Here is a 50,748-nt window from a genome sequence, read left to right as displayed (position 1 = left end):
TCTTTAGAATTAGTGAGTGAATGTGGTGCAGGCGGGAAACCCTTTCGGTGGGCCTTTCAGGCCGAGGCCGGTAACAGAGGCTTTCAGCCGCAGAGCAAACCACCAGTTCACACTGGTGGTTTTGATTTAGTATAAAAAGTGTCGTCTTTTTTGAAAGGGATTGGTGAATAGATTTGTTTGAGAAAACAGAGGGCATAATCCTGCGGACGCAAGATTATGGGGAGACACATAAGATTGTGACGATATTGACGCCGTCACACGGGAAAATCGGTGTAGTCGCGAGGGGAGCAAAAAAACCGAAAAGCAGGATGGCAGCCATCACACAGCCGTTCATCCATGGTCAATTCTTAATACAGACGGGGAGAAATCTGGGTACACTGCAACAAGGCGAAGTGCTTTCTTCCTTTCGGGAAATCAGGGAAGATATTGTAAAGACGGCATACGCGACTTATCTGTCAGAGCTGACAGATAAGTTGGTGGAAAAAAACAACTATGATCCATTTTTATTTCGACAACTGGAACAAACGCTGACCTGGATTTCGGAAGGGAAAGACGCGGAAATATTGACGATCATTTATGAACTCAAAATGTACCAGCGGGCAGGATACGCTCCTGAACTGCAACAGTGTGTCAATTGCGGGAACCCTCAGGGACCATTTGCATTCTCTACCGCAGAGGGAGGTTATCTTTGCCCTCGCTGTCGTCATATCGATGAGTATGCGGTATCCTTGCCGGAAAACCTGTCGAGAATCTTTTCAATGTTTTCCACCATCGATATCGAACGAATCGGAAATATTTCGATAAAACCGGAAAATAAACAACTGTTGAAAAAATTGATGGAGGAGTATTATGAACGGTATGGCGGATATCATATCAAGTCAAAAAAATTTTTAAACCAGCTGGATCTCTTGAAATAGCATTATGATTGACAAAAAGGATAAAATTCAGTAAGGTTAAATCAAAATTTACATATTGCATTGACGGTGAGTAGTACTTGGACATCTTTTCTAAAAGCGAATCCAGGATAGTGAGAGCTGGAGTAGAAAAAACCGGGGAAGGCGCACCAGAGCAATCAAGCGAAAGCGGCTTTCCGTTAATCGGAAAGCAAGTAGGGTGGAACCGCGGATATCCCGTCCCTATGCCTTGGATTGGCGTAGGGGCGGTTTTTTGTCGTGATTTTACAGCAAAGCCCGCTTCTAAGTTTGAATACCATAATCGGAGGAATGAGCAAATGAATATTCAGCAAATGATCTTAACTTTGCAAAAGCATTGGTCAGATCAAAACTGTATTTTAATGCAAGCATATGACGTAGAGAAAGGTGCTGGGACAATGTCACCGATGACATTGTTGCGCAGCCTTGGCCCGGAACCTTGGAATGTTGCATATGTAGAACCGTCCCGCCGGCCGGCTGACGGAAGATATGGACAGAATCCGAATCGTTTGTATCAACACCATCAATTTCAGGTGATCATGAAGCCTTCACCAGATAACATACAAGAGTTATATTTGGATTCTTTGCGGGCATTGGGTATTGATCCTTTACAGCATGATATCCGGTTTGTTGAAGATAACTGGGAAAATCCTACGCTCGGTGCGGCCGGGCTTGGTTGGGAAGTGTGGTTGGATGGAATGGAAATCACTCAATTCACGTATTTTCAACAAATCGGCGGGCTCGAAGCAAAGCCGGTAGCGGTTGAATTGACTTATGGAATTGAACGACTTGCTTCCTATATCCAGGATAAAGAAAATGTGTTTGATTTAGAATGGACGGATGGAGTAACGGTTTCTGACATCTTCCTACAGCCTGAATATGAACATTCCAAATATACTTTCGAAGAATCCGATACAGATATGCTGTTCAATCTGTTTTCGACCTATGAGAAGGAAGCAAAGCGGACAATGGAGAAAGGCCTTGTATTCCCGGCTTATGACTATGTATTGAAGTGCTCTCACACATTCAATCTCCTGGATGCAAAAGGAGTTATCTCCGTAACCGAAAGAACCGGATATATTTCCAGGGTAAGAAATTTAGCGCGGGAAATAGCCAAAATATATGTAGAAGAGCGTGAACGTCTTGGGTTCCCTATGTTGAAGGAGGCGGCAAACAATGACAACAACTAATATTTTATTCGAAATAGGCCTTGAAGAAATGCCGGCCCGTTTTCTTGATGATGCACAGAGACAATTACTGGAAAAAACCACCGCCTGGCTGGATGAATTGCGGGTACCTTATCAAGGTGTCGAAGCATATGTAACACCGCGGCGGCTCGCTGTTCTAATCAAGGACGCAGCTGAAAAACAGCCAGATATCGAGGAAGAAGCAAAAGGTCCGGCGAAAAGCATTGCACTAGACGAAAATGGCGAGTGGACAAAAGCAGCTGTTGGTTTCTCACGAGGTCAAGGAAAAACGGTGAAAGACATCTATACCAAAGAAGTAAATGGGACAGAATACATTTTTGTGAGTAAGTTTATAGAGGGCAGCAAGACCTTCGATTTATTGCAGGGATTCAAAGATGTCGTGTTAAAGGTAAACTTCCCCAAAAATATGCGCTGGAGTGATTTGAACCTACGTTACGTGAGACCCATCCGCTGGATCACTGCTTTGTTCGGCAGTGAAGTCATCCCGTTGGAGATTGCTGGTGTTACCGCATCAAATGCGACATTCGGACATCGATTTCTTGGTAAATCCATTGAATTATCATCTGCTGGTGACTATCGAAATAAGCTAAAAGAGCAGTATGTAATCGTGGATCCTTCTGAAAGAGAAAAGAAGATCAGAAGTGAAATTGAACAATTACAGGAAAACAAAAACTGGCAGGTTACAGTGGATGCCGATTTGCTGGACGAAGTAAAGCATTTGGTTGAGTATCCTACCGTTTTTTCCGGTTCCTTTGATGAAGAGTTCCTGGCCGTTCCCGAAGAGGCTCTGATTACTTCCATGAAAGAACATCAGCGATATTTCCCAGTGCGGGATAGTGAAGGAGAGTTGCTGCCGAACTTTGTCGCTGTAAGAAACGGTAATAGCGATTTTATAGAAACGGTTGCTCGGGGAAACGAAAAAGTGTTAAGGGCCAGACTTTCCGATGCAAGATTCTTTTTTGAAGAAGATAAGAAACAATCCATAGCCAACAATGTGAAGAAACTGGAAAAGATGGTGTTTCAGGAAAAGCTCGGAACTATTGCAGAAAAGGTGGAACGTGTAGCTCAACTAACAAGTAAAATCGCTGAGTTGCTCGATATGGACACAGCTGTACGGAACCACGCAGTTCGGGCAGCAGAAATCTCCAAGTTTGATTTGGTGACCAATATGGTCAATGAGTTCACAGAACTTCAGGGGATTATGGGGGAGAAATACGCCCGTCTGTTCGGTGAAAATGAACGAACAGCTCAGGCTATCAATGAACATTATATGCCACGGCATGCAGGAGACACTCTCCCTCAGTCGCCAGAAGGTGCTCTTGTAAGTGTTGCTGATAAATTGGATACCATTATCGGCTGCATTTCTGTAGGCATCATTCCCAGCGGTTCCCAGGATCCTTATGGGCTCAGACGGCAGGCTATCGGAGTTTTGCAAATCTTGAAAGCTCAAAAGTGGGAAGTGAAACTGGAACAGTTGCTTGAACAAGCTTATCAGCAATTTGAAACAAAGGGTATTCCAACTCGGGATAAACAAGAGACAATGGAAAATGTGTCCGAGTTCTTTGCCCACCGTGCGGGTTATATTTTGAAAGAAGCAGGAATTGACCAGGATGTCATCGAAGCAGTCCTTCATGCAGGCATCGGAATCTTTCAATTCACTTTCGATAAAGCTCTTGTTTTGACCGATAAAAGACAGGATGAAGCCTTCAAACCAGTTCAAGAAGGACTGGGGCGTGTGTTGAATTTAGCCGGCAAGGCTAAGACGGAAGAGGTCAAAAAAGAATTGTTCGAAAATGAAACAGAAACCGAATTGAATGCTGCAGTAGAACGGGTGGTGCCGGAATTTCAACAAGCTTTGAATCGACAAAAAGCAAGTCAAGCTATAAATGTTTTGGCTGAATTGGCAGATCCTATTCACGCATTTTTTGATCATACGATGGTTATGGCGGAAGATGAGCACGTAAAAAATAACCGGCTTGCATTATTGAATAAAATTGCTTCCATGGTTTATCAATATGCCGACCTGTCAAAAGTGCAGTGGAAACAGCAATTCTGACATATTCCCGTTTATATATGTTGTACCTGTCTATAATGAGAGAAAAAATGTGCTTCATGCCGAGAAGGTGGTGAAAGGATGGAACTTTCCGATCGTCAGCAGCAGATTATTGAGATTGTAAAAAAACATGGTCCGATTACCGGGGAGAATATAGCGGAAAAACTCCAATTGACAAGAGCTACGCTCCGACCAGACTTATCTGTCCTCACCATGTCCGGCTTCTTGGATGCCCGTCCGAGAGTAGGTTATTTTTTCACGGGGAAAACCGGTTTTGAATTGCTTTCTGAAAAACTGAAAAAAGTGAAGGTGCGGGATTTTCAATCGATACCGATCGTGATTAAAGAAAATGACTCGGTTTATGATGCCATCAGCAAAATGTTCCTGGAAGATGTTGGAACGTTATTCGTGGTGGACGATGCTTCGCTTTTAACAGGGGTCGTTTCTCGAAAAGACTTGCTCAGGGCTAGTCTGGGCAATCAGGATTTAGCCAGTCTTCCGGTTAATATCATCATGACGAGAATGCCGAATGTTACGATTTGCCGAAAAAACGATTATCTGATCAACGCAGCAAAACAATTGATCAGCAAACAAATCGATGGTCTTCCTGTGGTAGAGGATACAGAAAATGGCCTACAGGTCATCGGCCGCATAACCAAAACAAATATGACCAAAGCATTAGTGGAATTCACCGGGAATGATAACTTGCAGGGAGGTTAAATGATGGGCAAACCTATTGTGTATATAGTTTCTGACTCGGTGGGAGAGACAGCAGAATTAGTGGTGAAAGCTGCTCTGAGCCAGTTTGATAACAGCGGAGAATATCTTCTACACCGAGTACCTTATGTTGAAAATCTGGAGATACTGGATGAAACCATCAACCAAGCGGAGGAAAAAGGGGCGATAATCGGTTTCACCCTGGTGAATCCTACGTTTCGCAGACATCTGCTGGAGGAATCCGTTAAAAGAAAGATTGAATGCATTGATATCATGGGACCGCTTATGGACGCCATGGAAAAGGTTTATCAAAAAAAACCGAGGCTCGAACCCGGATTGGTTCATAAATTGGACGAAGATTATTTCAAGCGGGTAGAAGCGATAGAATTTGCGGTGCGGTATGATGATGGAAGAGATCCGAGGGGGATATCGAAAGCGGATATTGTATTGATCGGCGTTTCCCGGACCTCCAAAACACCGCTTTCGCAATATCTTGCCCACAAACGCCTCAAGGTTGCCAATGTCCCTATAGTACCAGAGGTGAATCCTCCGGAAGAGTTATTTCAAGTGGATCCCAATCGGTGTATTGGTTTGAAAATCAGCCCTGAAAAACTGAACGATATCCGGAAGGAACGGCTGAAGGCCCTGGGGTTGGGAGACCAAGCCAGCTATGCTAACCGGGAACGGATTTTGCAAGAGCTTGATCATTTTGAAAAAGTGGTGGAAAGAATCGGGTGTCATGTGATCAATGTTTCGAATAAGGCAGTGGAGGAAACTGCAAACGTTATTCTGAATATAAGAAAGCAATTGTTGTTGAATGGCAAACCCTGACTGTTAACCACGTGTTTGTACAACCATGGCCAGGTGTCAAAGCAGGAAGGCTGTCGTATGCATCTCCTTCCAAACAGCTATAATAAGAAGAAGGAGTTTCACTTGCTTCGCCTTCCATCCCACTCACCGTTTTGTGCAGGAGAAAGGGAATGATCAACGAGAGAGTTGCCTTGCAGAATACAATCACGGGGTGCAACGGTTCTTTAAGCGCAACGTTATAAGAAAAAATATTAGCATTTTCTTTTTTTCTGTATTATAATTATTTTTTGTGAAAAAATGTTTCTATAATGTCTTTCTCTATTGGACAGTATTCCAAATTGGGGATGCTAAATTCTGAAAAATAAAAACATAGGAAAAAGGAAGGATTATTCGGATACATGTAGAATAAAAAACTAGCTGTTTTCTTTTTTATGTCGAATTAGAAGAAGCATTACATTTATCTTTTCTTTTTTTATTTTATCTGATGAGAATATGTATGGAGAAGCAGGTACTGGTTTGACCCTTTTCTTCAAAGGTTACATTAAACTGTGAGGGCAGGATCAGGAATGTGTTTTGTTGGTGGAAGATTTTTATTTTAATGATAGAAAGTGAAATCAGTTATTTTTTTAAAAAAGATTGTCGAATTTTGCAGGGTTTTCTTAGTCTTTATAGAATAAACGTAGAGCATGGTGATTCTAATGAATGGTCAAATCCCTGAAGAAACGATAGAAGAAATCAGAAAGTCCAATGATATCGTGGATGTCGTGGGAGAATATGTCCAATTGAAAAAGCAGGGCAGAAATTACTTTGGATTGTGCCCATTTCACGGGGAAAAGACTCCATCTTTCTCCGTGACACAGGACAAACAGATATTTCATTGCTTCGGCTGCCATAAAGGCGGGAATGTTGTTACGTTTGTAATGGAGATGGAAGGCTTCAGTTTTTTTGAGGCTTTAAAGCATTTGGCTGAAAAAAGTGGGCATACTTTGCCGGAAAGCTATCAGCCTGCCAGCCAAAACCAGCAAGTAAGTCAAGAGAGCCAGGATGTTCTCAGTGCGTATGAATGGCTGACGAAACTTTATCACCATTTGCTCCGTCACACGAAAGAAGGGAAGGAAGGCTATCAGTATTTAATCGACAGAGGCTTCACTGACGAGGTTATTGATGCTTTCCAGTTGGGCTTTTCCCCGAATTCCAGGGAGTTCATTGTTCAGTTTCTGGAGAAGAAAGGGTTTCATCCCCAGGCCATGGTTAAGGCGGGGCTGCTTTCGATGAATGACCAGCAGGAAGTATCCGACAGGTTTAGAGGAAGGGTTGTTTTCCCTATCCGCAATCATCTAGGGAAAACGGTCGGATTTGGAGGCAGATCGATAAACAATCAGGAGCCAAAATACCTGAACAGCCCGGAATCGGAACTATTTCATAAAGGAAGACTTTTATATAATTTTGATTTAGCCAGAAGTAACATCCGTAAACAGGAAGAAGCGGTACTTTTTGAAGGGTATGCGGATGTGATATCGGCTTTTGCAGCTGGGGTCACAAATGGCGTAGCCACCCTGGGAACAGCCATTACAGAAGCACAAGCCAAACTGCTGCGCCGCTATGTGGATACAGTGGTTATTTGCTATGATGCAGATGATGCGGGCGTACAGGCTTCTTACAAAGCCGCCAAGATTCTGAAAAAGGCAGGATGTACAGTGAAGATTGCCAGTATGCCAAACGGAATGGATCCGGACGAATTCATCCAGCAAAACGGTGCGGAACGCTTTCGGAAAGAGGTAATCGACGTAAGCGACACATACATGTCCTTCCTGATGCGATACTTCAAAAAAGATTATAATCTAAATCTGGAAGGAGATCGCATACAATATGTTGAAAGTGTACTTGATGAAGTCGCATTGATAGACAGGCCGGTGGAACGGGAGCATTATTTGAAAGAATTAGCAAATGAATTTGAATTATCTATGGAAACTTTATCTCAAGAGGTAACGGCTAGAAGGCAAAAGATAGGTGCCGGGCAGGATAAGATGGTGCAAAAGAGCAATACTAGTATGGCGAAAGCCCCGTTTAGTCAAAAGAAATTGCTCCCCGCTTACCATAATGCGGAGAAACAGTTAATTGCTTACATGTTAAACGATCGAACGATTGCTGAAAAAGTGAAGGAAGAATTAGGTGGTTCGTTTAATGTAGAGCAGCACCAAATCATTGTTACTTATTTATATGCTTATTATGAAGAAGGGAACGGGGCAGATGTCAGTATGTTTGTAGAAAGACTGCCAGACCCGTCCATCCAAAGTTTGGTTGTCCAAATTGCAATGATGCCTATCCACCAGGATATCAGTGATAGAGAGATAAATGATTATATACGTCTCATCCGTGTAGAACACAGTGATGAAGCAGCCATTAAATCTCTGAAAGCGGAGCAAAAACTGGCAGAAAAACAAAATGATCCTGTAAAGGCAGCCCAGATAGCCATGCAGATTCTTGAGATCAGAAAGCAATTGAAAAATTCAATTCATTGATATAGAAGTAAGTCTGGAAGGAGGGGGACTCATGGCAGATAACAAGCCATCACGTTCTAAAGAAAATGAAAATGAAAATGAGCTCACCCTGGAGCAAGCGAAGGACCAGTTGCTTGAGCTGGGAAAAAAGCGCGGGGTACTAGCATATGAAGAAGTAGCAGAGCGTTTGTCCAACTTTGAGTTGGAATCAGAGCAGATGGACGAGTTTTATGAGTACCTGAATGAGCAAGGGGTAGAAGTGATCGGTGATTCGGAAGAAGATCCGAGCATGCAGCAGCTATCAAAAGAAGAGGAATTCGACTTAAACGATTTGAGTGTACCGCTGGGCATTAAGATCAATGATCCGGTCAGGATGTATTTGAAAGAAATCGGAAGAGTCGATTTACTTTCTGCCTCAGAAGAAATAAACCTGGCAAAGCGGATTGAAGAAGGCGAAGAAGAGGCCAAAAGAAGACTGGCTGAAGCAAACCTCCGACTTGTCGTAAGTATTGCAAAGCGTTATGTCGGTCGTGGAATGCTTTTCCTTGATTTGATTCAGGAAGGCAACATGGGTTTGATCAAAGCTGTAGAAAAGTTTGATTATCGAAAAGGGTATAAATTCAGCACCTATGCCACTTGGTGGATTCGCCAGGCAATAACACGGGCGATAGCCGACCAGGCGAGAACAATCCGGATACCTGTGCACATGGTGGAAACCATCAACAAATTGATCCGTGTACAGCGTCAGCTTTTGCAAGATCTGGGCAGAGAACCTATACCAGAAGAAATCGCGAAAGAAATGGAGTTAACCCCTGATAAAGTAAGGGAAATTTTAAAAATTGCTCAGGAACCAGTGTCTCTTGAAACACCAATTGGTGAAGAAGACGATTCTCATTTAGGCGACTTTATCGAGGACCAGGAAGCCACTTCTCCTTCTGATCATGCAGCATATGAATTGTTGAAGGAACAGTTGGAAGATGTACTGGATACGTTGACTGATCGCGAGGAAAACGTTCTGCGACTCCGTTTCGGTTTGGACGATGGCCGAACCAGAACACTTGAAGAAGTAGGGAAAGTGTTTGGTGTAACCAGAGAACGAATCAGACAAATCGAAGCAAAAGCTTTACGCAAGTTACGCCATCCAAGCCGGAGTAAACGGTTAAAGGATTTCCTCGAATAAACAACCTGTTCATGTGGAACTGTTTGGAGCTCAGCTAAGTCATTGTGCATCCGTACAATGACTTTGATTTTGCTTCAAGTGGCAGTAACTGTAATATTGATGTCCGACAGGATGTCCCGCTATTAAAGGACCCATTTACCGACAGGTATTACTGGAAATCGGATGGGGGAAAAGAATGGCTATTGAGAAAAAAGAAATCATCATTCGGGAAATTCAACAATGGAAGCAGAGCAGGCTATTACCGGGTGAATATTGTGATTTTTTGCTGGCTCTTTATTCTCAAGGTGAGGGGATAGACGAGCCCGCAAAACCTTATATGAGCCTGAAGCTGGTAATTCTGCTCTTTTGTGATATTTTAATGTTACCGCTAACATATCTTGTTATCAATTTTACTGAATTCCCAGACAGATTGCAAATCTTCCTTGCAATTATTTTTCTGTTGATTTCCTTTGCGCTTTACCGTGTGTTTTCAAAAATAGATGTCATCAAAATACCGGTGGCAAAGCTTATCACATTGGGTATGTTGTTACTCATCACGATAGAATTGGCGCAATTGTTGACGAAAAATCACTGGGTTACAGCGATTGTAATCTCGCTTCAACTTGCGGGGTGGTTGATCACCGGCTATAAACAGAAAGATAAATACTTGTTTGGTGCAGGAATGATTGGTACGATTATGATAATATACTATGTAGTTATATAAAATTTCTTGTCATTTCCCTTTTCTCTTGTCACATTTTCAAGTAAAATATATGTAGTTTGGTCTGTAGAGACAAGTTTGGGGATTACATAAGGAGGATAAAGACATGAAAAGAAACCCAGTTATCCCTTTTGCAATTATCGCAGTGTTGGGAATACTTACAATGATTGTTTTATCTGTAGTCGGTCTGAATCAATATGAGGACATTCAACAAGCTGGTGAAGAGGGGAATCAGCAAGAGGAATCCGGAGAAGGCGGCGGTGAAGAAGCAGCATCCGATGATCCGGAAGCGATTTTCCAGAATAACTGTGCTACATGCCATGGAGGCGACTTGTCTGGAGGTGCCGGTCCTAATCTGCAGGAAGTTGGAGGCAGATATTCCAAGGATGAAATACATGAAATTATCATGAACGGTACTGATGGAGGAATGCCAGGCGGTCTGGTAAGTGACAGCGAAGCAGATATGCTTGCTCAATGGTTATCTGAACACAAGTAATACGCAAAAGAAAGCTTTCTGTCGCCAGAAAGCTTTCTTTTTTAAATAGGAAGGAATATAACCGGGTGAAAAAAGGAGTTAATGAAATGAATGAGAGACTGGTGTCTGATCGCATACGATGTATTGCATCATTTTTACCAAAAGGTGCGTTGTTCGCTGATATTGGTTCTGATCACGCATACCTACCTGTATATGTCTGTCATCTGGACAAAAAGGCAGCAGCTATAGCGGGTGAAATAAACGAAGGTCCGTACCAGAGTGCCAAAAACAATGTCGCCGCAGAAGGGCTGACAGACAGGATAGAAGTGCGTAAAGGCGATGGCCTTGCGGTTATATCTGCCAATGAAGTCAACCAGGTGGTGATTGCAGGCATGGGGGGCAGTTTGATTTCTACGATTTTAGAAGAAGGGAAAGAGAAATTAGAACGTGTCGGGCAAATAATTGCACAACCCAATGTGGAAGCGAGGGCTGTCCGGATGTGGCTTCAAGGGAATGGATACCGACTGGCTGGGGAAGCGATTGTCGAAGAAGCGGGTCACACTTATGAGGTGATTTCCGCCTTTTTATCCGATACGCCAGCGACAATGACAGAAAAGGAATTACTACTCGGTCCTTATTTGATGAAAGAAAAATCGGATGCTTTCCAAAAGAAGTGGAAAACAGAAATAGAAAAAAGGGAACGAGTGATTAAACAAATGAAACAGGCAGTTTCACCTGATGAAAAGAAGATGGAAGCTTTCCGTCATGAAGTAGAATTAATCAAGGAGGGTTTAATGTGACGGATAATCTAATGACATGCAGGAAAATCATTGATGCCTTTGAAACGTGGGCACCTCCGGGATTAGCCTATAAATGGGACAATGTAGGATTACAGGTAGGTACACTGGACAAACCTGTGAAAAAAGTGATGATTACATTGGATGTCCTTGAAACAGTCGTTGATGAAGCAGTCGAAGCAGGTGTGGATTTGATTATTGCCCACCACCCTTTATTGTTTAAAACATTAAAACAAATAGATACAACAACACCAAAAGGGCGTACGATCGCCAAACTGATCGAAAACGGGATTACTGTCTATGCCGCTCATACCAATTTGGATATAACCACTGGAGGTGTTAGTGATATTCTGTCCGAACGATTAGGTGTGCGTGACACTTCTGTCCTAGTGACGACCGACCAAGATAAGCTCATCAAACTTGCGGTATATGTTCCAGTTGACTATACGGAAAAGGTCAGAGAAGCGATTGGAAATCAAGGCGCAGGTCATATCGGTGGCTATAGTCATTGCAGTTATCATGTCAGAGGAGAAGGGGCTTTTAAGCCGTTGGATGGGACACAGCCATTTATCGGTTCACAAGGAGAACTGACAAGGGTGGAAGAAGACAGATTGGAAACAATCATTCCAGAAAGCAAACTTCCGCATGTGCTTGCTGCAATAAAAACCGTTCATCCCTATGAAGAACCTGCTTATGATCTTTATCCACTGAAAAATAAAGGGGAAGAAATCGGCGTCGGGCGTATTGGAGACCTACAAAAAAGCATGACGCTTCGCGAATTGGGTGAACTTGTGAAAGACCGTTTTCAAATCCCTGCTTTAAGAATAGTCGGGAATCTCGACGAGCAGGTCCGTAAAGTCGCCGTATTAGGTGGAAGCGGGGAAGACTACATCGACCAGGCATACCAACAGGGAGCCGACGTGTATATAACCGGAGATCTCAGTTTCCATGAAGCGCAGGATGCTTGGCAGATGGGGTTGAAACTCATTGATCCAGGGCATCACGTGGAAAAATTCATGAAACAAGGTGTCCAATCCTTTTTACAAAGGTATTTTGATAAATCGGATTTACCGGAAATAATCATTTCCAGTGTCCACACCGAACCCTTTCATTTTATGTAAAGAGGGTTGCTTAAAAAAAAGAGCAAACAGTATGTACTATAAAAAACCGCGAAGATGCAATTCTTCGCGGTTTTCCTGTTATGCTTTTTTCTTCGCTTTGACTTTTGGAAGGATTTTGCTTTGTTCAACTTTGGACTGAAGATCCCACTCTTTCTGTGCTGCATCAAAGCTTTCGATGAAGCGAATCACTTCTTTGGTGATAGGGGTAGGGGTGGAAGCGCCAGCCGTTACTGCTACCTTGCTAACCCCTTCCAGCCATTCCAGCTTGATTTCCGAAACATCTGCAATCCGGTATGCTGTAGTTCCTGCAATTTCTTGGGAAACTTGTGCAAGACGATTGGAATTGTTACTACGGGGATCTCCGACCACAAGCGTCAAGTCTGCTTCCTTTGCTTGTTCAGCCACTGCTTCTTGGCGTACCTGTGTTGCCATGCAAATCTCTTGTACCATTTCCGTCTGAGGATATTTTTCCTTCACTTTTTGCATGACATCATATACATCCCATTGGCTCATCGTAGTTTGGTTGGTGACGATTAGTTTGTCGCTATCCAGATGTATCTTCTCTACATCGTCTTCTGTCTGTACTAAATGAACTTTTCCGGGCGCAACCCCCATGGCTCCCTCCGGTTCCGGATGGCCTTTTTTTCCGATATAAACTACTTCATAGCCTTCTTTTACCTTTTCGCGTATCAAGTCATGCGTCCGTGTGACATCGGGACAAGTGGCATCCAGTACTGTCAAACCCTTTGCTTCTGCTCTTTTTTTCACTTCCGGCGAAACACCGTGGGCGGTAAAAACCACCGTACCTTCATTGATTTCTTCCAGAAGCTCTCCTCTGTTTTTTCCATCGAGAGTGATGACTCCCTCGCTTTCAAAGGCTTTGGTTACATGAGAATTGTGTACGATCATTCCCAATATATAAATAGGTCTTGGCAGATTCGGATCTTTAACCGCATTCTGAGCTATGACCATTGCATCTACTACTCCATAACAATAACCGCGCGGAGCTATTTTAATTACTTCCATGATTACGGTTCCCCCTCTATTATATATCTTCACTACTTTTTGTTTTCAGGGCATCAGTTTCATTATAAAGGTAAAACTACAATATGACAAAATATTCATCAGTTATGCTTTTACAGGACATAACCTTTTTATTGCAGTCTTGCGAGAGATAATGTTTGCATCTGTGAAGGATTACCGTGCAAAATCCCTCTTTCTCCACTATAATAGGAAAGTAGCAAAAGTCAATTTAAAGGAGTTTATAAATGAAGAATCATCATTTTAGACAATATTCATTGCATCCACTTATCAACGACGTCATTGACAGACTTGATTTCCATAAACCGACCCCCATACAGGAAAAAGTGATTCCCGCCGTTCTGAGAGGGGAAAGTGTGATTGGACAATCCCATACAGGATCAGGGAAAACCCATGCTTATTTGCTGCCTCTATTCAATGAAATGGAGGAAGCGAAGAAACAGGTCCAATTTGTGGTGACGGCACCGACAAGGGAACTGGCTATCCAAATCTATGATGAAGTAAGGAAAATCATTCATTATGCCAACAAAGATCATCGTTGGAATGCAAAATTGCTGATCGGCGGAACAGATAAAAAAAGGTCGATTGAAAAGTTGAAGGAGCAGCCGCACATTGTCGTCGGGACACCGGGAAGGATTTTGGACCTTGTCGAGGAAGAAGCGCTCGATTTACACAATGCCAAGGCCTTCGTTGTCGACGAAGCGGACTTAATGCTTGATCTTGGCTTCATACAAGAGGTCGATAAAACTTTGGTAAAGACAAATCCGGAAATACAGCTTCTCGTATTTTCTGCAACCATTCCGGAAAGATTGCAGCCTTTTTTAAAAAAATATCTGGAGAATCCGGCACATCTGACGGCGGATGAGCACAAGCTTTCACCCGAAACAATGGAGCACAGACTGGTCCCTCTGCGGCATCGTTCAACTTCGGAAATGATATTTCGTATTTCTGAGGCTATTCAGCCATATTTAGCGATCATTTTTACGAATGGAAAGGAACTGGCTGATCAACTTGCGGAAGAGCTGACTGAAAAAGGGATGGAAGTAGGACTTATCCATGGAGGGCTTTCTCCGAGAGAAAGAAAACGGGTGTTGAAAGACATTCAAAATCTTCGTTTTCAATATATTGTGGCTACTGATCTTGCAGCAAGAGGAATCGACATTAAAGGTGTCAGTCATGTGATCAATGCCCAACTGCCAAAGGAAGAAGCGTTTTATATACATCGAGTCGGCCGGACAGCGCGTGCAGGGATGGAAGGCACGGCGATTAATTTGTACACCGATCAAGATGTTCAGCTGATTGAAAAACTGGAGAAAAAAGGATTGTCCTTTACGAGCTTTGATGTGAAAAACGGGGAATGGAAAGAAGTCAAAGCCTGGAATGAAAGAAGTGCAAGGAAGAAAACAGAATCAGACACGGAAAAAGAAGCTTGGCGCAGAGTACGGAAACCAAAAAAAGTGAAGCCGGGCTATAAAAAGAAAATGAAGCAACAAAAGGAACAAGTGAAGAAAAAGTTAAATCGTAATAAATATAAAAAATAACTATTATTATGTTATAATAATTATAGAAAAAGAACAAAGAGGTGGAGGAATTGTTGAAAATAGGTTCACACGTATCGATGAGTGGAAAGAAAATGTTGCTGGGATCGAGTGAGGAAGCAGTGTCATATGGTTCCAATGCATTTATGATTTATACAGGAGCACCTCAAAATACCCGACGGCGTCCAATAGAAGAGTTGAATATTGAAAATGGACGCAGGCATATGGCGGAAAACGGTATTGTAGATCTCGTGGTCCATGCACCCTATATCATCAATATTGGCAATACGACAAAAAAAGAGACATTTGAGCTTGGCGTCGATTTTTTGAGAAGTGAAATCGAACGAACGGAAGCCTTAGGAGCTGGGCAAATTGTCCTGCATCCAGGCGCACATGTGGGTGCAGGTGTAGACAAAGGAATAGAGAAAATTATTGAAGGTTTAAACGAGGTCCTTCATAAAGACCAGCAAGTGCAGATTGCCTTGGAGACAATGGCTGGAAAGGGATCAGAGGTCGGAAGGAACTTCGATGAATTAGCGAAGATTATTGACGGTGTCAAGCTGAATGACAAGCTGTCTATCTGCTTCGATACTTGCCATACTCATGATGCAGGTTATGATATCGTCCATGATTTTGATGGAGTTCTTGCCGAATTTGATCAGGTGATCGGTTTAGACCGTTTGAAAGTCATCCATGTAAATGATAGCAAAAATGTGCGCGGAGCCGGGAAAGACCGTCACGAAAATATCGGTTTTGGTCATATCGGCTTCGATGCACTCCGGAATATTGTCCACCATCCACAATTGGAGGCATTGCCGAAGATATTGGAAACTCCGTATGTAGGTGAAGATAAAAAGAACAAAAAGCCTCCATATAAGTTTGAGATTGAGATGCTTAAAGGAGACTCTTTCGTAAGAGATTTAAAAGAACAAATTGTTTCGCAATAACAAAGCAAAAGCATAGGCGGTAAAGGTAAAAGCAAGAGACTGGGACAAGGTTTTTGGGATTGAAAAAGTAAACCATTCCAGCCTGCCCTTTTAAGAAGAGCAACGCTCCACTCCGGGAAGGTACTTCGCTTTCCGCGGGCACGGCTTCAGCTAACTCCCGTAAGAAAGCGCAGTATCTTGCCGTAGCATACAAGCACGCATCAAACAACAGGATAACAAGAAGTCTATATCTCAGGTACACAAAAATTAAAAACCGAGCGAATTTGATTGATAGTTCAAATTCGCTCGGTTTTTGTTTTGGTAGCTATGCTTTTGTCCCAGAAAAAAATAAGAAAGAATGCATTTCAGAGAAGATCTAGCTCTATCGTTCTCCCCCTCGAGGGCTTAAGTCCATCCTTTGTGCCTACTACACGGTTGTATTAGCTTCTCGGAAGCCGTACGTGGAGGGTCATGTAGAAGGTGGTGAATGAGCCTGTATTCCTTAAAACGGGCGCTTGCGCTTTTGTATTTCCGAAAAATACGCCCAGAATAAGTTGAAGTCAGCTCGACACTTCGATCCATCCCACTTCATTTCTGGCTTTTGGCAGATCAAAGCTTGATTTTTTTTAAGCCCCATCTCTTTTGCATCATGTTGAATTACTCGTGTTTCTATTCATACGGTCCGCTATAGCTGCATAGGCTTACCAGTGTCTAACAGAATGTTTTAGTTTATCCTTCGGAAATGTTTAGTTTTGATAAAGTTGGGGAAGTCAATAAAACCAGGAGTCAACGCCATATTCTTTCGTCAGTTGTTTGAACAGTTTATTGGCTTTTTGGGCTGTTTCAACGTTTGTCATTCTTGCCAGATCTTTGAATAAAGCCATGCGCCCTTGCTCGCTGAAAGGATCGAACTCGATTTTTCGCAAATAGGCGGTGATTTGTTCCGCCTGACTTTTGGTGATTGGGATATCATACTGCTTACTATAATGTAGCAGCTCTTCTGTACTTACTTGTTTCAATTTATTTAGTATCATCTTTTTTAGCATGCTGTTCATCCAAAAACCCTTTCTTTTTCCACTGGCTGTAATGATAGGGCGGCGCCAGCCAAGTGTATTAATTTTTCCCTGTTACACCTTATGTAGGAGAACTGGTTTTGTGACGGGCGGCAGTCGGTATCTGTAAGTAAATCAATTGCATTTATAATCCGCAAAAGCTAGTATAGTTTTTTGTGGTTCGAAAAATGCAGGTTGTAGTAAGGAGTGAATGTGTGTGAACTTTTGGAGTAACTCTGGTTCTAAGGCTCTTAGCTTTTTATTTATTTGTGCACTATTATTATTTTTATTTGACGGATTTGCCGAAGACAACCAGGAAATCGATGCAATCTCGCAGGAGAAAGAAGAAATAAAAGCGCAGATTGTCAAACTCGAACAGGAAAACAAGCAACTGCAATCGGAAAAAGAATATCTGCAATCCCAACAATCGAAGTCGCCCGACAAAAATGGGTATCTCACTTGGCCGAAAATCGAACAGATTGCGGACACTTTTGTAGAAGAAAGCGAGGGTAGGTTCAAAAAGTCATGGGCTCTCTATTTAGTCAAGGAGTCCCAGAAATTCGATGTAGATCCAAAAATCGTTTATGAGCTACTCAAGGTTGAAACGGGCGGAACTTTCGATGCAAAATTGGTCGGTCCGGAAACAAAATACGGAAAGGCGTATGGAATGGGGCAGTTCATGACGAACACTGCGCCGTGGGTGGCTGAAATGGCTGGTTTGCCATATGAGAAGGAATTGTTGTACGATCCTTATTATTCGATGCAGCTGTCAATCGTGTACCTCGATTATTTGCATAATGAATATGGGAATTGGGAAGAAGCTTTGACTGCGTATCATCGGGGCATGAGCGGAATGAAAAAATTCGTCCGTGAAAATGGCGATGCAAAAAGCTGGTATGCCGTAGAGATATTGTCCAATGCGGAAAATCACAAAACGGTTGTAACAGCAAATTAAATATACAAAGGGGCTGGGACAAGTATAGTGATCAAAAACCGAACGATTCCAATTCGTTCGGTTTTTACTGCCTTGGAAGTCTTTTTTAGATTCTGTCAGCCCATAGAATAAAACGATTACAGCTCACCTGTCCAAGAATCAGGACACAACCATTGCAATGGCAAGATACAGATTCCGACGGGAACAGCACGAGCCGAAAACACACAAGCCCCGGGCGTTTTTTTGTGAATAGGGCTTTGCTTTATAAGCAAGTTCTCCGTCAGGTTGATAATTACATCCTTTATTTACCTTGTAAAATGTTCAAGGTTCCTTCATACACTACAAAGGCACCCCGATAAGAAAGCGAGGATGTTGCCAATGGACGAGAATTCGAACAACAAGCAACAGAACGAAGAGGTGGAGGATGCTCCGAAGTTTGGGGATGACACGAATGATCCGATCATTACCCAGCAGCAGGGTGGATCAGTACCTCCGCGCGATCCCCATGAACAGTATATACTCGATGAGCCATATAAACGTGATGAAGAAATGGCTCAGGAGTTGACCGCCACAGAATTCAATAAGCCGATCCGCACCGAGGAAAAGGAAACAAAGATGGACGGGGATGTCCAGACAGGGTTTGGCTGGGTGGCTGTTATCCTTGGTGTTTTATCTTTCTTCATGATGCCGGTGGTTCTGGGAGCCGCGGCGATCATATTCGGGTTTATATCCAGAAATCGGGGTGCCCATACTCTGGGAAACACAGCGATAATTGCTGGAGCTGTTTCGATTATCCTGACGTTATTTTTAGCCCCCTTTGTATAGCAAAAGAGCTGGTTCCGAATGGAACCAGCTCTTTTCATGGTGGTTATTATGCTTTCTGTTTGTCTTCTTCTTCTTTTTGTTGAGCAAAGTACTCTTCCGCGATTCGATCGACTTCGATTTTCAACTCGTCTACCATTGTTTCTTCCGGCACTTTTCGGATGATTTCCCCATGGCGGAACAGCAATCCTTCCCCTCGTGCTCCAGCGATACCGATATCAGCTTCTCTGGCTTCTCCTGGTCCATTTACTGCACAACCCAATACAGCTACTTTGATTGGGGCTTTGATGGTTGAAATATAATCCTCCACTTCATTGGCAATTGAAATAAGGTCAATTTCAATTCTGCCGCAAGTCGGACAAGAAATCAGGGTTGCCGCATTGGAAGCAAGGCCAAAGGATTTGAGTAACTCTCTTCCAACTTTGACTTCTTCAACTGGATCCGCGCTTAAGGAAATTCTCATTGTATTTCCGATGCCTTTACTAAGAATCGCTCCCAAACCGGCAGCACTTTTTACTGTCCCGGCAAACAAGGTGCCGGATTCGGTGATGCCAAGATGGAGCGGATAATCAATTGCTTCAGCTGCTTTTTCATAGGCTTCGATTGCCAAAGGGACATCAGAGGCTTTCATCGAAACGATGATGTCATGAAAATCGAGGTCCTCTAGAATTTTGATATGGTGCATGGCGCTTTCCACCATACCGTCTGCAGTCGGATAGCCGTATTTTTCAATGATATGCCGTTCAAGTGACCCGGCGTTAACCCCGATCCGGATTGGAATTCCTTTTGCTTTGGCTGCATTGACGACAGCTTCCACTTTATCGCGTTTGCCGATATTCCCCGGGTTGATCCTGATTTTGTCTGCTCCGCCTTCAATTGCTTTCAACGCTAATTTATAGTTAAAGTGAATATCTACTACTAAAGGAATATTTATTCTTTTTTTGATTTCGGGAATGGCGTCTGCAGCTCTGTCATCGGGACAAGCCACTCGTACAATTTGGCATCCGGCTTCTTCCAAACGGTTTATTTGATCAACAGTTGCTTCGACGTCGTGTGTTTTGGTCGTTGTCATGGACTGGATGACAACTTCGTTTTTACCCCCGACCATGACATTGCCTACTTTGACTGGTCGTGTATTTTTTCTGTGGGTTAGTGCCATAAATATATCGCTCCTTTATTTAATCGCGAACAAGAATGGTATTTTAGGTACCATTGCTTATTATAAGGGGAAAAGGCCGAATTGAGAAGTAACAAACCTTAAAAAAACTGACAAGTCATTCTTCGCTTACATATAAAGGAAATAAGTACGTTTCTCCAGGCTGAATTTGTTGGGGATTTGTTCCCGGATTCATCTTTTGGAAGTCAGCGATGATGCTGTCGATCGACAGGACTGCTTCCGCTCGATTGATTTCTTCTATTATGCTGAGCACTGTATCACCGGGTCGCACCTCCACTTCCAGGGCTTGGTAGTCTGTGGCATTTTGTTGAGCTGTATTCTGAGAAGGCTCGAGACTTTCTGACGAGTTGTCGTTCTGCTCTTCTACCTGCTGGATGCTATTTATCGTTCCGACCGTTAAATCTTTAAAAATACTGACAATAAATAATATAATGAAGAGAGTGACAAGCGCTTTTTTGAAGAATCCCATTGCAACACCGCCTTCTATTGATTTATATATACATTCTACAAAGAAAATAAAACCCTTTTTTTGAAACAAAATTATTTTGAAGAACGTAAATAATACAAAGCGGGAAGGGTGATACAAATGGACGTTTTTTCAGCAGACTGGGTGAGTTTTATCATAACAGGACTTGGTACGTTATTTTTATTTGGAGAACTGCTGGTAAATACGAGAGGATTTTTCGGGATTATCGGTTTAGGTTTCATCACCATCTATTTTCTGTCTTTTTTGGCGCCAGGTGCATTCGTACTGATGATGGTTATCTATTTGGTCGGACTGTTGCTGATTATTATAGATGGTAAATTTCTGAATGACGGAACCCTTGCTACCATCGGAGCAGTATGTATGATCTTGTCGATTGGATTAAGTTCCCCCAATTGGACGGCAGGATTGTATGGGGTGATCGGAGTGATTATTGGCGGTTTTTGTTCTCTTCTTTTCCTGAAAGTTTTCAAGCGCAGAGAAATGTGGTCGAAGTTGGCTTTAGTCGATCAACTGACAAGTGAAAAAGGGTATAATTCGATGAACGAGACGTATGCCTCGCTAGTGGGGAAAATGGCGATCACCGTTACTGATATGCGCCCTGTCGGAACCATCCGGGTAGACGGCGAGGACTACAGCGCAGTGACGAATGGCCAATGGATCGCAAGAGATACCGAGGTTAGAGTAGTACAGGTAGACGGAACAAAAATCCTTGTATCAAAAAACAAACAATAACAAAGGCTATGGGAGAGTATTTCATCTTGGAGTGGTGAAGTACTCTTTTTTGTCGGTTATGTAACTGTCAACTTTACGATTGCTGTAGTTGAATTGGGGTACATAACAAATAGAGAGGAAATCTAATGTAAAAAGTGGTGAATATTCCAGCTTTTACATAGATTTTGCCCAGAAAAAGTCGTCTGAAGTACAAGAATGTAAATTTAACGTAAATTTTAACGAAAAATCTTTACAAACTCTTCTGCTTTCATTAATAATGAGAGAGGCATTTCAAGCTAATCAGCATGTGTGAAGGGATGGGAAACGTTGGATATTAATGTGCAATCCTTAATTTTCGAGTTTGTCGGTGGACTGGGAATCTTCCTGCTCGGATTGAAATTCATGGGAGATGGTTTACAAAAGTCTGCAGGTGACCGATTGAGGGATATTTTAGACCGGTTTACCAGCAATCCATTTATGGGGGTGCTGGCAGGTATTATTGTTACTGTTTTGATACAGAGCAGTTCCGGGACAACAGTACTGACAGTAGGACTAGTAAATGCCGGTTTTATGACGCTCCGGCAATCAATCGGGGTCATCATGGGTGCCAATATCGGTACGACGGTGACTGCCTTCATCATCGGTATCGATTTGGGAGAGTACGCTCTGCCCATTATGGCTGTCGGTGCATTTATGCTCTTTTTCTTTAAAAATAATAAAGTGACTTACCTGGGGCAGACGATTTTTGGATTTGGGTCCCTGTTCTACGGTTTAGAATTGATGAGCAGCGGAATGTCTCCACTTCGTGATGTACAAGCTTTCCATGATTTGACCTTGAACATGAGTTCCAATCCGATTCTCGGTGTAGTTGTTGGAACGTTGTTTACCTTTATCGTGCAAAGCTCCAGTGCAACGATCGGTATCCTGCAAGGTTTGTTCGAACAGGGTGCCATCGATATCCAAGCAGCGTTGCCGGTATTGTTCGGGGATAATATCGGGACGACGATCACTGCGATTCTTGCTTCGATCGGAGCGACCATTGCAGCAAAACGTGCTGCATTCACCCACGTTATCTTCAACGTGGTAGGAACGACAATCTTTTTGATTTTGTTGCCTTTATACACGAAATATGTTACTTATTTGCAGGATGCTTTCAATCTCAATCCGGAAATGACGATTGCTTTTGCTCACGGCAGTTTCAACGTGGCGAATACGATCCTCCAATTTCCGTTCATCGGGGCATTGGCCTTTATCGTGACAAAACTGATACCTGGCGAGGATACAGTGATCGAATACAAACCGAAGCACTTGGATCCGATTTTTATCCAGCAGTCGCCTTCAGTTGCTCTTGATCAAGCAAAAGAAGAAGTTATCCGTATGGGTGAATATGCTCACAAAGGATTAGAGGAATCAAGCAAGTATTTAAACAATCATAGCCAAAAGCACGCAGACATGGCCCTCCAGGTAGAAGGGGCGCTGAATAATCTTGACAAGGAAATCACTGAGTACCTTGTCAGTTTATCGGGTACGTCTTTTTCAGAAGCAGACAGTACGAAGCACTCTGCTTTAATGGACTCGGTTCGTGACATTGAAAGAATCGGCGATCACTTCGAAAATATAGTCGAATTGGTCGATTATAAGATTTCCAACAAAGTCGTTATCACGGAACAGGCACAACAGGATTTGAACGATATGTTCGATCTTACGTTAATCACTGTAAAACAAGCGATCAAGGCTCTTGGAGAGATGGACAGGGAAGAAGCATTGGCGGTTGTCCAAAAAGAAGATCAAATCGACCAAATGGAGCGAGCTTATAGGAAAAAGCATATTATCCGTATGAACGAGGGTTCATGTTCCGGCCCAGCCGGTATCGTTTTTGTCGATATCATCAGCAATCTGGAAAGGATCGGCGACCATGCGGTCAACATAGCGGAAGAAGTGTTAGGGGAATGATGCAAAAAGGGTGCCAAAGCAGTTTGGCACCCTTTTTAAATAAGGAAGAGGCAGGAACGATCTAAAAAAGTTTAAAAAAATGCTTGAATGGAAGAAGCGGACATGCTATATTATTTTTGTTGCCGATTTAAAAACATCTGCAAAAAGTGTTGACAGTCTTACATATTCATGGTAAATTATATTTCGTCGCTTCAACAAGTTAGATCATTAACAGCAAGGAAAGCAATTTGATTCTTTCCACAGTAGCTCAGTGGTAGAGCAATCGGCTGTTAACCGATCGGTCGTAGGTTCGAATCCTACCTGTGGAGCCATATGGCGGTGTAGCTCAGCTGGCTAGAGCGTACGGTTCATACCCGTGAGGTCGGGGGTTCGATCCCCTCCGCCGCTACCAACTTAATATGGCGGTCGTGGCGAAGTGGTTAACGCACCGGATTGTGGCTCCGGCATTCGTGGGTTCGATTCCCACCGGTCGCCCCATATATTTACTAGGACCCTTAGCTCAGCTGGTTAGAGCTATCGGCTCATAACCGATCGGTCGCAGGTTCGAGTCCTGCAGGGTCCACCAATAACTCGAGGAGGATTACCCAAGTCTGGCTGAAGGGAGCGGTCTTGAAAACCGCCAGGGGCTTCATCGCCCGCGGGGGTTCGAATCCCTCATCCTCCTCCATTTACATAAAATTTCTTCTGGAACTTTGAAAAGGCAAGTACCGGAATACACAAAAGGCTCGGTAGATCAGTCGGTAGAGAGCCGCCAGCTTCTCTGAACTGACTCCCATGTGCAGGTTTGCGAGGAACGCAGATTCACCGAATAAACCATTAACGTGACGAGCACAAAACTTCATAGGGATACTACGAAGCAAGAAAACAGGGCGAGAAAAAAACATATTTATTTGCTATTTATGGCTCGGTAGCTCAGTCGGTAGAGCAACGGACTGAAAATCCGTGTGTCGGCGGTTCGATTCCGTCCCGAGCCACCATTTTACTTTATGAATATAAATCAAAAACAGTAGGGACAAGCATTCTGCAGCTTGTCTTTTTTTTATTGTCCAAATAAAATTTTATGGCGGCAAGCGGTTAAAAAAGGCTTTTAGAGAGAAAAAGCGTAGCAGAGGAACTAAACGATATCCTGAGACTTCTGCGGAACAACGGGCGACAGGGACCTCACAGCGGGCTTTTCGAGGAGGCTCGGGCGTTCGTTCGTGGAAAGCGCTCTGCGTCCTGAAACAAATGGCCATTTCTTGGAGTGAGCCTTTCGATAAAGAGAGGGTGGAGTGATAAATCACACCACCACATTTGACAGAGAACCATAATAAGTAGGGTGTTCCCGGTCGCGGGATGAATTTTCTCGGTTAATTCAACGAAAGGTCGATAAGTAAAAGGTTTTTCCTTTCTTTCAGATAAAAGGGAAAAGTTTCTATTTTTAAAGGCATAAAAGTTGCAAGAAAAAACACGCTTTGATAATCTGGGTTTTGAAGGAAAGATGATTAGTTTCATCTTTTTCCGGCTACATATCATTCAAAGGAGGAATTAACAATGGCTAAATTTGAACTACCAGAGCTACCTTATGCATACGATGCATTAGAACCGCATATCGATAAGGAAACAATGAACATCCACCACACAAAACACCATAACACTTATGTTACGAAATTAAATGGTGCGGTGGAAGGAAACAGTGATTTGGAAAACAAATCACTCGAAGACTTGCTTTCAGATATCGACAGTGTTCCTGCTGAAGTTCGTACGGCAGTACGCAACAATGGCGGAGGTCATGCCAACCATTCACTATTCTGGACAGTACTTTCTCCTAATGGCGGCGGCGAACCATCCGGTGAGTTAGCTGATAAAATCAATTCTAAATTCGGCAGCTTCGACAAATTCAAAGAAGAATTCGGCAATGCTGCAACAGGCCGTTTTGGTTCTGGATGGGCTTGGCTGGTTGTCAATAATGGCGAACTGGAAATCACCAGCACGCTGAACCAGGACTCCCCGATCATGGAAGGAAAAACGCCTATCCTTGGCTTGGATGTTTGGGAGCATGCTTACTACCTTAAGTACCAAAACAAACGTCCAGAATACGTTTCTGCTTTCTGGAACGTTGTAAACTGGGATGAAGTTGCCAAGCGTTACGAAGCAGCTAAATAATAGAAGCTTCTAAGCAAAAGGACTTGATGAGTCATACTCGTCAAGTCCTTTTTTAATGGATGGAAAAATTCATATTTGCACACTCGCCTTCCTCACACCTTTCCTCGTGGTTTTAAACTTATCAGCTGCAAATAAGGGATGACTTTTTCTTTTTGCATGGAATATTTCAATTCTCCGTCTTTTGTATAACTCCGTTCCTTTAGAAAACACTAAGTTTAACAGTAAAGGAGACGGGAATCATGAAAAAATCGTTACATTTACTATTAGGTGATATAGAAATAGACAAGGATTTAAAATTGCTGCTGACAATAGGCGGACTATATTCATTGGGGATTTTTTTGTCGAATACCTTTGTGAACATTTATCTTTGGAAGCAATCGGGTGATTATATGGCAATCGCCCTCTACAATTTAGCTATATATATTTTACAGCCCCTTACATTCATCCTGGCAGGGCGCTGGGCAAAGAAAGTCGACCGGGTGATTGTGTTACGCCTTGGCGTGTTATTTCTCTCCCTATTCTTTATGACCGTCTTGTTGGTCGGTGAACAAGCTGCCAAGTATAACATGTTATTGGGCGGATTGCTCGGGATTGGTTACGGTTTTTACTGGCTGGCTTTCAATGTCCTGACCTTTGAAGTAACCGAACCAGAAACAAGGGATTTTTTCAATGGATTTCAAGGACTGCTGCAATCATTTGGTGGAATGATCGGTCCGATACTCGCTGGTTATATCATATCCAGGATGGCGTCTTTTCAAGGCTATACCGTTATATTCGCCATCTCATTCTCTCTTTTTGTACTGGCGGTTGTCTGTACTTTTTTTCTAAAGCGTCGTTCTGCAAAGGGAGTTTTCCGGTTTGTACAGATCTTCCAAGAACGGAAGCAAAATAAAGATTGGAAAAGGGTGCTTTATGCCCATTCCTTTCAAGGGCTGCGGGAAGGTATCTTCGTCTTTGTCATTTCAGTATGGGTATTTATCACAACAAACAGCGAATTGGCATTGGGCACGTTCAATTTAATTTTCTCTGGATTCTCTTTTTTGTTTTACTATGCGGCTACCCGTTTAATCAAACCGCGAATGCGAAAGGGAGCGATTTTTATTGGAGGGTTGTCTCTTTGCCTGTCCGTATTCCTGATCCTCATTCATTTGGATTATACGACATTGCTCATATACGCCGGGATTATCGGTTTTTCCTACCCAATATTGTTCGTCCCGTATGCCTCGATGACATATGATGTCATCGGTAAAGCTTGGCGGGCCGGTGAGATGCGGATAGAGTATATTGTCGTAAGAGAGTTGTTTCTCAATTTTGGCAGAATTACATCGATCCTTTTATTTTTGGCAGCGGTCAGTCTTTTTGAGGCGGAAACTGCGATTCCTTATTTGTTGGTAGGAGTCGGAGTAGGTCCGTTCATCATCTATTTCTTTTTGAAGAACATCGATTTGAAGGTCACAGAACCACGGGAAAAACCAGCCATTTCCAAAGAATTGGCGGAAGAGGAAAATCGTTGATAAATAATAGTCTGCTCCCCCGAAAGATGTTATACTAGCAGTAATGTGAATTTATAAAGGGGGAGCGATATGGGAAAGAAGAAGAAAAAAAGAGCACAACTTCCCTTTCGTTTAAATATATTGTTTTTGTTTGTCTTTTTGCTGTTTTCCGGCTTGATTTTGCAGCTGGGTGTTGTGCAAATCTTGAACGGCGAGGAAGCGCAGGATGAAATCAACCGAACGGAGAACACGATTTCAGAAATACCGGTACCCCGGGGAAAGATGTTTGACCGTTACGGGCGCCTGGTATTGGATAATGAACCGGTACGTTCGATCACCTATACGGCTCCTAAAAATGGAGCGAAAGCAGAAGATCGCCTCGATTTGGCGAAGAAACTTGCTGGTTATATCGACATAGAAGATGCTGAAGAAAAAGTCAGTGAACGGGATAAACAGGAGTACTGGTATCTCTTAAATGAAGAAGATGCTCTAGAGAAGCTTACAGATGAAGAAAAGGAAGAGTTGGATAACGGCGATCAATACAATACGATGCTGGAACGAATCACGGAAGAAGAGCTGGCAGAAATCGAGTGGAACGATGACTTGCTCGAAGTGATCGCGATTAAAAAAGAATTGGACGCAGCTTCAGAGCTATCTCCTCACATTGTTAAAAATGAAGGAGTCACAGAAGAGGAGTATGCAAAGGTCTCCGAGCATTTAGGTGAATTGGAAGGAATCGACGCAACGATTGACTGGAAACGTATTTCTGCTGTAGAAGGCACTTTCTCTGACATTATCGGAAGTGTATCGAGCACGGAACGCGGCATACCGAAAGAAAATGAACAGTACTACTTAAGCAGAGGGTATAGCCCGAACGACCGTGTCGGTATCAGCGGGCTGGAAGAACAGTACGAAGCCGAGCTCAAGGGGACCAAAGAAAAGGTCGAGTATATCACCGACAGCAGTGGCAAGGTAGTCAATACAGAAGTGGTCACCGAAGGACAGCGCGGGAATGATTTGATGCTGACTATCGATATGGAGCTACAGCAGGCTGTTGATAAAATTGTCCGGGAAGAACTGAAAACCGCGATTGAAATGCATCCATCCAAAAACCAATACATGTCTGATGCGTTGGTCGTCATGATGGATCCGCAAACGGGTGAAGTGTTGACCATGTCTGGGCAACACTATGACAGAGAGGAAAAGGAATACCGCAACCAATCCTACCGGACGCTTTACGATGCACATCGTCCTGGTTCCGCTGTGAAAGGTGCGACCGTGTTGTCAGGTTTGGATGCCGGAGTAATCAATCCGGGAACAGTGTTTAATGATAGAACGATTAAAATAGGCCAGTTGGAAAAATCATCCTATAAAGATTTAGGACCTGTCACTGATATCCAGGCTTTACAAGAATCATCCAACGTGTACATGTTCCATATTGCCATGCGCATGGCGGGAGAATTCAATTACCACTATGGCATGAAGTCGATGAACTTTGATCCCCAATCCTTTACGACGATGCGGAACTATTTCAAGCAATTCGGTCTCGGTGTCGAAACGGGAATCGATTATCCTTATGAAGCGACAGGTTATGTAGGTCCCGACCCTCAAGGCGGTAACTTGCTTGACTTTGCCATCGGTCAGTATGACACCTATACAACGATGCAGTTGGCCCAATATGTCTCTACATTGGCCAACGATGGCTACCGCATACGACCACGTTTGGTCAGCGAGATAAGATCCCCTAAGCCTGATCGAGATGAGCTTGGTTCTGTCGTCGAAAGCTTTAATACGGATGTCTTAAACAAAATCGAAATGGATGATAAATACTTGGATCGTGTCCATGAAGGTTTCCGCAGGGTTATTACCCAAGGAACAGCGGAAGGACATGGATGGGGAAGCCTGAGTGAGTATAAAGTCGCGGCCAAAACGGGTACAGCGGAAAACGAAGTATACAAGGATGGCAAAAAGCTAGCTGATACGGAAAACCTCAGTCTTGTCGGATATGCTCCATATGATGAACCGGAAGTGGCCTTTGCCATCATCGTGCCGAACAACGGAACAGGGAACGGTCAGTATGATATCAACCATAAAATCGGAACGAGGATCATCAAGAAATACTTTGAATTGAAAGAAAACCGTGATAAAGACGGTGTGAACAAAGAATTGAAACAGAGCAAGGAAGGAAAAGAAGAAGTAGAAGATTAAATCAATAAAACGAGATTACAGGAGAAGCCCTTGGCAATATATTGCCAAGGGCTTTTTTGGTTGAAAAGTGAAGATATCTGCGTTTGCCCTTTGTGCCTGCCGCACCTTCGGTCACAGGTGACGGCCGCTTTCCCGCCATTTAAGTCATTCAGGAACTTTCATCCCTGCCTCACAACAAAATCTACCAATCAGGACTATTTATCTAGTAAATTTACACGATCTTTACAAGCAGTTAACTGCTACTTAAAACTAACACGTTACGATGTATTTGTAGCCGGATAGGCGACAATCATTTTATAAGACTATAGGGGGAACAAACTTATGAAGAAAACGAAGTTATTATCCTTTGCTGCATTGTTGATTTTACTGATAGGGATGTTGGCAGCATGTGGATCAAGCAATGGAGAAGAACAAGAATCAAACGGTTCGAATGAAACAGATCAAGAGACAGATGCCGGACAAGGTTCTGAAAGTGAATCAGACGAAGGTGCAAGCGATGAAAGTGCCTCTGGCTCAATTACCATTTCCGGCTCTAGTGCTATGCAGCCGCTGGTAGCAGCCGCAGCAGAACAATTCATGAGTGAAAACCCTGAAGCAGACATTCAAGTCAACGCCGGCGGATCTGGTACAGGTCTTAGTGAAGTGTCTGAAGGAACAGTAGATATTGGAAACTCGGATGTGTTCGCAGAAGAAAAAGATGGCATTCCTGCTGATGAATTAGTCGATCACAAGGTTGCTGTAGTTGGGATGACTGCGGCAGTGAATCCTGGAGTGGGAATTGATGATATTTCGAAAGAAGATTTGAAAAAAGTATTCACCGGAGAAATCACGAACTGGTCTGAATTGGGTGGAGAAGATGTTGATATTACGCTGGTCAACCGTCCGGATTCATCTGGAACCCGCGCAACTTTCGTGAACTTCGGTCTTGATGGAGAAACTCCTGCAGAGGGTGTCACTGAAGATTCTTCTAATACGGTAAAGCAAATTATCAGTGAAACTGAAGGCGCGATTGGTTATCTGGCTTTCTCTTACTTTACCGATGACTCTGTAACACCCCTGTCAATAGATGGAGTGGAAGCAAATGATGAAAACGTACAAAGCGGTGAATTCCCGATTTGGGCTTATCAGCACTCTTACACAAACGGAGAAGCAGAAGGCCTTGCCAAAACGTTCCTTGACTACTTAATGAGTGATGAAGTCCAAACCGGTCTATTACCTGAGCAAGGATATATCGCTTCGACCAAAATGCAAGTAGAACGCGATGCAGAAGGAAATCAAACAGATAAATAAGATGGAAAAACAAGAAAAAAAGCAGGGTAAATGCTAAAAAGCATTTGCCCTGTGATGACTTATTAGGGGTGTTTACTATGGAAAATAAAGCAGCTCTATCAGCGGGAGAGCGATTAATAAAATCAAAACGAAACAGGTCTTTAGGTGAATTGAGAGGGAAAATTCTGGTTACGCTGTGTGCGTTAATCATGATTACAGCGACGGTGTCCGTAACAATTTTCCTGACTGTGAAGGGGCTGCAATCTTTTCTAGTTAACCATGTAAGTCCCATTGAGTTTTTAACCAGCACCAACTGGAACCCGTTAGCAGACGATCCGAGCTATGGTGCATTGCCATTCATTTTTGGTTCATTGGCTGTCACCTTCCTCTCCGCATTGATTGCAGCGCCGTTAGGCATTGGCGGAGCGATCTTCATGACAGAAATAGCCCCGTCTTGGGGCAGGAAAGTCCTGCAGCCAGTCATTGAGCTGCTGGTAGGAATTCCTTCTGTTGTTTATGGATTCATAGGGCTTACAATTTTGGTTCCTTTTATTAGAGAACATGGCACTGGGACCGGTTTTAGTATTCTTGCAGGTACCATCGTACTGTCCATCATGATTTTGCCGACGATCACTACCATTGCAACGGATGCGATGGGAGCTTTGCCGAGCAGTTTACGAGAAGGTTCTTTGGCGCTCGGAGCGACTAGATGGCAGACAATCCGGAAAGTATTGCTGCCGGCCGCATTGCCATCTTTGTTGACAGCAGTCGTTCTTGGGATGGCTCGGGCATTTGGCGAAGCATTGGCGGTCCAAATGGTCATCGGAAATGTCAGGAGCCTGCCGGCCAGTTTACTAGATCCTTCTGCCACGCTAACGACGATCATTACACTAAACATGGGGCACACCACCTATGGAAGTGTCGAAAACAACACGTTATGGTCCATGGGTCTGATTTTATTGATTATTTCGTTTGTCTTCATATTAATTGTCCGATACTTGTCATCTAGGAGGAAAATCTAATGAACAGCAAGGTAGCAGATCGAATCGCCACAGGAGTCTTTATCGCAATAGCCTTTATCATCGTTGCCATTCTGGCCGCGCTGTTCTCGTTTATTCTGTTCAGAGGTGTACCGCAAATTTCCTGGGAATTTTTGACCACTCCTTCCAGCTCTGTACGGGCAGGAGGGGGAATTAGGGATCAACTATTCAATTCTATTTATATTTTATTTATCACGATGCTGATCACTGTACCGCTTGGAGTATGTGGTGGTATTTATATGGCGGAATATGCCAAGCCGGGAAAAGTGACCAATTTCATTCGATCTTGTATTGAAATGCTTGCCTCCCTGCCTTCGATCGTCGTCGGTATGTTCGGGCTCTTGGTTTTTGTCAACACGACAGGGTGGGGCTATACCATTATAGGCGGTGCGCTGGCTTTAACGATTTTCAATATTCCGGTTATGGTGCGTGTCAGTGAAGATGCCATTCGATCTGTTCCTGCTGAAATGAAAGAAGCAAGTCTGGCCTTGGGCATCACTCATTGGCATACAATCAAGACAGTGCTGATTCCATCGGCATTCCCGGGAATCTTGACAGGCGCCATTCTTGCGTCAGGGCGTGTATTCGGAGAAGCGGCAGCTCTGTTGTTTACAGCGGGGCTGTCTACACCGCGGCTTGACTATCTGGACTTAAACCCTTTTTCAGAGACTTCTCCGTTGAACATTTTTCGACCGGCGGAAACGTTGGCTGTTCACATTTGGGCAGTGAATACAAATGGTATCATGCCGGATATCAGGGAAATTGCAAATGGATCTTCTGCAGTCCTGGTTTTGGCAGTATTGATTTTCAACTTATTGGCAAGGTGGCTCGGCAGCGCCGTCCATAAAAAAATGACGGCAGGTAAATAAATGAATAAAGGGGTATTCGATATGGCTGCTACAATTACAATTGAACCAAAGTTGCATAAACATCCGACAGCAATGGAGATAAAAAGAGAAACCATACTGCAGACAGAGGACCTGAGTATTTATTATGGGGACAATCAGGCAGTGAAACATGCCAACCTGGATATAGAGAAAAATGCCATAACTGCATTGATCGGTCCTTCTGGTTGCGGGAAGTCGACATTTCTGCGCAGTATCAACCGGATGAACGATTTGATCCCGGTTTCTTGGAATGAAGGGAAAATAATGTATGAGGGCGTGGATATCCTTTCAAAGAACATTAATACAATCGCACTGCGTAAAGAAATCGGCATGGTTTTTCAAAAACCGAATCCATTTCCTAAATCAGTCTATAACAATATCGCGCATGCTTTACGATTCTATGGAATCCGCAAGAAAAAGCAGTTAGATGAAATCGTCGAAGAAAGCTTGCGGAAGGCTGCCTTATGGGACGAGATTAAAGACAGGCTGCACGATTCTGCTTTATCGTTGTCAGGAGGACAACAACAGCGACTTTGCATCGCCCGGACACTTGCAATGGAACCTAACGTACTACTGCTCGATGAACCTTCATCTGCTCTGGATCCGATTTCCAATGCCAAAATTGAAGAGTTGATTTTGCAATTGAAGGAAGACTATTCGATTGTTATTGTCACGCATAACATGCAACAGGCTTCCAGAATCTCGGACAAAACAGCGTTTTTCTTGAATGGATCTGTCATTGAATATGGAGAAACCGAGAAGATTTTCACCAATCCGGATCAAGAAAAGACAGAAGATTATATTTCTGGCAGATTCGGATAAAGGGAGGGAACAGAGACATGAACAAGACAACAACCACAGTGAAACCGGTTTTTCATGTACAAGACATGAACTTATGGTATGGAAACAACCAGGCATTGAAAAATGTCCATCTCGAAATTCCGGAGAATGAAGTGACGGCGGTAATCGGGCCATCTGGATGTGGAAAATCGACTTTTGTCAAAACGTTGAATTTGATGGTTAAAAGGATTCCAAGTGTTAAATTATCAGGTGAACTGCATTTTAACGGACAAAATATTTTAAAAGACAAAGTAGATTTAGTTAACCTAAGAAAACAAATCGGAATGATATTTCAAAAAGGAAATCCTTTCCCGCAATCCATTTATGATAATGTAGCGTATGGCCCGAGAATACATGGAATGAAAAGGAAAAAAGAACTGGATGAAGTGGTGGAAACTTCTTTGAAGCAAGTTGCTTTATGGGACGAAGTGAAGGATCGCTTGAACAGTTCTGCTCTTGGTTTATCAGGCGGACAGCAGCAACGTCTTTGTATTGCCCGTGCAATTGCCACCAAACCCAGTGTTGTATTGATGGATGAACCCACTTCGGCTTTGGATCCGGTTTCCACTCTCCGGATCGAGCAATTGATCAGCGAACTGAAGAATCAATACACCATCGTCATTGTGACCCATAATATGCAGCAGGCTGCGAGAATATCTGATCAAACAGCATTCTTTCTTCATGGCGAAATAATAGAAGCTTCGGATACAGATAGTTTGTTTTCAGTGCCATCCGACAGACGGACAGAAGACTATATAAGCGGCCGGTTCGGTTAATTCATAGGAAAGAGGAGATAAGATGGTTGCAAGAGAACAGTTCCAGGTAGAATTGACTGCGTTAAGGAGCCAAATAATCAGTCTTGCCCACGAAACGGAAAAAATGCTGGAAAAGTCTATGGAAGCATTGTATAACCAGGACATCGACCTGGCCAACGAGATAATCGAATACGATAAGCAACTGGATGAAAAGGAGCTGAAAATCAATGAAGATGCGATTTTGATGATTGCCCGGCAACAGCCCGTTGCAACAGATTTACGAAGGTTGATCATCGCTTTGCGCATTTCCTCTGATTTAGAAAGAATGGGCGATAACGCAAAAAACATAGCGAAAGCAGCCATTCATTTAGGCGAACACCATGGACTGACAATCCACCCCGCCTTAAATGATATGAAGCAAACGGCTTTAAAAATGGTGGACCTTTCCGTCAAAGCTTTTGAATATGAGGACATCACTCTGGCGAGAAAACTGGCGGAGCTGGATGATCTTGTCGATAACATGTATGGTGAAGTAGTAAGGGAAATGCTCGAAAAAACGGCGACGAACCCACAAAAAATACAACACATCATGCAGATGGCTTTTAGCGCAAGGTACATTGAACGTTTTGCCGACCACACCACCAATGTCGGTGAAAGCATCCTTTATTTGGTTAAAGGGGAAACATTGGACTTAAATAAATAGTCTATAAAACCAAATGTGGCCGACACAAGGGGATCAAGCAAAGAGGAGCAGGGACAAAAGCATAGTGCCAAAGTAGAAACCGGACGATTCCACAATTGGACCGGTTTTCTCGTAACCTGGCTTAGCGCACTATCAAACAAAAGGTTAAAAGAAGTTTCTCTGTCAAATGTGGTGGTGCGATTTTTCTTCCACCCTCTCTTTATCGAAAGGCTCAGAACAGCTATTTTACTCAGACCGCAATAAACCCGCTTTCCGCGGGCGAACGCCCGAGCCTCCTCGCAAAACCCGCTGCGGGGTCTCGGCGGCCCGTTTTTCCGCAGGAGTTTCGCTTATTTTCCACTGCTACGCTATTTCGCTCTATAGAGCCTTTTTAACTGCTTGCTGCCATAAGATTTTATGCTTTAATCGTTCAAAGTCTTTGATGCCAAAAAAATCTCGTTTTAAAACGAATACGTGTCTTCTTTATCTACCTTTCCTGTGACCTTGCACACTGCAGGAATACCCATCACGACAGGGGACACCACCACATTCAGTATAGAGCCTAAAAGAAAAGGGTATCCAAATCAAAAAACGAGCGAATTCTAAGTGCTATTCGAATTCGCTCGGTATCGCTTTGAGTGCCATGTCAGGCTACTTTACATGCGGATTTTCCTTATATACACACCGCCATCGTGCAAGCATGACGCTCAACGGGTGATTGTTTCAGCAATCTCTTGATAAGACATGTCTTCTTCTATATGAAACTCACCGGTCTGGATTGCGGTACTATAATTTTGATCGGTTAAATAATCAGTGAAACTCTGTCGGTCTTCCACTATACCTGCTTTATAGAGGGTATCGATGATTTCCTCCGTATTCATACCCGGTTTGATTTGTAAGTCTATACTGGCAGGTGTCTTTCCTTCTTGTTCCTCCGTTTTTTCTTCGTCTTCCTCGTCTGCTGGTCCGGCTTGTTCATCATCTTTTGATTGTTCTGTCTGTATTTCGTCCAGCGTTTTAACGACATATCCTTCTGCTTCCAGCTTGTTAACCATCTCGGAAGCCGGCATCTCTGCATTTGATTGTTTTGTTTCTGTCGGTTTTCCTTCGATATAATAGCTGACGCCAAGCACGAATACAGCACTCAAGAGGCCAAGGGCGAATGCCCTTATCGGTTGCTTCATCCTGATTCTCCTTATCTCTTTGAAGAAAATTGTTTTATAATGGAATGTATGTCATGCTCATTCAAGGAAGTTTCCCTGGCAATTTGTTCGACTGACTTTCCCTGGTGATTGAGTTCCAGGATTGTTTGGTACATGGGCGGCGTTGTGCCTTGTGAAGCAGGATTGGTGTTTTCCATAAAATCCATGTCGTCCGCAAGCAGTTCTTCTTCCAGAATTCTTAGCTTTTTCTTCATTTGATAGGATTCTTGCATGGAAGAAATGGAAAGCTGCTCTAATTGCTGTTCGATGTCTTTGAATCGGTCGTTCATAAAAAAGGATAAAATCAATAAAATGATGGATACTGCCAATAAGGCAGATAGTGCATAAACCATGGTAATTCCTCTTTTCTTAAATACTTTATATGAAAATCCTACTGAACTCACATATATATAATAGAAGTGCGACCAGTCCTTTTACCTGGATGAAGACACAGGAATCTGGAACTTACCGTTTTATACTATTTTAAAACTTGTTTCGTTTTCCTGTTAAATGGCGAAAAAATATCAAGCATAAAGTTCTTGCTTATGGTTACTGAAAGAAGTATTGGTTGTTTCCATTAACAGTTATATCATATTCTATCGATTATTTGAATGCTTTCTGTTAAGAGGTTGAAATTGTTATGTTTTTTTGGTAATATTATTAAGTCTGAAAAATGATATGTAAGATTGAAATGTTGATTACATTTGAAGAAGGTTTGGAGGGATAAAGAATGCGTGTAAACATTACACTTGCTTGCACCGAAACTGGTGACCGCAACTATATTACTACTAAAAATAAACGTAAGCATCCAGAACGTTTGGAGCTAAAAAAATATTCTCCACGTTTGCGTCGGCATACACTGCACCGCGAAACAAAATAAGCTTACAGTAAATCCGGTTCACCCGGAAGCTGTATGTGTTAAAACCCTCACCAACATAGTTTGGCGGGGGTTTTTATTTGTTGAATTCATGAATCTCCTCATTTAAATGACGCGAAAATTGGCTCAATACTGAATGTGGTGGTGTCCTCTGTCTTGATGGGTGTTCCTGCATTGTGCAAAGAAATACACTCATTCCCTCTGCGGCCTTAGTAAATTAGCTGTTTTTAGAATGCGCTTTCGAAAAAGAGAGGGTGGAAGAAAAATCACACCATCACATTTGAGAGAGAACCGGAAAGTTGCGGAAGCTTACCAAGCTTGCTTTTCATTTGATATGATGGAATCAAAGCATGGCAAAGCGAGCATTAAAGGATAGGGGGCTGGGTAATGAAAAAAAGCGAATGGAGGACGATGGCTAAACAATTGCTAAAAGACATGCCTGCTGAAAAAAGGGAATCGATAGAAACAAAGTTGGCGTCACACTTATTCGATTCGGTTTATTGGAAAAGGGCCAATACAATTGCTTTGACTGTCTCCCAACATCACGAATGGGATACCAGGATGATCATCGAAAGGGCGTGGAAGGAAAAGAAAAACGTTTGTGTCCCCAAGTGTTACCCGAAAGTTCCGGAAATAATATTTTATCATTTGAAGTCCTATGACCAATTAGAGTGTGTTTATATTGATTTACTGGAACCAAATCCTGATGCAGCCCAGTCTATCCCGAAGCAGCAAATTGACCTGGTCATCGTCCCGGGCTTATTGTTTGATCGGCAAGGCTATAGGATCGGCTATGGCGGGGGATATTACGATCGCTTTCTATCCGGTTTTTCAAATTCCACCCTTGCTTTGACAAGTAATGAACAGTTAATTGATGAGGTTCCAAGAGATACTTACGATATTGCGGTTGATCATCTCATAACGGAAACAGGATTGATATTTTAGAAAGCATAAAATTGATTCACCTGGTGCATGATAAGAGCATCCAGTGAGAAAGGGTGTAGAACATGAGGTCATTTCTGATTGCATGCTCGATCATTATCACCGCCGGTATGATTTTTCAAAAACGATTTAAAATACTTAACGCACTGCTTGCAGTCAATACACTGCGAAAGCTTGCTGTGACTGTTTCGATGAACATTCCGTATGTGCGGTCAAAAATCATGCCTGCTATTTTAGGGCGCTCAGCATCATAAGCTGAGTGTCTTTTTTATGAAGCAAATTAAGTGATTTGACTTCTACACTTATAGTATAAACTGCGACATAGTTTGAATGCGTCTTCCTTTTGTTGAGTTGGAGTTCTACGCTGCGAAAATACCCTGCGCTTTCCGCGGGCGGCTGGTGAGCTTCCTCGAGCTGACGCTCTGCGGAATCTCACCGAGGCCTTTCCTCCCGAGGGAGTCACCGGGTATTTTCTTCGCTAGGAACAGCTTTCTGTTTAGAAACGCCTCGAAATTTTTATTCATGGTACTCTATGCACCGTATCATCAAAAGACATTGCCAGGGAACAAGCAGAAAGTCCAAGAACAGGATAATAAATGGAACTTCAACTATCTATTTATGAAAAGAAGTACACATTTCCTGACAAAAGCTTTTAAGATGGCTTGTTGGGACTCAAAGTCTCTAGGTTTGCGATAACACCATGCTTCTTGGCGTAGGTAGCATGCGTAGACTCCAGCGGGAACAGCGCGAGCTGAAGATCCACTAGGTAAAGCGGTTTTCTTTACCTAGTTAGCTGAAGCCGTGCCCGCGGAAAGTGAAGTATGCTACCGAAGCGGTGGTTAGCACGCTTTTTGAATAGGACATTACAGTTACTGCGCATTTTCTATCTCCAGTGCATATACAATAATTTTTTCATTATTGGTCCTGTTTTAAAAAAGTGACAGAGAGGAGCTAGTGGACAAGGCGGTTCATCCTTTTCATCTGAGTGGCGAGACGATCACAGGTTGGTTTTTTGTCATTGAGACGGTCATACATGGTAAGATAAAAGGGAGAGGGAGTGGCATCATGTATGTACAAGATGAATATTATTTTTTGAATTTAGCTAATGACTTGGTCCATGACCATGACTATGAAATACTCCATATCGATCAGGACAGTCAGGAGATTTGGCTCGAGAAACAACAAAAAGATACATCGAATGTCATCCGGCTGTATCATAAAAGTTTTGATTGGGGAAACCATTTAAAAAATGACATGGCTCAAGTCATTTATAAGGTGCAAAATTTACGAAAACTGCTTGGTGGCCAAAAAGTGAAAATACACGATGTATATGTGGCAGCACAACCCCCTGTCGATGATTGGGAATCCTTGAAGAAACCGTTGCTTGTAAAGGATAAAAAGCAGACAGAAATGCATGTGTATTATTTGGACGAAAGGAACCGTATAAGTGAAAAGCATCGATTATATGACAATTTGGGACTTGATGATCGACCGTTCGTGCAGTCCGACAACGAAGGAACAATGGAGCGCCAGTCATATGAATTGAAAAGCCTTTTAAAAAAACGCCTGGTTGAACAACAACAGGCCGAGCAGTCAGTATTCCAGAAGGGGCGTCCTTTGTTTACATATATCTTACTTGCGATCAATGTCCTTTTATTTTTTTTATTGGAGAGGCATGGAAGCAGTTTAAATACACAGTCACTGATCGAGTTCGGCGCAAAGTACAACCCGGCAATCCTGCAAGGAGAATGGTGGAGGCTCATTTCTTCCATGTTCCTTCATATAGGTGTTGTCCACTTGCTCATGAATATGATTGCTTTGTTTTATCTCGGCACAGCGGTAGAAAGACTCTATGGATCAAGCCGGTTTATCATAATCTATTTTCTGGCCGGATTAACAGGCGGTCTTGCCAGCTTTGCCTTCAACACGCAAGTTTCGGCCGGTGCATCCGGAGCTATATTTGGTCTTTTCGGTTCTTTGCTTTATTTCGGTGTGCTTTACAAGCGGTTGTTTTTTCGGACGATGGGCTGGAACCTTTTGTTTATATTGGCTTTAAATATTGCTTTTGGTTTGATGATGCCGCAAATTGACAATGGTGCACATATCGGAGGGTTGCTTGGCGGTTTTTTGGCCTCTGCTTTCGTTTCCCTACCCGGTAAAAAGAAATGGTTGAATCAATTGGGGGGATTCCTGCTTTACCTTTTAATGGCAGGCGGTCTGCTATTTTATGGTATGCACTTTTCAGCTGCCAATCTTCTTCAGCTTGCCCAGCAATCCTTAGACCAAAAAGAATACCAACGCACCATAAACTATACGGAGAGAGGGCTTGAAGATGGGACTGAATATCAGGCCGAGCTTTTATTTTACCGATCACTGGCACATTTGAAATTAGATGAAACAGAAGCAGCAATCGATGATTTAGAGAAGAGTCTGGAAGCGAAACCGGATTTTGCCGAGGCGCATTACAATTTGGCTTTGTTGTACGCCAGCCATGATCAAATTGACAATGCGAAACAACATGCAGAAAAAGCTTTGAACCTGCAACCGGATAACGATGATTTTGGGAATCTGGTTCACCGTTTGTCATCGAATGAAGGATAGGCCTGCAGCAGTTGCTGTTTTTCTTCGTTTTCATCTTGAAAGAGCACCATTAAATGACTTCCATCATTCGCAAATAAAAGCAAAGGGATGAACGTATTGATCGGTTGCTTGTTATTTTGACTGCCTGCAATTCCAAGGATGTAATGTTTATAGAGTCCTTCCCAAAGCTGTCCGATGACCTGTTGACTTTCCGTGTCTGTCAATCCCGGAAGTGGCAGATCTTCGTATTTTGCCAAATCTGTAAGTGGAACAATGGTATAACTATCAACCGGAATATCAAAGTGATTGATCAGCTGGTTCCAATGAAAACTGAGTTGCTGGTTGGTGGCTGTATCAAGTGTATGCTTCCATTCTTCCTGATTTTTATTTAGAGGCTGGTCAAAAGATTCCAAGGCTGTATGCGGAGAATCAATAACATACAATTCATCAGAGGACATTGCCTGGATGCTTTTGATCTTATCATCCGGATAATGAATCTCTCCGTGATGAAAAGTGATGGCTTGGAAATGACTGCTGTCTTCCCCGTGGATAGAGGACTTTTGTTCAATGGTTTGTCCGTTCTCTTTCCATTTACTAAGGATTCCTTTCAATTTTCCGTCTATATACAATAAGGAAACATCCTGCCGCAAATAAATAGGGCGTTCTAATTCTGAGGCTTCCTGCCAACGTACGCCGTATTCATCTGTATCTATTTCGGACAAGATTTTCAGTTCTGTATGATAAGAAGAAAATGACACTTTATCGTCCAATGGAAAGTATTTTAGTACTGTTTTCTCTTTGTCGGTGAGAAAAAATAAGCTGGCAGCAAGTAAGGCGGCAAATAAAATGACCGGAATGAGCAAGTTTTTTTTCATGTAACTACTCCTTTAACAGCTTGTCATTTGTTGCTTAATTGAATATATGTGCCGTATAGGAGTTATATGAAACGAAGCTGGTTGTAAGTTTATATGCCGAAGGGGTCATAGTGTTGTATTTTTTTCCGTATGGTTCGAACCTAAACGGTACAAGCTAACAGTGTTAAAGAAATCACCATATAGGATGAGAACATGGACAACGAAACGAAAAAGGTACCAGTACATCGTGACCTGGAAAAAAATGTTGAATACATGCGAGAGCGCCTCGGAGTGGACAAAAGCTTCGATGTCATTCACATGGACTTGGAGTATGCAGGAAGGAAAATGGCTTTATTTATGGTTGATGGCTTTGTCAAGGATGATATCCTCCATTTATTGATGAAGCTTCTATCAAGACTTGAGCCAGATCAGTTGGACCCTGACCCACTTGAAAAACTGCTGAAAACGCATTTGCCTTATATCGAACTGGACAAGTCAGAGGATTTGGATAAAACCGTGGATACGGTACTGGCCGGGCCAACAGCATTGTTAGTGGATGGAATCCGTTATGCCATCATCATTGATGCACGTACTTACCCAGTCAGGAGTCCCGACGAACCGGACTTGGAAAGAGTGGTAAGGGGATCGCGTGACGGCTATGTAGAAACAATTGTCTTTAACACTGCTTTAACCAGAAGAAGAATTCGTGACCGTTCATTGCGTATGGAGTATTTAAGTATAGGGAGAAGATCCAAAACAGATATTTGTCTTTGCTACTTGGAAGACATTGCCGACAAACGCAGAGTGGAGACGTTAAAAAAACACCTGAAGAAAATCGATACAGACGGTCTTCCGATGGCAGAGAAGACCATTGAAGAATATCTTTGTGGAAGACATTGGAATCCCTATCCGACTATACGTTACACAGAACGTCCGGACACGGCCGCGGCCCACATTTATGAAGGGCACATATTGGTGATTATCGACGGGTCGCCCAGTGTTATGATCACACCTGCCACCTTCTGGCATCATTTACAGCATGCCGAAGAATACCGGCAAAAACCTCTGGTAGGGGCCTATCTGCGGATGGTTCGTTTTGTTGCAGTGATCGCTTCCATTTTTATTCTTCCTTTATATTATTTGCTCTCGACAAGGCCGGAATTGCTTCCGGAGGCACTTGCTTTTATCGGACCGAACGAAGACGGCGCCATTCCGATATTGATCCAGTTTTTGATAGCAGAAGCAGGAATAGACATGCTTCGGATGGCGGCGATCCATACACCTACTGCGTTAGCGACTGCACTTGGACTTGTCGCGGCCATATTGATTGGACAAGTTGCTGTCGAAGTGGGGCTGTTTTCTTATGAAGTCGTGCTATATCTTGCAGTAGCGGCGATTGGAACATTTGCTACACCTAGTTACGAGCTCAGTCTTGCTAATCGCATATTCCGGATTGTCCTTCTTATTGTAACAGCTATTTTTGGAGTGAAAGGCTATGTTGCAGGGATTACGATTTGGATTTTTTACTTGGTCCGGATAGACTCTTTCCGGATTGGCTATCTATGGCCGTTCTTTCCATTTTCTGCCCGGCCGTTGCGAGATATTGTGCTTCGCTCTCCGATTCCATTGAAAAACAGAAGACCTACATTTTTAAATCCACAGGATCCCGATCGATAACGAGGTGTGTAAGGTAAGCCTGCAGAAACAGAAGATGTTCCTGCAGGCTTTTCACTGTTTTCGCGAGCCCTGATCATTAAGTGTCATTCTGCATAAACTGACAATTAGTGGTTAATCATTCCCAATCGTTTAAAAGATTGGTATAATGTTTTTTGGTGATTTAATATGAAAACGATTTATGATATACAACAATATTTAAAAAGATTTGGCACTTTCATTTACTTGGGGGATAGAATCGCAGACCTCGATATGATGGAAGATGAAGTAAGGGAATTATACAAAGCGCAGTGTATGGAAACAAGGGATTTTCAAATGGCAATCCTTTTGTTGAAACAGGAGAAACAGAAGCTGAGGGAACAACAATGAGGGGGAATCGGAATGGCAGAAAAATACGCTGTCGGCGTCGATATCGGCGGGACTACTGTAAAACTGGCCATTATTAAAGAAAGCGGCGACATTGTGGAAAAGTGGGAGATTGAGACCAACCTTGAAAACAATGGTTCATCCATACCGGAGGATATATGGTCTTCCGTTGCCAAAACAATAAAGGCGATTGGCTTGCGCTCATCTGATTTGATTGGAATCGGAGCTGGTGCTCCTGGATTTGTCGACACAGATACCGGGGTTGTAGCTGTGGCTGTCAATATCGGGTGGAAAAACTTTGCATTGGCCGAAAATCTTGGCCAGTTATCAGGTTTGCCGGTGGTCGTCGATAATGACGCCAATATTGCTGCACTGGGAGAAAATTGGCTTGGGGCAGGAAACCAGGCAGAAAATTTGATAGCAGTCACAATCGGGACAGGCGTCGGCGGTGGGATAATCGCAAACGGACAGGTGATAAATGGAGTAAATGGAACAGCGGGGGAAATCGGCCATATTACAGTTGAAACAGACGGTGCCCCTTGCAATTGCGGTCGTAATGGATGTTTGGAAACTGTTGCTTCTGCAACCGGCATTGCCAGGCAGGCTGAGCAATATATTAAATCGAACCAGGAAACATCTCTGCTAACGGCATATAAAGAGAACGGAAGAGTTACCGCCAAGGATGTATTCGAGCAAGCAAAGAACGGAGACAAAATTTCTGAAGTGATCCTGGAACGGGTAACGGATGTTTTGGGCCTGGCAATTGCTAATGCGGCCACGGTGGTAAATCCATCCAAAATCGTGATTGGAGGAGGGGTATCCAAAGCGGGGGACCAGCTCCTCGTCCCGCTCCGGAAAGCTTTTGACAAATTTGCATTGCCCCGGATCAGCGGCGCTGCTGAATTTGTAACGGCTAAATTGGGCAATGATGCGGGGGTAATCGGCGCAGCCTATTTAGTCAAACAGGAAATGAGGGCATAAACGATTTAATCAATACAAAAAAATAAGCCTTAAGAGGGTTTATTTTTTTGCCAATGTCTATTAAAATATAGAAATATTAAAAAGACGTAATTTTTTTCTTAAAAAAATGAAACCTTCTTTTAGGAGGACACGTCTTATTATTAGTGTTTATTTATTATGGATGGTGGAATATAAGTTAATAATGTAAACCGGATGTAAATTGATCATGATATGCTATCAAACTATGAAAATAGAGTTTTGTTGTTAGGAGGAAGAAAGCATGTACAAGAAATTGTTTAATATACCGTTGTATATTATTGCAACAGTGCTGTTTGGTTTAAAAACGTACATTGTTTATCGATTTATTTTTGAGATATCGCTTGATAATTGGATGCAGGAATTCATTCTGTTTGTGAACCCTTTTGCTTCTGCATTTTTGGTATTCACGTTGAGTGTTTGGTTTAAAGAAAGAAGACAGATGAAATTCTTGCGCTATGCTGCGTTGATCGGGACACTGATCATTTATTTCAACTTGATCTTTTACCGGAATTTCACCGACTTTATCACCATCCCTGTTCTATTCCAGGGAAGCAATGCAGCTGACTTGGGTTCGAGTATTATGTCGCTTGTCCATATACCGGACTTGTTACTGTTTCTCGATGTTGCCATCATCTGGGTACTGAGCAGAAAGTATCCGTCCGTAATATCGGCAGGATACCATAAGCGAGGAAAAACGCTTGCTCTCAGTGTTTCTCTTTTATTCTTGCTTTTCAACTACACACTTGCCGAAATTGAACGTCCGCAGCTGCTGCAGCGTACATTCGACCGGGAATACCTGGTGAAAAACATCGGATTGTTCAACTATCACATCTATGATGCAGTATTACAATCCAAAACGAAGGCCCAGCGGGTTTTCGCAGATGGAAATGAAATGCCTGAAATAACAGAGTATGTTGATGAACATGTTCAAAACAAAGAGAAATCAGATATGTTCGGAGCAGCCAAAGGTAAAAATGTCATTTTTATCTCACTGGAGTCAGTGCAGAACTTCGTCATCAATAACAAAGTGAATGGTGAAGAAATCACACCGTTCCTAAATGATTTAATTGATGAAAGTTATTACTTTGAAAACTTCTACCACCAAACCGAGCAGGGTAAAACATCTGACTCCGAATTTTTGATTGAAAACTCCTTATATCCTTTGTCGAGGGGGGCAGTTTTCTTTACACACGGTCAGAATGAGTACCATGCATCGCCGGAAATCTTAGGGGAAAATGGATATTTCACATCTGTATTCCACGCAAATAATAAGAGTTTCTGGAATCGGGATGTCATGTATGACAGCCTTGGCTATGATAAGTTTTTCGATGTGGAATCTTACGAAGTGACAGAAGATAACTCGATTGGTTGGGGGTTAAAAGATAAACCATTCTTTGAACAATCGATGAAATACCTACAATCACAACAGCAGCCTTTTTACTCCAAATTCATTACGCTAACCAACCACTATCCGTTTGATTTGGAAGAGGAAGATGCTTCGATTGATAAGTATGATTCGAATTCGAAGACATTGAACCAATATTTTCCGACTGTACGTTATACGGATGAAGCTGTAGAGCAATTCTTCAAGGATTTGAAAGAATCCGGCCTATATGAAGATTCGGTTATCGTATTGATGGGTGACCACTATGGTATTAGTGAATTCCATAACAAAGCCATGGGTCAGTACCTTGGCAGAGAAGTAACACCGTATGAACACATTCAATTACAGCGTGTACCATTCTTTATTCACATTCCTGGAGAAGAGGGCGGCGTCATCTCGGAGGTTGCTGGTCAAATCGATGTGAAGCCGACAATTTTAAGCCTGTTGGGAATTGAAAGCGACGACGATATTACCTTCGGAACGGATTTGTTTGCCAAAGATCGTAAAGAGTTTATCGCCCTGCGTAATGGAGATTACATCAGTGATGACTACATCTATACAAAGGGACAGTGCTATGATCGTAAAACCGGAGAACTGCTTGAATCCGATCCAACTGGTTTGGAACAACAAAAAGATGATCAAAGCGAAGGCTTATGTGAGCCTGTTAAAGAAAAAGTAGACAAGGAACTATCTTATTCCGATAAGATAATTTACGGAGACTTGCTCCGATTCTATGATTTCAATGACGAAGAAGACGATCAAGATGAGCAAGTAGAAGAATAAGAAAAAGAGTCCGGCACAAAAGCGTCGTGACTAAATTAAAACCCGAACGATTCCTAGATTCGTTCGGGTTTTCTTTTTTTTATGGCCATGATTTTGCCCCGCCACTTTTCAAATAAAGATAAAAGTAAGGACTCAATGCTGAATGTGTTGGCGTCTCCTGTCGTGATCCAGATTCGAACAGGGCAAAAAATACACTCAGCCCTCTCTCTTTGTTACCCTAAAGTTGATGACACCAAAGAAAAAGAGAGGGATATGAGTTGAAACGTCATATAAGCAGGCAGTCCATAAGGTACTGGGAGATCCATTAATCATTGCCGACCGATTTCAATTCATGCTGCAAATTTATTGGGTTTGGATGAAATTCGTCGAGAAGTTAAACAAGAGGTTAAAGAGGTTGAAGAAGCGAAGCAGAGGAAGCCTGGGGAAATTCGGGCGACCGAGACCCTTCAGCGGGCTTGGTGAGAGCAGCCTATAGCGTTCGTTCGCGGAAAACGAGCTTATGTCCTCTGCGACTTGATGACATTATCACTATTTTGATAGAAGGAGCCTTTCGATAAAGAGTTAGTGGCTTGAAAAACAACACCACCACATTTGACAGAAAACCGTTTAGATTTCAGTGATGTCTAGCTGGTATTGAAACAGGATGTGGCTGTTTTAGCCTACATTCCTTTAGACAGGCGGTTACGCTTTTCTTTAACTGCAAATCTTGGAAAAGGGCATAGGAAAGAGTATGAGTAGGACATGAAAAAATCCCTTGACCAAAAGGACAAGGGATTTCATACTGACTTATTCAAGCTGGGATTATACGTTTTGAAACAATTCTGCCCAAATAGTCATAATGGAAAACCAGCCGAACACTAAGGTGGATAATCCGGCAAATAGAACAGCAAACATATTTTTAGCTTTCAATTCACGTAATACAGCAACAGCACATAAAATAGCTACAATCAATAACAGGATTGCCAATACCACTATCGATAACCTCCTTGAATTCCCGAAAAGAAAGTTTCAGGAACAATCAATATTAATATGTAGTAGATATGATCTCCTCATACATTCTAAAACAAATTAAATGATTTGTCGAGATATACAAAGACGATTTATACTGTTTTTAGAAGGAGTGGTGACATGAAGATAGAGAAAATTCCCCTTGGACCGTTAGGCACTAATTGCTACCTTGTCATGAAAGGACAGGAAGCAATGATTATAGATCCGGGAGGAGACGCTGATAAACTGAATGCGTATTTAAAAGAGGCAGATTTAAAACCTATTGCTATATTGCTGACCCATGCCCACTTTGACCATATCGGTGCAGTGGAAGAATTGCGGGATATGTACCAGATTCCTGTGTATGTACATAAGGCAGAGTCAGACTGGCTGTCAAATCCTAATCTGAATGGCTCTGCATTATTCCGGATGGAACCGATATCTGCCGCGCCTGCTGACAGTTTTATAAGTAGCGGTGAAATGTCGGTTGGTTCCTTCGTATTCAACATACTGGAAACCCCTGGTCATTCACCAGGTGGGGTGGCTTTCGTTTTTTCTGAGGAAAAATGGGTAGTCTCAGGTGATTCCTTGTTTCAAAGAGGAATTGGGAGAACTGATTTACCCGGCGGGGATTTTGAAGTGTTAGTGGAAACGATTAAAAGTAAATTGTTCAGCTTGCCTGATGATTATACAGTTTATCCAGGACACGGTCCAGAAACCTCGATCGGTGACGAAAAACTGCATAACCAATTTGTCGGCTGAACATAAGGCAGGAATCAGGAAAAAAAGAAAAGCTCTGGCCTTTTTGAAAAGGTCCAGAGCTTCCTGTTTTTAGTGCCCAAATCCGGGAACGAGTATGAAGTTCGTATAATAGGTAAAACCAATAAAGAACAGGGTGCAATAGCCACCGAATAAGTACATGTACATGCGTTCTGAAAGCTTCAAATAGCTTACAGCAATAAAGAAAACTGTTTGAGCAAGGAATAACACAGCAAGGCTTTCCATATCACCTATATAAAACATGACTGTGAAAATACCTGTCCAAAAAGAAAGAACGCGATACATTCTATCCATACTTTTCCCCTCCTTTTCAAGGTTATGTATCATGGTTATTATAAACGAGTATGATAAGATTGTAAATCAATCTTATCATTTCTGGGAGAGAAGGGAAATCCACCAAAAAACAAACTGGGCTAGCTGGATTCGAACCAGCGAATCACGGGATCAAAACCCGCTGCCTTACCGCTTGGCTATAGCCCAATGATTGTACAGTGATAGGATGGATATTTGGAGAGTAAAATATACGTCTTTTCTCCAAAAAAATTTGAACACAATGCCACCATTCAGCCTGTTTTTCTATATGAATAAACGAAACCAGTAATTCCAGTTTTTTCTTATGCATTTTTCACTTTTGTCGGTGAGGTGTATGCTCCTTGATTTATGATATCCACTGCATCATAAACAGCTTCCCATTTCTAACTCGCGGAGACAATCAGCTTCCTCTTCTTGTACTTGCGTGAAGCTTGCCGATGAAAAAAATCCCCCTTAAACAATTTGGCTGTCGAACCTGGAAAGGAACAGAAAGAAATAGCTGCAGGATCGAAAAGGGTTTCGAGTGTCAGAAGTGTAGCAGGAACTACATTTTATTGTGGTTGATCAAATAAAATATTTGTTCTTAAACAGCAAAAAAATGAAACGGTTGTCCCTAAGTCTCCGACCATTTGCGGGACAACCCTCACTACAAAAAAGAAATAATGAATCGGACCGCCTCCATCTCGGTAGAGAAAGGAGAATACTCGAATGGGGGAGATGAAAGTGAAAATCATATGGACTATGGCAGGTCTGTTCTGAAGTTAACCAATTTGTTGACGATGGTGCCTTTGTTTGTTTCCAAGGTGAATCTCGCTTTAAGGATTCCATCTTCTATCTGTTCGCACCGAATAGTGGCAGTGCCATATGGATAGGTGTAAGTCCGGGAACGGGGACAGTCTTTATCCAAAACAGACTGTTCAGTACGTAGTTGTTCTTTTCCCATTTGCAGCAGTGTATCCAACTTGAGTTGTTCATAATACTGATATGTTTCTAACTGCTGATTGTGGACTAGGGCGACAGCACTGATCAATGCCGTGATGATGACAACTGAGACAAAGGCAATATACGGGAAGATAAAGCCATTGTGGTTAAATTTTTCGTGTTTAAGGATAACGAATCTTTTTTTCATATTGATCTCCTCCCGCCATCACTATCGTTATGCTTAAGCCGGATTGTAACTGCTTTAAAGAAAAATCGGATATATCCCGCAGCAGTATTTCATGTCCTTCACCAGACACTTGTCTTCTTAATACCCCTCCATATTGGCTTACCGAAATAACTGATCCCTCTTCAGATTCAAAAAATAGATTGTTTCCTTTTACTCGAACCCCCACAGATTGTTCTGACTGATCAGCGAGAAATTGAAAGGTTAGTCTTACGGCTTGTTCCTGATAGTGGTTTCCCATATCAATCGATTGATAAAATATGCCGACACAGGGCAGTACCATTAATAAGATGGCTAACCCGAATAGGAGCGAAACAAACGTGAATCCCTTATTGTTTTGCGGGAAAGGCGTAAAGACAAACTTCATGTTCCTTTTGTTTTGCATCCTTCCATTCCGCACATCCTTTCGTCAACTCGGTTTCCTTGGTGAATGTATACATAACCTCAACACCCATTTTGCTCTCCTGATGATTATGGTTTTCCGGATTTTCTTGATGTTCTCCATAAGCAATTTCAATTAAATCGTCATGAAGTTGCGACAGCACTTGACGTTTTATCAATAATTGCTGGTCTTCCAGCTTGATGTAAAGGAAGCTTGGCAGGAGGGAAACGGAGACCATGAGAAAAACAGAGAAAACTGCCAATGCCTCGATTGTGGTGAATCCTCTACAATTCCTCATAGTAGTGTCTCCCTTTACCGAGCGGAAAGACCACTTTGTATCGACTTCTACCTGTGTGAATGATCATGGTCCCCGGACGTTTAATTGTTCCTTTGGAATTAAAGGAAAGCGGCATTTTAAGGGTTCGTAATTCGATTCGCCAGTTTTCCGGTATTTTTCTAGTCAGGATAACTTCCCCTGTACCGCCTGTGCGTATCGTATATTCATGATGCTCTGCATCGATGTAAAGTGCACACTTTTCGGATGACAGCATTGCAGACTGCTGTAGGTAAATAAGATCGCTGTCGAACAACTGAAAGAAATCATTTATTTTTTGTTTTTCTAACATATGGACGGGGAGCGCGATACCCACGGCTGTTAGTGCAACCATACTGCCTAATACAATCATCACTTCGATGAAAGTAAAGCCTCCTGTTTTCATGGTGAGACTATCTCAACCTCCCCCGTCGGAGTAAGTTGGATTTTCTTCGATCCATTGGCACATGAATCTGTTTTTATATAATTTTCATCTAGCAGTTGAGAAATAGAGTCAGGTTCGTTGCCGTGATCCAATACGTAAGCCTGTATTTGGCTGGAAGTCATTTCTGCTAATGCGGTGCAGCCTTTTGACTGGACCTCTTCATTTTTGTCGGCGAGATTAGGCAAAATCAGTATCAAAAGAATGGAAATAATCGTCAAAACGATCAACATTTCAATTAAGGTAAAACCT

The 50,748-nt window shown here is 42.7% G+C and carries 49 protein-coding genes and 7 tRNA genes (1 of these 56 cut by a window edge); 41 read left to right on the top strand and 15 right to left on the bottom strand.

Translation table 11 applies throughout. The features are described from left to right. Positions 1-173 precede the first annotated feature (173 nt). The 11 genes from recO to F6X55_RS01060 all read left to right on the top strand — a co-directional run bounded on the left by recO (position 174) and on the right by F6X55_RS01060 (position 12,494). Complete coding sequence (gene recO, locus F6X55_RS01110) at positions 174-917, top strand: DNA repair protein RecO (protein ID WP_153461561.1); 744 nt, start codon at positions 174-176, stop codon at positions 915-917. A gap of 314 nt (positions 918-1,231) precedes the next feature. Continuing rightward, the gene (gene glyQ, locus F6X55_RS01105; RefSeq protein WP_153461559.1) at positions 1,232-2,122 is read left to right on the top strand and encodes a glycine--tRNA ligase subunit alpha; all 891 of its coding nucleotides are present in this window, start codon (positions 1,232-1,234) and stop codon (positions 2,120-2,122) included. Beyond that, complete coding sequence (gene glyS, locus F6X55_RS01100; RefSeq protein WP_153461557.1) at positions 2,109-4,196, top strand: glycine--tRNA ligase subunit beta; 2,088 nt, start codon at positions 2,109-2,111, stop codon at positions 4,194-4,196. The genes glyQ and glyS overlap by 14 nt, the downstream gene beginning before the upstream one ends. Before the next feature lie 78 nt (positions 4,197-4,274). Beyond that, positions 4,275-4,913, top strand: a complete 639-nt coding sequence (locus F6X55_RS01095) for a transcriptional regulator CcpN (protein ID WP_026569920.1) — start codon at positions 4,275-4,277, stop codon at positions 4,911-4,913. Next, the gene (locus F6X55_RS01090) at positions 4,914-5,741 is read left to right on the top strand and encodes a pyruvate, water dikinase regulatory protein (protein WP_026771155.1); all 828 of its coding nucleotides are present in this window, start codon (positions 4,914-4,916) and stop codon (positions 5,739-5,741) included. A 677-nt stretch (positions 5,742-6,418) separates the two neighbouring features. After that, complete coding sequence (gene dnaG / locus F6X55_RS01085) at positions 6,419-8,242, top strand: DNA primase (RefSeq protein WP_026569921.1); 1,824 nt, start codon at positions 6,419-6,421, stop codon at positions 8,240-8,242. A gap of 31 nt (positions 8,243-8,273) precedes the next feature. Then, positions 8,274-9,401 carry an RNA polymerase sigma factor RpoD gene (rpoD, locus tag F6X55_RS01080; protein WP_026771157.1) on the top strand — a complete coding sequence of 376 codons (1,128 nt, stop codon included), beginning with the start codon at positions 8,274-8,276 and terminating at the stop codon, positions 9,399-9,401. Between the two features lie 175 nt (positions 9,402-9,576). Continuing rightward, positions 9,577-10,104 (top strand): hypothetical protein, encoded by a 528-nt coding sequence (locus F6X55_RS01075; protein WP_026569922.1) that lies wholly within the window; start codon positions 9,577-9,579, stop codon positions 10,102-10,104. A gap of 103 nt (positions 10,105-10,207) precedes the next feature. Next, positions 10,208-10,597 (top strand): cytochrome c550, encoded by a 390-nt coding sequence (gene cccA / locus F6X55_RS01070; RefSeq protein ID WP_026569923.1) that lies wholly within the window; start codon positions 10,208-10,210, stop codon positions 10,595-10,597. Between the two features lie 86 nt (positions 10,598-10,683). After that, a complete protein-coding gene (locus tag F6X55_RS01065) occupies positions 10,684-11,376 on the top strand; it encodes a tRNA (adenine(22)-N(1))-methyltransferase (protein ID WP_026569924.1) in 693 nt (230 codons plus the stop codon). Continuing rightward, positions 11,373-12,494 carry a Nif3-like dinuclear metal center hexameric protein gene (locus F6X55_RS01060; protein ID WP_237648571.1) on the top strand — a complete coding sequence of 374 codons (1,122 nt, stop codon included), beginning with the start codon at positions 11,373-11,375 and terminating at the stop codon, positions 12,492-12,494. The genes F6X55_RS01065 and F6X55_RS01060 overlap by 4 nt, the downstream gene beginning before the upstream one ends. A gap of 78 nt (positions 12,495-12,572) precedes the next feature. Here the strand turns inward: F6X55_RS01060 and F6X55_RS01055 are convergent, their stop codons facing one another. Next, positions 12,573-13,520, bottom strand: a complete 948-nt coding sequence (locus F6X55_RS01055) for a 4-hydroxy-3-methylbut-2-enyl diphosphate reductase (protein WP_026569926.1) — start codon at positions 13,518-13,520, stop codon at positions 12,573-12,575. Positions 13,521-13,762: 242 nt separating this feature from the next. Here F6X55_RS01055 and F6X55_RS01050 point away from each other — a divergent pair, with 242 nt between their 5' ends. Further along, on the top strand, positions 13,763-15,076 hold the full coding sequence (locus tag F6X55_RS01050) for a DEAD/DEAH box helicase (RefSeq protein WP_153461555.1): 1,314 nt from the start codon (positions 13,763-13,765) through the stop codon (positions 15,074-15,076). A 50-nt stretch (positions 15,077-15,126) separates the two neighbouring features. Then, entirely contained in the window at positions 15,127-16,020 is an 894-nt protein-coding gene (locus F6X55_RS01045; RefSeq protein WP_026771160.1) for a deoxyribonuclease IV, read from the top strand. A 749-nt stretch (positions 16,021-16,769) separates the two neighbouring features. Here F6X55_RS01045 and F6X55_RS01040 read toward each other — a convergent pair. Beyond that, the gene (locus F6X55_RS01040; protein WP_026569930.1) at positions 16,770-17,054 is read right to left on the bottom strand and encodes a DUF2624 domain-containing protein; all 285 of its coding nucleotides are present in this window, start codon (positions 17,052-17,054) and stop codon (positions 16,770-16,772) included. A gap of 214 nt (positions 17,055-17,268) precedes the next feature. On the opposite strand from F6X55_RS01040, the gene F6X55_RS01035 reads away from it, so the two are divergent. After that, entirely contained in the window at positions 17,269-18,006 is a 738-nt protein-coding gene (locus tag F6X55_RS01035; protein WP_235162437.1) for a transglycosylase SLT domain-containing protein, read from the top strand. Between the two features lie 357 nt (positions 18,007-18,363). Further along, positions 18,364-18,810, top strand: a complete 447-nt coding sequence (locus F6X55_RS01030; protein WP_026569932.1) for a DUF4190 domain-containing protein — start codon at positions 18,364-18,366, stop codon at positions 18,808-18,810. Positions 18,811-18,856: 46 nt separating this feature from the next. Here the strand turns inward: F6X55_RS01030 and ispG are convergent, their stop codons facing one another. Next, the gene (gene ispG, locus F6X55_RS01025; protein WP_153461553.1) at positions 18,857-19,966 is read right to left on the bottom strand and encodes a flavodoxin-dependent (E)-4-hydroxy-3-methylbut-2-enyl-diphosphate synthase; all 1,110 of its coding nucleotides are present in this window, start codon (positions 19,964-19,966) and stop codon (positions 18,857-18,859) included. Between the two features lie 115 nt (positions 19,967-20,081). Continuing rightward, complete coding sequence (locus tag F6X55_RS01020) at positions 20,082-20,453, bottom strand: hypothetical protein (protein ID WP_153461551.1); 372 nt, start codon at positions 20,451-20,453, stop codon at positions 20,082-20,084. A gap of 117 nt (positions 20,454-20,570) precedes the next feature. On the opposite strand from F6X55_RS01020, the gene F6X55_RS01015 reads away from it, so the two are divergent. The 17 genes from F6X55_RS01015 to phoU all read left to right on the top strand — a co-directional run bounded on the left by F6X55_RS01015 (position 20,571) and on the right by phoU (position 34,475). Beyond that, positions 20,571-21,203, top strand: coding sequence for an NfeD family protein (locus tag F6X55_RS01015; protein ID WP_026569934.1), 633 nt, complete (start codon positions 20,571-20,573; stop codon positions 21,201-21,203). Positions 21,204-21,509: 306 nt separating this feature from the next. Next, complete coding sequence (locus F6X55_RS01010; RefSeq protein ID WP_026569935.1) at positions 21,510-23,135, top strand: Na/Pi cotransporter family protein; 1,626 nt, start codon at positions 21,510-21,512, stop codon at positions 23,133-23,135. 236 nt (positions 23,136-23,371) lie between these two features. Continuing rightward, a tRNA-Asn gene (locus F6X55_RS01005) sits at positions 23,372-23,446 on the top strand. Between the two features lie 3 nt (positions 23,447-23,449). Then, positions 23,450-23,526: transfer RNA gene (locus F6X55_RS01000), tRNA-Met, on the top strand. 10 nt (positions 23,527-23,536) lie between these two features. Next, positions 23,537-23,612 (top strand) — tRNA-His (locus tag F6X55_RS00995). An 11-nt stretch (positions 23,613-23,623) separates the two neighbouring features. Further along, positions 23,624-23,700: transfer RNA gene (locus F6X55_RS00990), tRNA-Ile, on the top strand. Positions 23,701-23,709: 9 nt separating this feature from the next. Then, a tRNA-Ser gene (locus tag F6X55_RS00985) sits at positions 23,710-23,802 on the top strand. A 234-nt stretch (positions 23,803-24,036) separates the two neighbouring features. After that, positions 24,037-24,112: transfer RNA gene (locus F6X55_RS00980), tRNA-Phe, on the top strand. Positions 24,113-24,668: 556 nt separating this feature from the next. Beyond that, on the top strand, positions 24,669-25,280 hold the full coding sequence (gene sodA, locus F6X55_RS00975) for a superoxide dismutase SodA (protein ID WP_026569936.1): 612 nt from the start codon (positions 24,669-24,671) through the stop codon (positions 25,278-25,280). Between the two features lie 239 nt (positions 25,281-25,519). Then, complete coding sequence (locus F6X55_RS00970; protein ID WP_153461549.1) at positions 25,520-26,794, top strand: MFS transporter; 1,275 nt, start codon at positions 25,520-25,522, stop codon at positions 26,792-26,794. A 69-nt stretch (positions 26,795-26,863) separates the two neighbouring features. Further along, positions 26,864-28,981 (top strand): peptidoglycan D,D-transpeptidase FtsI family protein, encoded by a 2,118-nt coding sequence (locus F6X55_RS00965; protein WP_026569938.1) that lies wholly within the window; start codon positions 26,864-26,866, stop codon positions 28,979-28,981. Between the two features lie 321 nt (positions 28,982-29,302). Beyond that, the gene (locus F6X55_RS00960) at positions 29,303-30,271 is read left to right on the top strand and encodes a phosphate ABC transporter substrate-binding protein (RefSeq protein WP_026569939.1); all 969 of its coding nucleotides are present in this window, start codon (positions 29,303-29,305) and stop codon (positions 30,269-30,271) included. A gap of 77 nt (positions 30,272-30,348) precedes the next feature. Next, positions 30,349-31,272: a phosphate ABC transporter permease subunit PstC gene (gene pstC / locus F6X55_RS00955; protein ID WP_026569940.1), complete on the top strand. Its 924-nt coding sequence runs from the start codon at positions 30,349-30,351 to the stop codon at positions 31,270-31,272. Beyond that, the gene (gene pstA / locus F6X55_RS00950; RefSeq protein WP_026569941.1) at positions 31,272-32,159 is read left to right on the top strand and encodes a phosphate ABC transporter permease PstA; all 888 of its coding nucleotides are present in this window, start codon (positions 31,272-31,274) and stop codon (positions 32,157-32,159) included. The genes pstC and pstA overlap by 1 nt, the downstream gene beginning before the upstream one ends. 72 nt (positions 32,160-32,231) lie before the next feature. Then, positions 32,232-32,999, top strand: coding sequence for a phosphate ABC transporter ATP-binding protein PstB (gene pstB / locus F6X55_RS00945; protein WP_235162463.1), 768 nt, complete (start codon positions 32,232-32,234; stop codon positions 32,997-32,999). 17 nt (positions 33,000-33,016) lie between these two features. Next, entirely contained in the window at positions 33,017-33,793 is a 777-nt protein-coding gene (pstB, locus tag F6X55_RS00940; protein WP_026569943.1) for a phosphate ABC transporter ATP-binding protein PstB, read from the top strand. A 22-nt stretch (positions 33,794-33,815) separates the two neighbouring features. Further along, the gene (gene phoU, locus F6X55_RS00935; RefSeq protein ID WP_153461547.1) at positions 33,816-34,475 is read left to right on the top strand and encodes a phosphate signaling complex protein PhoU; all 660 of its coding nucleotides are present in this window, start codon (positions 33,816-33,818) and stop codon (positions 34,473-34,475) included. Positions 34,476-35,161: 686 nt separating this feature from the next. On the opposite strand, the gene F6X55_RS00930 is transcribed toward phoU, so the two are convergent. Both F6X55_RS00930 and F6X55_RS00925 read right to left on the bottom strand, forming a co-directional pair. Next, positions 35,162-35,638 carry an endolytic transglycosylase MltG gene (locus F6X55_RS00930; protein ID WP_026569945.1) on the bottom strand — a complete coding sequence of 159 codons (477 nt, stop codon included), beginning with the start codon at positions 35,636-35,638 and terminating at the stop codon, positions 35,162-35,164. Between the two features lie 11 nt (positions 35,639-35,649). Beyond that, on the bottom strand, positions 35,650-36,009 hold the full coding sequence (locus F6X55_RS00925) for a hypothetical protein (RefSeq protein ID WP_026569946.1): 360 nt from the start codon (positions 36,007-36,009) through the stop codon (positions 35,650-35,652). A 377-nt stretch (positions 36,010-36,386) separates the two neighbouring features. Here F6X55_RS00925 and rpmG point away from each other — a divergent pair, with 377 nt between their 5' ends. The 4 genes from rpmG (at position 36,387) to F6X55_RS00905 (ending at position 40,076) form a co-directional block, all read left to right on the top strand. Continuing rightward, positions 36,387-36,536, top strand: coding sequence for a 50S ribosomal protein L33 (gene rpmG / locus F6X55_RS00920; RefSeq protein ID WP_026771167.1), 150 nt, complete (start codon positions 36,387-36,389; stop codon positions 36,534-36,536). A gap of 384 nt (positions 36,537-36,920) precedes the next feature. Then, positions 36,921-37,478: a 5-formyltetrahydrofolate cyclo-ligase gene (locus F6X55_RS00915; protein WP_026569947.1), complete on the top strand. Its 558-nt coding sequence runs from the start codon at positions 36,921-36,923 to the stop codon at positions 37,476-37,478. A 62-nt stretch (positions 37,479-37,540) separates the two neighbouring features. Then, entirely contained in the window at positions 37,541-37,729 is a 189-nt protein-coding gene (locus tag F6X55_RS00910) for a hypothetical protein (RefSeq protein ID WP_026569948.1), read from the top strand. Positions 37,730-38,429: 700 nt separating this feature from the next. After that, the gene (locus tag F6X55_RS00905) at positions 38,430-40,076 is read left to right on the top strand and encodes a rhomboid family intramembrane serine protease (protein ID WP_153461545.1); all 1,647 of its coding nucleotides are present in this window, start codon (positions 38,430-38,432) and stop codon (positions 40,074-40,076) included. Here F6X55_RS00905 and F6X55_RS00900 read toward each other — a convergent pair. Beyond that, entirely contained in the window at positions 40,049-40,930 is an 882-nt protein-coding gene (locus F6X55_RS00900; protein ID WP_026569950.1) for a hypothetical protein, read from the bottom strand. The genes F6X55_RS00905 and F6X55_RS00900 overlap by 28 nt on opposite strands. 192 nt (positions 40,931-41,122) lie before the next feature. Here F6X55_RS00900 and F6X55_RS00895 point away from each other — a divergent pair, with 192 nt between their 5' ends. From F6X55_RS00895 to F6X55_RS00880, 4 genes are all read left to right on the top strand, one after another. Then, on the top strand, positions 41,123-42,586 hold the full coding sequence (locus F6X55_RS00895) for a spore germination protein (RefSeq protein ID WP_026569951.1): 1,464 nt from the start codon (positions 41,123-41,125) through the stop codon (positions 42,584-42,586). A gap of 165 nt (positions 42,587-42,751) precedes the next feature. Then, a complete protein-coding gene (locus F6X55_RS00890; RefSeq protein WP_026771169.1) occupies positions 42,752-42,952 on the top strand; it encodes a YqgQ family protein in 201 nt (66 codons plus the stop codon). A 12-nt stretch (positions 42,953-42,964) separates the two neighbouring features. Next, positions 42,965-43,930: an ROK family glucokinase gene (locus F6X55_RS00885; protein ID WP_026569953.1), complete on the top strand. Its 966-nt coding sequence runs from the start codon at positions 42,965-42,967 to the stop codon at positions 43,928-43,930. A 259-nt stretch (positions 43,931-44,189) separates the two neighbouring features. Then, entirely contained in the window at positions 44,190-46,115 is a 1,926-nt protein-coding gene (locus F6X55_RS00880; protein ID WP_026569954.1) for an LTA synthase family protein, read from the top strand. 801 nt (positions 46,116-46,916) lie between these two features. On the opposite strand, the gene F6X55_RS00875 is transcribed toward F6X55_RS00880, so the two are convergent. Further along, positions 46,917-47,087 (bottom strand): DUF2759 domain-containing protein, encoded by a 171-nt coding sequence (locus tag F6X55_RS00875; protein WP_074601104.1) that lies wholly within the window; start codon positions 47,085-47,087, stop codon positions 46,917-46,919. A 156-nt stretch (positions 47,088-47,243) separates the two neighbouring features. Between F6X55_RS00875 and F6X55_RS00870 the strand changes: the two genes are divergently transcribed. Further along, positions 47,244-47,864 carry an MBL fold metallo-hydrolase gene (locus tag F6X55_RS00870; RefSeq protein ID WP_026771170.1) on the top strand — a complete coding sequence of 207 codons (621 nt, stop codon included), beginning with the start codon at positions 47,244-47,246 and terminating at the stop codon, positions 47,862-47,864. A gap of 69 nt (positions 47,865-47,933) precedes the next feature. Here the strand turns inward: F6X55_RS00870 and F6X55_RS00865 are convergent, their stop codons facing one another. The 7 genes from F6X55_RS00865 to comGC all read right to left on the bottom strand — a co-directional run. Beyond that, positions 47,934-48,176: a DUF2626 domain-containing protein gene (locus tag F6X55_RS00865; protein WP_026569956.1), complete on the bottom strand. Its 243-nt coding sequence runs from the start codon at positions 48,174-48,176 to the stop codon at positions 47,934-47,936. Positions 48,177-48,290: 114 nt separating this feature from the next. Further along, positions 48,291-48,362: transfer RNA gene (locus F6X55_RS00860), tRNA-Gln, on the bottom strand. Positions 48,363-48,933: 571 nt separating this feature from the next. Further along, positions 48,934-49,323: a hypothetical protein gene (locus F6X55_RS00855; protein WP_026569957.1), complete on the bottom strand. Its 390-nt coding sequence runs from the start codon at positions 49,321-49,323 to the stop codon at positions 48,934-48,936. Then, entirely contained in the window at positions 49,298-49,744 is a 447-nt protein-coding gene (locus tag F6X55_RS00850; RefSeq protein WP_081704500.1) for a competence type IV pilus minor pilin ComGF, read from the bottom strand. The genes F6X55_RS00855 and F6X55_RS00850 overlap by 26 nt, the downstream gene beginning before the upstream one ends. Continuing rightward, complete coding sequence (locus F6X55_RS00845; protein ID WP_026569959.1) at positions 49,689-50,039, bottom strand: type II secretion system protein; 351 nt, start codon at positions 50,037-50,039, stop codon at positions 49,689-49,691. The genes F6X55_RS00850 and F6X55_RS00845 overlap by 56 nt, the downstream gene beginning before the upstream one ends. Continuing rightward, a complete protein-coding gene (comGD, locus tag F6X55_RS00840) occupies positions 50,026-50,460 on the bottom strand; it encodes a competence type IV pilus minor pilin ComGD (protein ID WP_153461542.1) in 435 nt (144 codons plus the stop codon). Before comGD ends, F6X55_RS00845 begins: the two co-directional genes overlap by 14 nt. Then, positions 50,457-50,748 carry the 3' portion of a competence type IV pilus major pilin ComGC gene (comGC, locus tag F6X55_RS00835; RefSeq protein ID WP_026569961.1) on the bottom strand. Its footprint extends 14 nt past the window's final position, so only the last 292 of its 306 coding nucleotides appear in the window; the start codon falls outside the window, past its right edge; its stop codon occupies positions 50,457-50,459. The genes comGD and comGC overlap by 4 nt, the downstream gene beginning before the upstream one ends.

It is taken from the genome of Sediminibacillus terrae, assembly GCF_009602435.1.
Lineage (GTDB): Bacteria > Bacillota > Bacilli > Bacillales > Amphibacillaceae > Sediminibacillus > Sediminibacillus terrae.
This window is presented reverse-complemented; position numbering and strand designations above follow the sequence as displayed.

Excerpts from the sequence above, each read along its gene's own strand:
- F6X55_RS01030 (WP_026569932.1), top strand. The coding sequence starts at position 18,364 with ATGGACGAGAATTCGAACAACAAGCAACAGAACGAAGAGGTGGAGGAT.
- F6X55_RS01075 (WP_026569922.1), top strand. The coding sequence starts at position 9,577 with ATGGCTATTGAGAAAAAAGAAATCATCATTCGGGAAATTCAACAATGG.
- F6X55_RS00970 (WP_153461549.1), top strand. The coding sequence starts at position 25,520 with ATGAAAAAATCGTTACATTTACTATTAGGTGATATAGAAATAGACAAG.
- F6X55_RS00960 (WP_026569939.1), top strand. The coding sequence starts at position 29,303 with ATGAAGAAAACGAAGTTATTATCCTTTGCTGCATTGTTGATTTTACTG.
- pstB (WP_026569943.1), top strand. The coding sequence starts at position 33,017 with ATGAACAAGACAACAACCACAGTGAAACCGGTTTTTCATGTACAAGAC.
- F6X55_RS00965 (WP_026569938.1), top strand. The coding sequence starts at position 26,864 with ATGGGAAAGAAGAAGAAAAAAAGAGCACAACTTCCCTTTCGTTTAAAT.
- rpoD (WP_026771157.1), top strand. The coding sequence starts at position 8,274 with ATGGCAGATAACAAGCCATCACGTTCTAAAGAAAATGAAAATGAAAAT.
- F6X55_RS00890 (WP_026771169.1), top strand. The coding sequence starts at position 42,752 with ATGAAAACGATTTATGATATACAACAATATTTAAAAAGATTTGGCACT.
- pstC (WP_026569940.1), top strand. The coding sequence starts at position 30,349 with ATGGAAAATAAAGCAGCTCTATCAGCGGGAGAGCGATTAATAAAATCA.
- F6X55_RS00885 (WP_026569953.1), top strand. The coding sequence starts at position 42,965 with ATGGCAGAAAAATACGCTGTCGGCGTCGATATCGGCGGGACTACTGTA.
- pstB (WP_235162463.1), top strand. The coding sequence starts at position 32,232 with ATGGAGATAAAAAGAGAAACCATACTGCAGACAGAGGACCTGAGTATT.
- F6X55_RS01050 (WP_153461555.1), top strand. The coding sequence starts at position 13,763 with ATGAAGAATCATCATTTTAGACAATATTCATTGCATCCACTTATCAAC.
- F6X55_RS00850 (WP_081704500.1), bottom strand. The coding sequence starts at position 49,744 with ATGCAAAACAAAAGGAACATGAAGTTTGTCTTTACGCCTTTCCCGCAA.
- F6X55_RS01040 (WP_026569930.1), bottom strand. The coding sequence starts at position 17,054 with ATGAACAGCATGCTAAAAAAGATGATACTAAATAAATTGAAACAAGTA.
- F6X55_RS01015 (WP_026569934.1), top strand. The coding sequence starts at position 20,571 with ATGGACGTTTTTTCAGCAGACTGGGTGAGTTTTATCATAACAGGACTT.
- F6X55_RS01090 (WP_026771155.1), top strand. The coding sequence starts at position 4,914 with ATGATGGGCAAACCTATTGTGTATATAGTTTCTGACTCGGTGGGAGAG.
- F6X55_RS00865 (WP_026569956.1), bottom strand. The coding sequence starts at position 48,176 with ATGGATAGAATGTATCGCGTTCTTTCTTTTTGGACAGGTATTTTCACA.
- F6X55_RS01020 (WP_153461551.1), bottom strand. The coding sequence starts at position 20,453 with ATGGGATTCTTCAAAAAAGCGCTTGTCACTCTCTTCATTATATTATTT.
- F6X55_RS00845 (WP_026569959.1), bottom strand. The coding sequence starts at position 50,039 with ATGAGGAATTGTAGAGGATTCACCACAATCGAGGCATTGGCAGTTTTC.
- sodA (WP_026569936.1), top strand. The coding sequence starts at position 24,669 with ATGGCTAAATTTGAACTACCAGAGCTACCTTATGCATACGATGCATTA.
- F6X55_RS00870 (WP_026771170.1), top strand. The coding sequence starts at position 47,244 with ATGAAGATAGAGAAAATTCCCCTTGGACCGTTAGGCACTAATTGCTAC.
- rpmG (WP_026771167.1), top strand. The coding sequence starts at position 36,387 with ATGCGTGTAAACATTACACTTGCTTGCACCGAAACTGGTGACCGCAAC.
- F6X55_RS00855 (WP_026569957.1), bottom strand. The coding sequence starts at position 49,323 with ATGAAAAAAAGATTCGTTATCCTTAAACACGAAAAATTTAACCACAAT.
- F6X55_RS00930 (WP_026569945.1), bottom strand. The coding sequence starts at position 35,638 with ATGAAGCAACCGATAAGGGCATTCGCCCTTGGCCTCTTGAGTGCTGTA.
- phoU (WP_153461547.1), top strand. The coding sequence starts at position 33,816 with ATGGTTGCAAGAGAACAGTTCCAGGTAGAATTGACTGCGTTAAGGAGC.
- F6X55_RS01055 (WP_026569926.1), bottom strand. The coding sequence starts at position 13,520 with ATGGAAGTAATTAAAATAGCTCCGCGCGGTTATTGTTATGGAGTAGTA.
- pstA (WP_026569941.1), top strand. The coding sequence starts at position 31,272 with ATGAACAGCAAGGTAGCAGATCGAATCGCCACAGGAGTCTTTATCGCA.
- cccA (WP_026569923.1), top strand. The coding sequence starts at position 10,208 with ATGAAAAGAAACCCAGTTATCCCTTTTGCAATTATCGCAGTGTTGGGA.
- F6X55_RS00880 (WP_026569954.1), top strand. The coding sequence starts at position 44,190 with ATGTACAAGAAATTGTTTAATATACCGTTGTATATTATTGCAACAGTG.
- ispG (WP_153461553.1), bottom strand. The coding sequence starts at position 19,966 with ATGGCACTAACCCACAGAAAAAATACACGACCAGTCAAAGTAGGCAAT.
- F6X55_RS00910 (WP_026569948.1), top strand. The coding sequence starts at position 37,541 with ATGAGGTCATTTCTGATTGCATGCTCGATCATTATCACCGCCGGTATG.
- F6X55_RS00925 (WP_026569946.1), bottom strand. The coding sequence starts at position 36,009 with ATGGTTTATGCACTATCTGCCTTATTGGCAGTATCCATCATTTTATTG.
- glyS (WP_153461557.1), top strand. The coding sequence starts at position 2,109 with ATGACAACAACTAATATTTTATTCGAAATAGGCCTTGAAGAAATGCCG.
- F6X55_RS00895 (WP_026569951.1), top strand. The coding sequence starts at position 41,123 with ATGGACAACGAAACGAAAAAGGTACCAGTACATCGTGACCTGGAAAAA.
- F6X55_RS00900 (WP_026569950.1), bottom strand. The coding sequence starts at position 40,930 with ATGAAAAAAAACTTGCTCATTCCGGTCATTTTATTTGCCGCCTTACTT.
- F6X55_RS01095 (WP_026569920.1), top strand. The coding sequence starts at position 4,275 with ATGGAACTTTCCGATCGTCAGCAGCAGATTATTGAGATTGTAAAAAAA.
- comGD (WP_153461542.1), bottom strand. The coding sequence starts at position 50,460 with ATGAAAACAGGAGGCTTTACTTTCATCGAAGTGATGATTGTATTAGGC.
- F6X55_RS00915 (WP_026569947.1), top strand. The coding sequence starts at position 36,921 with ATGAAAAAAAGCGAATGGAGGACGATGGCTAAACAATTGCTAAAAGAC.
- dnaG (WP_026569921.1), top strand. The coding sequence starts at position 6,419 with ATGAATGGTCAAATCCCTGAAGAAACGATAGAAGAAATCAGAAAGTCC.
- glyQ (WP_153461559.1), top strand. The coding sequence starts at position 1,232 with ATGAATATTCAGCAAATGATCTTAACTTTGCAAAAGCATTGGTCAGAT.
- F6X55_RS01065 (WP_026569924.1), top strand. The coding sequence starts at position 10,684 with ATGAATGAGAGACTGGTGTCTGATCGCATACGATGTATTGCATCATTT.